This is a genomic window from Rhodococcus opacus B4 (genome assembly GCF_000010805.1).
GTDB lineage: Bacteria > Actinomycetota > Actinomycetes > Mycobacteriales > Mycobacteriaceae > Rhodococcus_F > Rhodococcus_F opacus_C.
This window is the reverse complement of sequence record NC_012522.1, coordinates 452,462-508,815: the sequence shown is the minus strand read 5'-3', so window position 1 is coordinate 508,815 and position 56,354 is coordinate 452,462. Positions and strand designations below refer to the sequence as shown.

Here is a 56,354-nt window from a genome sequence, read left to right as displayed (position 1 = left end):
GCGAGCGGTGCCATGGTCGGGCTGACCCGGATGCACGGGCTCGGGCACCTGGTCCGCGCGGTCATCGAGGGTGCGCTGCTCAACATGCGTCAGATCCTCGAATCCTTCGCCGACCTGGGAATACCGTGCGACCGGATCATCGCGTCCGGCGGCGCGACCCGCGATGCCTTCTGGTTGCAGGCGATGGCCGACGTGTTCGGTACCGAGGTCGTCACCATGACCGGAAGTAGCGAAGGCGGCGCGTACGGTGCGGCGATCGTCTCCGGCGTCGGGGCAGGCACGTGGGAATCCTTCGACGACGCGTACGGACACCTGCAGGTGTCCTCTCGGCATGTGCCCCGGACCGCCGAAGCTGCCCGCTACACCCGCATTTTCGAGGGCTATCGAAACCTGTTCGGGCACTTCACTGACGTGTTCGGCGACATCGACATCGCAAGGAAGACATGAGCACCACGCAGACGAAATTCACCGCGGTCGTGTTCGACCTCGACGGAACCCTGGTCGACAGCAGCGAGGACATCGCCGCCGCGATGAACGAGGCACTCTCCGGCCACGGCGATCGCCGGGTCACGGTGCGCCAAGTCGCCGACGCACTCGGCGGCGGCCCCCGCGCACTCGTCGAACAGTGCCTGCGGGCCGCCGGCCTCCCCGTCACCGCGCCGACGGTCGACGACGTCCTCCGGACATACTCCGAGCGCTACCGCGCGAACCCGGCGCAAAAGACCCGCCTCGTCGACACCGCCGCCGTCGTCCTGGCCGAGCTGGACGCGCGGGGCATCCAGCTCGGAGTGTGCACCAACAAACGGACGCCGATCGCTCACGCCGTCCTCGATGCGCTCGGTCTCGGCGCGATCATCGGGGCGGTCATCGGTTCGGACGCCACCGACGGCCCCAAGCCCGACCCTCGGCACCTCACCGACACCATCGCCGCCCTCGGCGCCTCCGGATCGACCGTGCTCTACGTCGGTGACACCGACATCGACCGCGACACCGCGACGGCCGCAGGCATCCGCTACGCCCACGTGAGCTGGGGACACCCCGATGTCGACGCCGACTTCCGGCTCGACTCGTTCGACGACCTGCTCACCCTCATCTGAACCACTCGAAAGGAACTCTTCACATGTACACGACCGAAACTCCGCAGGACGCAGCGAAATACGCTGTCGGCCGGGCCGCGGTGGAGCGCTACGCGCACGACGGCGCCCAACTCGGGCTCGGGTCCGGAACGACGTCCGCGTGGTTCGTGCGTGCCCTCGGCGAGAAGGTCGCCGAGGGTCTCGACATCGTCGGTGTTCCGACCTCTACCGCAACCCGCGACCTGGCCCTGTCGGTCGGCATCACCCTCATCGATCTCAACGACCTCGACCGCCCGCTCGACGTGACACTGGACGGACCCGACGAGGTAGACCACGACGGTGACATGATCAAGGGCGGCGGCGCCTGCCTGCTGTGGGAACGGATGGTCGCCGAGGCCTCGTTGAAGATGGTGTGCATCGCAGACGACACCAAACTGGTCGAGCGGCTCGGCTCCTTCCCACTCCCGATCGAGGTCATCCCGTTCGGCTGGAAAGCAACTCGGCGGTCGATCTCCGCACTGTTCCGGGACCTCGGCTACACCGATATCGACATCGTCCAGCGGCAGCGGGACGGCCAGCCCGTGGTCACCGACAGCGGCAACTTCATCCTCGACGCCCACATGGTCGCGATCACCGACAAGGCGCTGCTCGATACGAACCTCAACTGGATCGCCGGCGTCGTCGAGAACGGACTGTTCACCGGCATCGCCCACGAGATCCTCATCGCCTCCCCGGACGGGGCGGCGAAACTCATCGAACTGCCGCACCGCAGGGCGGCCAGGATCCCGCAGTGGCGCAAATGAGCGGAGTAGGTACGACTATGGACCTGGACAATGTGCTGGAACAGGCGGCAGTCGCGAAGGGCGAGTTCGCCCGCCAAACCCCGCAGCAGCGGTACGCGCAGCTGACAGGAATCGCGGACCGTCTCGACGCTACCGCCGACGAGCTGGTACCCGTCGCGATGACCGAAACGCACCTCCCCGAACCCCGCCTGCGGGGCGAGCTCCGACGCACCACGATGCAACTGCGGATGTTCGCCGAAGAAGCACGGACAGGCGAGTTCCTCGACGCCCGCATCGACGACCCCGATCCGGACTTCGGTTCGGGGCCCCGACCGAACATCCGCCGGATGAAAATGCCGATCGGGGTCGTCCTCAACTTCGCGGCCAGCAACTTTCCGTTCGCCTTCTCGGTTGCGGGCGGCGACACGGCATCGGCCCTGGCCACCGGGTGCCCGGTGATCGTGAAGGCCCATGAAGGGCATCCGAAACTCAGCGAGCTCACCGGCCGACTCGTCACCTCGGCGCTCGACGATGCCGGAGCCCCGGCCGGAGCCTTCCACCTCATCGAGGGCCGCGACGCCGGCGTCGACGCGCTCCGCGACGATCGCGTCGACGCGGCCACCTTCACCGGATCGGTGCGCGGCGGATTGTTCCTGGCGGGCATCGCGTCCGAACGACCGCGACCCATCCCGTTCTACGGAGAACTGGGAAGCATCAACCCGGTGTTCGTCAGCCAGGCCGCAATCGATGCTCGTGGACAAGCGATCGCCGAGGGTTTCGTCGAGTCCTTCACCCTCGGCAGCGGCCAATTCTGCACCAAGCCGGGCATCGTGTTCCTGCCCGCCGGCCACGGCCTCGAGGACATTCTCACCACCCGGGTCGGTGAGAAGCGAACCGGTGAACTACTCACCGACGCGATCACCTCCGGCTTCGCCGACCGACTACGGGAAATCGGCGATCAGATCGGCGGACGGATGCTCGTCGAACCGACGGCAATCGACGGATGCCATCAGCCCGCACTCCTGTCCATCGACTACCCCACCTTCGTCGAGCACGCGGACAACGTGCTCACCGAGGCCTTCGGCCCGTTCTCGATCATCGTCGAGTACACCGACGTCAAGCAGCTCACCGACGCTGCCACTCGCCTCCACGGCTCGCTGACGATCTCATTGCACGTGCAAGAAGCCGACGCGGACATTCTCGACGACCTCCGCCGCGTGGTCGAGAGACGAACCGGGCGAATCCTCCTCAACGAGTGGCCGACTGGAGTATCGGTCACACCCGCACAGCACCACGGCGGACCCTTCCCGTCGACGACCTCGCCACTGCACACCGCGGTCGGAACCGCAGCGGTCGAGAGATTTCTGCGCCCAGTCTCGTTCCAGAACTACTTCGACTCCTGGCTCCCCGAACCACTGCAGGACTCCAATCCCTGGAACATCCCACAGAAACGCTCGGCGGCCGGACAATCCCAGATTTGGGGGCGGGGCTGAACCGCCGCGAGAACGATGGTGTAGCGCTACAACGGTGTAGCGCTACATCATCGGGCGCACAGGGTATCTCAGTCAGGTAATAGCTACCCGACGGGGACTGTCGGAACTTCGGTGGATCTAGCTCTGGCATGTGAATTTGGTTTTCAGTTGCGGTGATTCGGTCTTCGAATGTGATAGCACACGCATTGAGGGCGGGTTTCCACCTCGTCACCCATCATCCTCTTCCCTTGCCGGTGGGGTCCGAGCACGGGTGGCGAGGTAGAGACATTTGAGTGCGGCCTGGTCGCTGGTTCTGTGGAATCAGGATTGTCAAGTTCGTGCTGGTCGGCCTTGGTTGACAGCGACGATCGGCAACAGGTTGGCGGTCAGTTGGCGTGGTGCCGTCTTCGGCCACGAACGGAATCGGTGAACCCTTCCGGCTGCGCCTGCCCTCTTACGATGGGTTGCCGAAGGCAAGTAAGGACCCATCGCCACGGTCCAGCACTGCGTGGAATGCGACGGTCATTTCCTCTTGAACGAACTTCTGGGCGAGTCGAGGATCGGCCTCATCGACGCCCTGAATCAGGTTCACTCGGTCGGACAAGGGGACGTCGTAGTCGAGGGCAGTGTTATACAGAGCAGTCAGCTCGTTCGCCGTCGGGAGCGTTCCCGGTGTGTCGGGTGTGGCTGGCGCGGTTGACGTTTCCACTCCCACCAAGGGAGCTGATCGCTCAGCGCCGCCCGAACTGCACGCAGCCGTCAGCACTGACGTTGCGACGATGATGCCTCTGACCAGGTTGGAGCTGAACCGAGACGTCATCGACGGATCGTTCGCGGCTCCTCGGCGAGCCGGGCATTGGCTTGGACGCTGTCGAGTGCTTCTCGTGGGCACCGTCCACCCGAAGCCGCCCTCGCGGTCGGCGATGAAGCCGTCCTCCTCAACGCTCATCGAATAGATCAGCATGGCGAATTCGCCGTTGAGCTGGGCATCCGGCTCTCAATTCTTCTGCGATCTGCTCCGCCACAGACTGTGACCGAGCAGAGGACGAAGACGCGTCGTCGCGCGCAGTCCAAGCGATCCTACGGCGATCGTCGACGCCAGGTGCGGACTCACCCCGAGGGGGTTCGGCATATCCAGCGCCCGATCGACGATCATTGACGGCATGGCGAACGCGAGAACCCAACCAGGCGAGACCGTCCGAGAGTCGTACTCGGCCAGATCCCAGGAATACGCGGATCTCTTCGGCTCCATGACTTCGACACACCCGTCCGATCGGGCCCTGGTGCGCAGCTGGGCCGCCGCCTTGACGGGACCCGTGCTCGACGCCGGATGTGGCCCGGGTCAGTGGACCGACTTCCTGGCCGCGTGCGGAGTCGCTGCGAGCGGGATCGATCTGGTGCCTGAGTTCGTGGAACGGGCTCGCGTACGGTATCCACGTCTCTCCTTCGACGTCGGCGACTTCGAGGCAGTGGACGCCGCGGCAGAATCGCTGGGCGGTGTGCTGTCCTGGTACTCGCTCGTCCATCACAGCCCGCAAGACATCCAGATTCCGCTCGCCGAATTCGCGCGCGTGATTCGACCGGGCGGAGGGCTCCTGGTGGGCTTCTTCGAAGGAGCAACCGTGGACACTTTCGACCATGCCGTCACCACGGCCCATCGTTGGCCGGTTGCAGAACTCAGCGAACAGTTGGTCACCGCCGGGTTCGAGGTGACCGAGACGCATACCCGAACGGGGAGCGGTTACCGGCCTCACGGTGCGATCACCGCTCGCCGGCAGATCACCCGGTGACGGCTACAGCCGTGGGTCCACCGGCTCGGACTCGAGCGCCAGAACCGCGAACACCGTTTCGTGCACTCGCCACAGCGGGTCGCCTTCGGTGAGCCGGGTCAGCGCCTCGAGGCCGAGCGCATGTTCGCGCAGGGCCATCGATCGTTTGCGACCGAGGGAGCGGTCGCGGAGGACGTCGAGGTTCTCGGTGTAGTCGGGGCCGTAGATGATGCGCAGATATTCCCGCCCCCGCACCTTGATGCCCGGCTGGATCCGTCGATGTGCCAGTTCTGCGGGTGTGGGGCCGAGTGGCTTGACCACCATGCCCTCACCGCCGGCGTCGGTCAGTTGCGACCACCAGGTGGTCGCCGCGTGCCGGGACTCGTCGGACGTGAGATCGACGAACTGATGCCTGGTCCCGGCGACGAGCGGATCGTCGAGTGTCGCCAGCTTCGCCAGGTGCCAGGAGTGCGGTTCGGTGACGGCGGTCGCGCGGCCTTCACAGGCGAGGATCTGGAACGGCGCGAGCCGCACCCCGTCCAGACCGGTCACCGGCCAGCAGTACCGCGCGTACGCCTCCCTGAAAAGACGAGCGTTGGCCTCGCGGGTTCGGTTGTGAGTCAACAGGTCTGCGACATCCAATCCCCTCGCTGCGGCCCGTTCCAGTGCGGTGATCGCGTCCGGCAGCGCCGCACCCGCCGCGGCGCCGACCGATGCGTACTGGGTGCGGATCAGCTCTCCTGCCTTCGCCGACCACGGCAGCAGTTCGCAATCGAGCGCCAGCCACGACGACCCGAGGTCGTCCATCAGCGGAGTGCACGCGGTGCGGAGCCGGGCCACCAGTTCGCTCATCGTGGCCGGGTCGTCGAAGAACGGTCGGCCGGTGCGGGTGTAGACGATTCCCGAGCTTCCGTCGGTGACGCCGAACCGCTCCGCCGCGGTTGCGGCATCACGGGCCACCACGGCGATGGCCCGGGAACCCATGTGCTTCTCCTCGCACACGACCTCGCCGACCCCAGCCGCCGCGAACTCGGCGAAGGCCTGCACAGGGTGTTCCAGGTATCCGTCGAGGTTCGAGGTGGCCGGTGGGGCCATGGTCGGCGGCAGGTACACCAGCCAGCGTGGGTCGACGGCGAATCGGCTCATGATCTCGAGCGCAGCGGCGGCGTTCTCCTCGCGCACCTTGATGCGTCCCTTGTTGTACCGGACGTCGATGTGCCGTGTTCCGCGCACGTCGTCGATGGACAACAGGGTCGGATCGCGCTGCGTCCGATGGCCCGGCCTGGCCGATGCCGTGTCGAGTGGTCGCGCCGGTTCGAACCACACCTGCTCGGCCGGAACGGACACGATGTCCTTACCGGGGTAGCGCAGGGCGGTCAGCCTGCCACCGAAGACGACACCGGTGTCGAGGCAGATGGTGTTGTTGATCCACTCGGTCTCCGGCACGGGGGTGTGGCCGTACACGACGAACGCCCGTCCACGGTAGTCGTGGGCCCACGGGTAGCGCACCGGCAGTCCGTACTCGTCGGTCTCACCGGTGGTGTCGCCGTAGAGGGCGAACGAGCGCACCCGCGCCGATGCGCGGCCGTGGTAGGCCTCCTTCAGCCCGGCGTGCGCGACCACCAGATTGCCGCCGTCGAGTTCGTAGTGGCTGATCAGGCCGTCGATGAATGCATGCGCGGACTTGCGGAAGTCGTCGGATTCCGCTGCGAGCTGATCCAGCGACGCCTGCAGCCCGTGCGAGGTGGTGACGTTCCGGCCGTGCAGCGCGCGGGAGAGCTTCTGTTCGTGATTGCCCGAGACACACAGGGCAGTCCCGGCCGCAACCATGCCCATCACCAGGCGCAGCACTCCCGGGGTGTCCGGTCCGCGGTCGACCAGGTCGCCGACGAACACCGCGGTCCGCCCCTCGGGGTGGTGGGCGCCTGCGCCGTCGGGCTGGAGTTGCCAGCCGAGTTCGCGCAGCAGCGTTTCCAGTTCGCTTCGGCAGCCGTGGACGTCGCCGATGATGTCGAAAGGTCCGGTCAGATCTCGCTTGTCGGTCCAGGCCTTCTCGATCGACACGGTCGCCGAGTCGATGGCCTCGACTCCGGTGAGCACATGCACTCGCCGGAATCCTTCGCGGCCGAGCTTCGGCAGCGACCGCCGAAGGTCCTTGTGCTGCCGTCGGATCACGTGTGGACCGAAGTCGCGGTCCGGTCGGGTCGCGTTGCGCGCGATCGCGACGTCGTCGGGAACGTCGATCACGATCGCGTCCACCAGAACGTCGTGGGATTTGGCCAGATCGACCAATGCCTTGCGCGCTTCGCGCTGCACATTGGTGGCATCGACGACCGTGAGCAGGCCACGTCGCAGTCGGGTTCCGGCGATGTAGAGCAGCACGTCGAAAGCGTCCGAGGTTGCGGACTGGTCGTTTTCGTCGTCGGCGACCAGTCCCCGGCAGAAGTCGGAGGACAGCACCTGGGTCGGTGCGAAATGCTGTGCGGCGAAGCTGGATTTGCCACTGCCGGACACACCCACGAGAACCACCAGCGACAGTGCCGGCACCGAGATGTCAGTCATGGGCGCCACCCGCCCGCGTGAAGACCGCCATCTGGGTCGGCGGACCGACCTCGGGGTCGTCGTCGCCGACCGGCCGGAAGTCGGCGGTGTATCCGTGGACCTGGCAGACGTTGCCTGCCCACGAACGGAATTCGGCCCGCGACCACTCGAAGCGGTGGTCGCGGTGACGCATGCCCACGAGGTCTGGATACCGCACGTTGTACTCGGAGTTGGGTGTCGTGACGATCACGTGCCCGGGTCGCGCGGTAACGAATATCACCTGTTCGAGAGCGGTGAGTCGCGGCGGGTCGATGTGCTCGATGACCTCCATCAACACGGCCGCGTCGTAGCCGGCGAACCTGCTGTCGGTGTAGGTGAGAGCCGCCTGGAACAGTTGCAGACGCTCACGGCGGCGCTCCGGCATCCGGTCGAGCTGCAGCCGGCGTGCCGCGATCGACAGCGCCCGGGTCGACACGTCCGCGGCGGCGATCTCGGTGAAGCGTGCATCGTCCAGCAGTGCGGAGACGAGTTGACCGGAACCGCATCCGAGGTCGATGACGGTGCGGGCGTCCAGTTCGCCGAGCGCGCCGAGGACCGCCTCGCGCCGAATCACGTTCAGCGGCGGAGCGGCCGCCACCGTGTCGTTGCCAGGCTCCTCGTCGACCGGTGGTTCCAACTGCTCGGCCACGTCGTCGCCGAGTTCGGCGAGCCGCTCGAAGGCCGAACGTGTCAGAGCGGTCTGATGTCGTAGGTATCGGCGTGTGATGAGGGTTCTCTCCGGGTGCTCCGCGAGCCAGGACCCACCGGCCCGGATCAGCTTGTCGACCTCGTCGGAGGCGACCCAATAGTGTTTGGCGTCGTCGAGCACCGGAAGCAGTACATAGAGGTGGTTGAGGGCGTCGGCGAGCCGGATGTCGCCGCGCAGGGTGAGCCGCACATAGCGGGAGTCGCCCCATTCCGGAAACGCATCGTCGAGTCGCACGGGGCGCGCCTCGACAGTCCACCCCATTGGGGTGAAGAGCTGCTCGGCCAGCTCCGGTCCACCGCTACACGGCAGTGCGGGCAGCGAAATCTCCAAAGGGATCGGCGTCGCGGCCAGCTCCGGCTGGAGCGTGCAGCGTCCGGCGCGGGCAGTGCGGAAGACGTCCGCCAAGGCTACCGACAGCAGCGACGACACAGCGTACGGCCGGTCGTTGACGTACTGGCCGAGCGCGTAGTCGGCGGACCTGCCCGACGAACGCGCGAGCCGAGTCGCATCGACATCGAGCAACAGCGCCACCGTGCAACGATTCTCGTTCGCCTCGGGATAGAACACGCGTGCGACACCGCAGGATTGGGTGAACTCCTGAACCCGATCGGGGTGCTTGTGCAGCAGGTACCCGAGATCGGTTGCCGGGCGCGCCGTCGTCGAAATCGTCAGGATCACCAGGCACAGTCTGCCGTAGGCGGGGCCTGCGCCGCACTCGGATTTTCGGCCGGGTCGGTGAAGGTCATCTGTCACATGCTGTCGAAGATGCGCTGTTCCGGAACGCCGACGTTCTGCGCCGAGGTGACGGCGTCGAGGAGGTCGTCGGTGAGTTGCTCGAAGGTTGCGGTCCGGACCCGTTCCGGGGGGCGGTCACTCGAGTGGGTGGTGAGGAAGCAGTGCAGCATCGCGCACGTGTCGCGCACGTGTTCGAGCGCCCGGCGTTGGTCGTCGTTCATTGCAGGTCCGATTGGCGGCCGACGCTCGGCGTCGGTGCGTCGTGCGGTTCCCTGGGCGGGCAGGCGTGGTCGACCGCCCGCAGCAGGTCGTGGGTGAGTCGTCGGTAGGTGGAGAGCCATCGGTGGTCGACGGGTTCGTCGCGCAGATATGCAGTCAGGGTGGCGGTGTTCTCGCCGGTATCCAACCACCGGCGTAGGTCGGTGGTGCGATCCTGGACGTGCTGCAACAAAGTGTGTGGCGAAACGGGCATCGAGTCTCCTCTGGTGCGGAATTCCCTTCGGCGATAATGAATTTGACGTGGCGCTGAGCTTCCCGAGCCATTGTGGCCTATACCCGTGTCCGATGCTGGCGTTTCCCCACCGGGCCCGCGTCGGAAAACTTGCTCGACTCCGGTTCCGTCGCGGTGGTGCCGGGCGGACAATCGATGGGTACGACGTCAAGCCCATGACCGAGAAGGAGTGGAGCCGTGAACCGGACCGACCTCCCACAGACACTGCGGAGATCATCGAAGGAGGTGCAGGCCGCTTTCGCCACGGCACACGAGACAGCCGTTCGGCGGTACGGCGAGGGCGAGGAAGCTCAACGAGCGGCATACGGGGAGCTCAAACAATCGTACGAACTCGTCACGGACCACTGGGTGCCCAAGCAGGACTGATGCCGCGGCCGTGAGTACTTGTCAACCGCCCGACGTTGATAAGTACTCACGGGTCGGGGCGTCAGACGACGGCTGACCAGATCTCGTCGACGGACTTATCGGACGCCTCGGTGCGGAGAGCCTGCGCGACGAGCAGGCGTCCGGTGTTTTCCAGGTGTCTTCGCATCGCCGCCTCGGCCTTGTCGGGATTACCGGCGATGATCGCGTCGATGACGGGTGTGTGCTCGTCGTCGATGTCGGTGAGGGTTCGGGTCTTGTCGGCGGTGTTCGCTCCGAGTAGCCGAGTGGTCTCGCGCAGCGTCTTGACGATCGCGCGGGCCCGGCTGTTGTCGGCGGCGTCGAGGATCAAATCGTGCAGCCCGAGGTCGTGGTGGGCGAACTGGTGTTCGTTGCCGACCGCGGCTGCGTCCCGCATCAGGCGTTGCTGTTGCAGTAGTGCGTCCGGCAATGCGGGGTCGTCCGCGGTGGCGGCCCTGCGAACGGCGGGAAGTTCCAGCGCAAGCCGGACGGCGAAGATCTCGGCGATCTCCCTGGGCTCGGGGAGCAGGATGCGGAAGCCCTGCCGAGCCTCGAACTTGATGAGTCCCACTTCCTCGAGCCGGAGCAGCGCGTCCCGCACGGGGGTGCGGGAGATGCCCAGGCCCTCGGCGAGTTGGTAGACCGAGTACTTCACACCCGGCTTCATGCGGCCGTCGTCGATGGCGGCTCGCACGGCCGCGATCGCCTGCTCCATTCGCCGTCCCGGGAACGGGGCGAGAGGTTCGAGTTCGAGCGCTTCGTCTGCCACTCGATCACTGTAACAACCAGGGGCTGGTCGTAGCATGCTAGGAACATGTAGCATGCTACGAATGATCTCCGCTGAATCATTGGCCGCTGAGCTGCGCCGTTCGGGAGTGGGCGATGTTCTCTCCGACGGCACCACCCGCGCCGCCTATTCGTCCGACGCGTCCCTGTACCGGGTGCGGCCGTTGGTCGTGGCACGCCCGCGTCGTGCCGAGGAGGTCGCGGCCGCGCTCGCGGTGTGCCGCCGGGAGGGGGTGCCGCTGACCAGTCGCGGCGGCGGCACGTCCGTCGCGGGCAATGCCGTCGGAACGGGACTGATCCTGGACTTCAGTCGGCACATGAACCGGGTGCTCTCGATCGACCCGGACGCGCAGACCGCCACCGTCGAACCGGGCACGATCCAGACGGTGCTGCAGCAAGCCGTGGCACCGCACGGCCTGCGCTTCGGGCCCGATCCGTCGACGTTCACCCGCTGCACCATCGGCGGCATGATCGGCAACAATGCCTGCGGGTCCCGCACCCTCGGCTACGGCCGCACGTCGGACAACGTCACGGGCCTGCACGTGCTCACCGGAACCGGCGAATCGCTGCAATTGGGTTCGGCCGGCGAGGTGACGGCATCTCCGGCGCTGAGGGCATTGCAGCAGGTCACCCGCGGTGGTCTGGCGACCATCCGCACCGAGCTCGGCCAGTTCGGCCGTCAGGTGTCCGGTTACGCGCTCGAGCACCTCCTTCCGGAAAACAGGTTCGACGTCACCCGCATGCTCGTCGGCACCGAGGGCACCCTGGCCGTCGCCACCCAGGCCACCGTGCGGTTGGTCACCGAACCCGCGCACCGGGTGCTCGTCGTGCTCGGCTACCCGAACATCGCGGCGGCCGGCGACGCGACCACGTTGGTGCTGAAATTCGATCCGACGGCCTGCGAGGGCATCGATTCCCGAATCGTCGACGTGGTGCGGGAGCGCCGCGGCCCGGATGCGGTGCCGCCGCTGCCCGCGGGCGCGGCCTGGTTGTTCGTCGAGGTCGTCGGCGACGACCTCGACGACACGATCGCCGCGGCCCGGCAGGTCGGACGCGACTGCGGCGCCGTGGACAGTCTCGTGGTCACCGAAGCGGGTCGCGCCGCGCAGTTGTGGCGGATCCGGGCCGATGGCGCCGGCCTCGCCGGGCGCAGCCCCGCCGGACTGCCGGCACACGCCGGGTGGGAGGACGCGGCGGTGCCACCGGCGATGCTGGGAAACTACCTCCGCGACTTCGACGCGCTGATGGACGAGTACGGCGTCACCGGCCTGCCGTACGGGCATTTCGGTGACGGATGCCTGCACGTGCGCATCGACTGGCCGCTGGACAGGCCCGGCGGCAGCGGCATCTTCCGCGAGTTCTTGGTGGCGGCAAGCAGGTTGGTCGCCGGGTACGGCGGATCGCTGTCGGGGGAGCACGGCGACGGGCGCGCCCGCAGCGAACTCCTCCCACTCATGTACTCGCCGGAGGCCATGAAACTCTTCGCTGCCGTCAAGCACGTCTTCGACCCGGACAACGTCCTCAACCCCGGTGTCGTGGTCGATCCACGCCCGGTCGACGCGGACCTGCGGATACCCGCCGCCCCGCTCCTGCGCCGCAACCTGGCCCTGGCCTACCACCACGACGACGGTGACTTCACTCAGGCGGTGCACCGTTGCACCGGCGTCGGCAAGTGCCGGGCCGACAACACCGCCACCGGGGGCGTGATGTGCCCGTCGTATCAGGCGACCCGGGAGGAGAAGGACTCCACCCGCGGCCGGGCCAGGGTGCTGCAGGAGATGATCAACGGCACCGCCGTCGAGGGTGGGTGGCGCTCTCCGGAGGTCCACGACGCCCTCGACCTCTGCCTGTCCTGCAAGGGGTGCTCCTCGGACTGCCCGACCGGCGTCGACATGGCCGCGTTCAAATCCGAGGTGCTGCACCAGAGCTACAAGGGCCGCCTCCGCCCGGCCTCGCACTACTCGTTGGGCTGGCTCCCGCGGTGGGCGAAGATCGCCGGGCACGCGCCGGGTGTCGTCAATGCGGCGATGCGGATTCCCGGCATCGGTCCGCTCGCGTTGTCCGCGGCGGGTGTCGACCGGCGTCGCAGCATTCCGCCGTTCGCGAAGCAGACGTTCCGGTCCTGGTTTCAGGCCACCGAGCACGACCGTGCCACCACCGGCGATCCGGTGTTGCTGTTCGTGGACTCGTTCACCAATTACTTCACTCCCGAGGTCGGGCACGCGACCGTGCGGGTGCTCGAGGCAGCCGGGTACCGCCCGCAACTGACCGATAGGCAGCAGTGCTGCGGACTCACCTGGATCTCCACCGGGCAACTCACCGCGGCGAAGAAGATCCTCGGGCGCACCGTCGACGCGCTGTCCGAATCCGCTGCCGCCGGGATGCCGATCGTCGGGATGGAGCCCTCGTGCACCGGGGTGCTGCGGTCCGACGCAGCGGAACTGCTCGGCCGGGCGGCCGCCGAACCCGTCGCCGACGCCACCCGCACCCTCGCGGAACTGCTCACCGACCGCGGGTGGGAACCGCCGTCCCTCGACGGCACGTCCGTTGTCGCACAACCCCACTGCCACCACCATTCGGTGATGGGATGGAGCCCGGACGCGCAGTTGCTGGAGAAGGCCGGTGCCCAGGTGCAGCGGCTGGGTGGATGCTGCGGCCTCGCCGGCAACTTCGGCGTGGAGAAGGGCCACTACGAGGTGTCGGTAGCCGTCGCGGAACAGCAATTGCTGCCCGCGGTGGCGGCGGCGGATGCAGACACGACGATCCTCGCCGACGGATACTCCTGCCGCACGCAACTGTCGGACCTGACCGACCGCCGAGGCGACCACCTCGCGCAGCTTCTCGCCGCGCGGCTGGACGCGGACCGTACACGACGGGACTGAACCGGGGCGCGGGCACGAAGAGGGGCGGCGGCAGGAGGCGGTGTGTCTCGCATGCCGCCGCCCAGGGTGCTAGTTCGTGATCGGTGCGGAACAGCCACATCTGGAAGGCGAAGACGGTGTCGGGAACACCGTGCTTCCCCAGCTTTGCGATGCACTGTGGCGCATCGGCGGGCGCGCAGCGGCTCGAGCTGCACGTCGGTCGCACTCTGGGGCGCTTCATTTTCGAGCATCACGGTGCGCGGCAGGCCTCCGCCGCTGAGGGGGCCTGGCTACTTCCTCGAGGCGGCCTCACCGCGTCTCGGCCGTGTTCACCACGGCGCGCACGATCTCGGTGACGGCCCGCACGGTGGGCCGGGTCTCCGAGCGCGCGAGGCGGAGGAGCACGATCCGCCTGCCGATCTCCTGCTCGAGGTCGACCCGGACGATGGGTACCGAGCTGTTGAGCCTGATCATCATGTCCGTGACCGGAGCCGCGCCCAACCCCTTCGCGGCCAGCGCCAGGGAGACGGCGGTGTCGACGATCTCGTGCCGTGCGATCGGCTCGAAACCCTCCTGTCGGCAGGCGATTCGGATGGCGCGACCGAACTGTGTCTCCGCGGGCGGCAGGATCCAGTTCCACTCCGCGGCCTCGCACAGATCGATGGTGCACTCGGTGCGAATGCCGTATGACCCGGGCGAGACGGCGAGTCCGAATCGCTCGCTGCGGAGGGTGATCATCTCGATATCCGGAGTGCGGGGCATCGGCGAATTGGGATAGTCCAGCCCGAAGGCGACGTCGACCTGTCCGCGCTGGACGGCGGTGGCGGCCTCGTCGACGTCGAGTTCGCGGCTGCTGAGGGCGAGGTGCGGGTACTCGCGTTGCGCGGCGGCCACCACCGGCGGTAGCAACGCAGCGGCGGTACTGCCGAAGGTGCCGAGCAGCAGGGGTGCGGCCACGTCGTCGTGGACCGCGCGGAGCGCGTCGAGGGCGGTCTGTTCTGCGCTCAGGATCTTCACGGCGTGTTCGGCCAGGACGACGCCGGAATCGGTGAGTACGACGTTGCGACCCACCTTGGTGACGAGTTGCGAGCCGACGGCCTTCTCCAACGCTGCGATCTGCTGCGATACGGCGCCGGCGGTGTAGCCGAGTTCTTCGGCGACCGCGACCATCGTTCCTCGCCGCGCCAGTTCCCGGAGCGTGACGAGGTGACCCAAACTCATATTCATATAGAGATCCTAAACGGTTGCGGACAGTTTTCTTCGCTGGTGCTATTCAATCCGACAGGCCACGATGAACGGGCGGGAACGAAACGTCGAACGGACGCACCCGTCGAAACCCTCCGGAACACTACGACTTTCGCTCGCAACCGATCCCATCGACCCTGGAGCTGCACGCATGCCGATCACCCAGCAGTGGGAACTGCGCGCCGAGTTCGCTCGCCGACTCTCGCATCTGTACGGGAAGGAAGTTCCCGCCTACACCGCGTTGCTCGAGGTGTCGCGGGCCGTCAACGACACCGTGCTGTCGAATCTCGGTGCGGGCGCACAACGGCTGGGTTCGACCGCCCGGATCACCGCCGAACGTCACGGAGCCATCCGAGTGGGCACCCCCCAGGAGATGGCCCAGGTCGCCCGCGTGTTCGCGGCCATGGGCATGTACCCGGTCGGGTTCTACGACCTGCGCGAGGCCGCTGCCAGTTCGGTTCCGGTCGTCTCGACCGCCTTCCGGCCGACGGACCCGGACGAACTGGCCCGCAACCCCTTCCGGGTGTTCACCTCCATGCTGGTGCCCTCGGATCGCCGCTTCTTCAGCGCCGAGCTGCAGCAACGCCTCGAAAGCTTCCTCGCCCAGCGCAGGCTGTTCACCGCCGAACTGCTGGTCCTCGCCGACCGGGCCACCGAGTACCGGGGGCTCAATTCCGGTGACGCCGAGATGTTCCTGACGTTGGCCACTGCGGCATTCAAACTGTCCACCGAGGCTGTCGACCGCGCCTGGTACCGCGAACTCGAGCAGGTGTCCTCGGTGGCCGCCGATATCGGTGGAGTCACCAGCACACACATCAACCACCTCACCCCGCGCGTACTCGACATCGACGACCTCTACGCCCGCATGGAGCGTCGCCGGATCGACATGATCGACACGATCCAGGGTCCGCCGCGATGGGCCGGTCCGGATCTGTTGCTGCGGCAGACCTCGTTCCGGGCTCTCGCCGAACCACGGGTGTTCCGCGAGGCCGACGGCAGTGTCGAAAAGGGTTCACTGCGAGTGCGTTTCGGTGAGGTCGAGGCCCGCGGCATCGCCGCCACCGTCCGCGGCCGCGAGGTCTACGACCGCTTGACCGGCGAGATCGAGCAGGCCGTCAGGGAGGCGGCAGCGACCGCGCCGGTGTCGGCCGAGGTACGCAACGAGATCGCTGCGGCGCTGTGGAACCAACAGGTGCCCGCCACCGAACAGGGGCTCGCCCTGCACGATCTCGCCTACTTCACCTATCGGGTCGACACCGACAAGCAACGCAACGGCACGGTGCCCGGACGATCACTCCAGGATCTGATCGATCAGGGCTGGGTCCGCCCGGAGCCGATCGTCTACGAGGACTTCCTGCCGAAATCCGCGGCCGGGATCTTCCAGTCCAACCTGACCTCGGACGGCCACAAGGACACCACCCAGTCGATGACCGACATCGACGCCGCCTGGATGGAAGGAGTTCTCGGCCGCACACTGCACGACCCGTACGCGCTCTACGACGGGATCCGCCGCGTATCCCTCGATCACGTTGCCAGCCAATTGGGAATCCGCGGACCCATCGACGTACCTGCACCCATCGCTACCCGAGGAGTCAAGTAAATGAGCACCGCCGTCGCCGACACCATCGCCCTGCCCACCACCGACGAATTGCGTACTCTCGCACGCACCAGCCTGCAGCGATGTGGGGTCGACCCGGCCGTCCTCGACACCACCGGAGCGACGAACACCGTCACCGCCCGCACCCCGGTCACCGGCGAGGCCCTGTTCGACTACCCCGCCGCCGGAGCCGCCGACGTCGAAGCCGCGATCGACGCCGCGCACGACGCGTTCCTGCGGTGGCGCACCGTTCCCGGCCCGGTCCGCGGATTCCTGATCAAATGCCTCGGCGAACTGCTCACCGAACACAAGGACGACGTCGCCAACCTGATCAGCATCGAGGTCGGCAAGATCCGCTCGGAGGCCCTCGGCGAGGTTCAGGAAATGATCGACATCTGCGACTTCGCGGTCGGTCTGTCCCGGCAGCTGGACGGGCGCACCATGCCCTCGGAGCGTCCCGGCCACCGCCTGATGGAGACCTGGCACCCGCTCGGCGTCGTCGGTGTCGTCTCCGCATTCAACTTCCCGGCCGCGGTGTGGTCCTGGAACCTGGCCCTGGCCATCGTCTGCGGGGATGCGGTGATCTGGAAGCCGGCGCAGCTGACCACCCTCACCGCCGCCGCCTGCTCGGCACTGTTCGACCGTGCCGCAAGAGAATCGGGTGCCCCGGCCAACCTGAACGTCCTCGTCTCCGCGTCCGCCGCGGACACCCAGGCCCTGATCGACAGCCCGAAGGTGCCGTTGATCTCCGCCACCGGGTCCGAGCGGATGGGGGAGCAGATCGCACCGCGCGTCGCCGCCCGCTTCGGCCGTGCCATCCTCGAGCTCGGCGGCAACAACGCTGCGATCGTCACCCCGTCCGCGGACCTCGACCTCGCTACCCGCGGCATCGTCTTCGCCGCCGCCGGCACCGCCGGTCAGCGCTGCACCTCGATGCGCCGCATCATCGTGCACCGGGACATCGCCGACGAACTCGTCGGCCGCATCTGCGAGGTGTACCGACGCCTGCCGATCGGTGACCCGTTCGCCGACGGCACCCTCGTGGGCCCGCTGATCGACGGCAAGTCCCACGCCAACATGACCGAAGCCCTCGACAAGGCCGTCGCGCAAGGCGGGCAGATCCTCGCCGGCGGCGCCCGCCGGCCGAGCAGCGACAACTCGTACTACGTCGAACCGGCGATCGTGCGGATGCCCGCCCAGTCCGACATCGTCCGGGACGAAACCTTCGCCCCGATCCTCTACGTGCTGACCTACGACACGTTCGAGGAGGCGATCGCCCTGCACAACGACGTCCCGCAGGGCCTGTCGTCGTCGATCTTCACCACCGACCAGCGTGAGGCCGAGCGGTTCATCGCCGCTGACGGCTCGGACTGCGGCATCGTCAACGTCAACATCGGCACCTCCGGCGCCGAGATCGGCGGCGCATTCGGCGGCGAGAAGACCACCGGCGGCGGCCGCGAATCCGGCTCCGACGCCTGGCGCGCCTACATGCGCCGGGCCACCAACACCATCAACTACTCGCGCGAGCTGCCCCTGGCTCAGGGCGTCAACTTCGGCTGACACCCCCATCGAATCGCACGAGGAGCAACGACGATGTTCGAACTGATCGACGAATGGGGCCCGGAGAAGGTCGTGTGCGTCTCCGACTCCCGCACCGGCATGCGCGGCGTTCTCGTCATCGACAACACCGCCCGCGGAATGGGCAAGGGCGGCACCCGCATGTCCACCACCGTCAGCGTCGGCGAGGTCGCCCGGCTGGCCCGCAACATGACCTGGAAATGGGCCGGGGTCGACCTCTTCTACGGCGGCGCCAAGGCCGGGATCTGGGCCGACCCGACCGCCTCTTCCAAGGAAGCGGTGCTGCGTGCGTTCGTCCGGGCACTGCGCAACGAGGTCCCCGAGGAGTACGTCTTCGGGCTCGACGTCGGACTGACCGAGAAGGACGCCGCGATCATGCTCGACGAGGTCGGTGGGCGCGGCGGCGCCGTGGGCACCCCACACGCGCTCGGCGGCCTCCCATACGACCAGCTCGGGGTCACCGGCCACGGAGTCGCCGAATCCGCAGACGCCGCCGCGCAAACCCTCGGCCTGTCCACCGGGTCGCTCAGCGTATCGATCCAAGGCTTCGGAGCGGTCGGAGCGGCGAGCGCGAAACGTCTCGCCGAACTGGGCGCCACCGCCGTCGCCGTCTCCACATCGCGGGGTGGCATTCACAATCCGGACGGACTCGATGTCGCCGAGCTACTCACGCTCCGTGAGCAGTTCGGGGATGCCCTGGTCGACCACTACTCCGACGCCAAGCCACTCGCCGCCGGGGAAGAACTCTCGGTGACCGCGGACATCCTGATCCCCGCCGCGTTGCAGGATGTCATCGACACCGATCTCGCCCGGACCCTGCCCGCCAGGATCGTCGTCGAAGGCGCGAACCTGCCGAGCACCCCCGAAGCGCAGGCGGTGCTGTTCGACCGCGGCGTGACCGTGGTTCCGGACTTCATCGCCAACGCCGGTGGTGTGGTCGCCGCAGCCGTGGCGATGGATGCCCGCTTCTCCGGAATCCGTCCCGAACCGGCAGCTGTGTTCGACAACATTTCGAACACGCTGCGCGCCAGCACCATCGACACCCTCGAAGCGTCGAAGGCGCAAGGCCGGACCACCCACGAGGTGGCCCGCACTACCGCCCAGGAGCGCGTGCGCGAAGCCATGGTCTTGCGCGGACGCGCTCCCCGGAACGCCGCGTTCTGACCGGTCCGGGCACAACTTCACTACTCTCGAAGGAAAGAAGAGGGCGACATGAGCAAGGAACTTCCCGGGCAAGCGTCCGTCGTCGTGATCGGCGGCGGCGTCATCGGCGCCAGTATCGCGTTCCACCTCGCCGAATCCGGGGTCTCCGATGTCGTCCTGCTGGAAAAGGACGAGTTGGCCTGCGGTTCGACGTGCAAGGCCGCCGGCGGTGTTCGCGCCTCCTTCAGCAACGAGGCCAACATCGCGATCGGTCTGCGCGGCCTCGAGGTGTATTCGCGGTTCGCGCAGGAGTACCACCAAGAGATCGACTTCAGTCGCGACGGCTACCTCTATCTCCTCTCGGACCAGGAGAACGTCGACATCTTCACCGAAAGCGTTGCACTGCAGAACCGGCACGGCGTTCCGAGCCGCATGATTACCCCCGAGGAAGCGCAGAAGATCTCACCGCTCATCAATACCGACGGACTCCTCGCCGCCTCCTGGTCACCGCAAGACGGCAAGGCCACCCCGGAATCGGTGGTGATGGGGTACGCCGCGGCCGCCCGCCGCCACGGTGCCCGCATCGTCCGGCACTGCGCGGTCACCGACATCGAGAGCACGGGCGGCACCATTGCCGCCGTCGTCACCGAACGCGGACGTATCGCGACGGGCACCGTGGTCTGCGCCGCCGGAGCGTGGTCGGCGGAGATCGGCGCCATGGTCGGGGTGAACATCCCGGTCGTTCCCGTCCGCCGGCAGATCGCGTTCACCGAGCCGCTCTCCGAGCTACCCGAATCCTCACCGTCGCTGACCATCGACTTCCCGTCGAACTTCTACTTCCACCCGGAAGGCAAAGGCCTGCTCCTGGGCTGGTCCGACCCGAATGAGCCCGCGGGATTCAATCTCGAGTTCGAACTCGAGGACTGGCTGATGGGACTCGGCGCGATCGCCGAGACCCGGGTGCCGGCTGTTCTGGACTACGGCATCAGTACCGGGTGGGCCGGACTCTACGAGGTCACCCCCGACCGCAATCAGATCATCGACCGTTCCACCGAGGTCGACGGCCTGCTCATCGCGACCGGCTACTCCGGCCACGGCTTCCTGATGGGACCGGCGACCGGCGAGATCGTGCGCGATCTCTACCACGGCAGGGAGCCCGGCTACGACATCAGCTCGTTCGCCCTGGGCCGCTTTGCTCAGAGCAGTATCGGCGCGGGCGAGACGAACATCGTCTGACCGGATCCACCACCGGGACACGTGGTCGTACCCCTCGAGGAAGACTGGACCCGACCTGCCCGAGCACCCACCGACACCTGGAGCAATCGTGCCCACCCCCGATCCCGGACCGCCGGCCGAACCATCACCCGCCCGGGAATTCGCGGGCATCGAAGTGTTCGATGCCAGCGAGCACAACCTCGCCCATGTCGACGTGTTCATTCCCCGGGACTGCATCGTCGCCTTCACCGGTGTGTCGGGATCGGGCAAGTCGTCGTTGGCCTTCGGCACCATCTACGCCGAAGCGCAACGACGCTTCCTCGAGTCCGTCACCCCGTACGCACGGCGCCTGATGGATCAGGTCGGAGCGCCCCGGGTGGGGGACATCACCGGACTTCCACCGGCGGTCGCGTTGCAGCAGGCCCGCGGCCACACCTCCGCCAGATCGTCGGTCGGCACACTGACCCACATCTCCAACGTGCTGCGAATGCTGTTCTCCCGGGCCGGCACCTACCCGCCGGACGCCGCCGAACTCGACTCGAACGCCTTCTCTCCCAACACACCGGAAGGAGGATGCCCGACCTGCCACGGCCTCGGCCGCACCCACGACGTCGACGTCGACGCCCTGGTCCCGGACCCGAGCCGCAGTATCCGCGACGGTGCCGTCGCCGCGTGGCCCGGTGCCTGGCTGGGAAAGAACTACCGCGACATCCTCGACACCCTCGGGATCGATGTGGACCGCCCCTGGTCGGAACTCCCTGCACACCAACGTGAGTGGATCCTCACCACCGACGAGCAGCCCACGGTCACGGTGTCACCGATCCGCGACCCGGGCAAGATGGTGCGCGACTACCAGGGAACGTTCTCGAGCGCCCGCACCTACGTCCTGCACACCTTCGCGACGACGAAGAGCGCAACCCAGAGGGCGAAGGTCTCGAGGTATCTGCTCTCCCGCCCCTGCAGCGCCTGCGACGGCAAGCGGCTGCGACCGGAGGCGCTGGCCGTGCGGTTCGCCGGCCTCGACATCGCCGACGCGACCGCACTGCCGATGTCCGAGCTGGCCACGGCCCTCGACGCCGCCGTCGGATCCCGTGACGCCGCCGCAGACGACGCCACCGATCGAGCATCGGAGGCGTTGGTGGACAACCTACTCGGACGACTCCGGGGGTTGTCCGAGCTCGGGCTGGGATACCTGAGCCTCGGCCGATCGACCACCACCCTGTCCCCGGGAGAGCTCCAGCGCCTGCGCTTGGCCACCCAGCTGCAGTCGGGCCTGTTCGGCGTGCTGTACGTCCTCGACGAACCGTCCGCGGGCCTGCACCCCGCCGACACCGAGGCGCTGGTCGCCGCTGTGCGGCGGCTTCGCGCGGCAGGCAACTCCGTCTTCGTCATCGAACACAACCTCGACATCGTCCGGGCGGCGGACTGGATCGTCGACGTCGGTCCCGATGCGGGGGAGCACGGTGGGAGGGTGCTCTACAGCGGCACGGTGGACGGTCTCGCGGAGACTCCCGAATCCGTCACCCGCCGATACCTTTTCGAACCACGGGAGCATCGCCCGGAGCCTGCACAGCCGAGCAGGTGGATCGAACTCTCCGGCATCACGATGCACAATCTGCGGGATCTGACCGTGCGGATCCCGCTCGGTGTGCTCACCGCGGTCACCGGGGTGTCCGGATCGGGCAAATCCACGCTCGTCAGCCGTGTGCTCACCGATGTCGTCGCCCAGCACCTCGGCGTCGACGACGAGCCCGGCCCCGACACAGTGGGAGACGACGCCGACTCCACGGCCGTCCTCGCCGACGGCCGCGACACCACCGCGTCGACGGTGGTGTCGTCGCACGGGCTCGGTCACATCGACCGGCTGGTGCGGGTGGACCAGACTCCGATCGGGCGGACTCCACGCTCGAATCTTGCAACCTACACCGGACTCTTCGACGTGATCCGGAAACTCTTCGCTGCCCACCCGACCGCCCGCGAACGCGGGTACAGCCCCGGCCGATTCTCGTTCAACGTCACCGGTGGCCGATGCGACGAGTGCGAGGGCGCCGGTGCGATCACCATCGGCATGCTGTTTCTCCCCGAGGCCTCCGCACCGTGCCCGGTCTGCGCCGGCGCACGCTACAACACCGAGACTCTCGAGATCCTCGTCGACGGCCGGTCGATCGCCGACGTTCTCGCGATGACCGCCGACGAGGCCGGGGACTTCCTGAACCACGTCCCGGCCGCGAAGAAGAGCCTCGACATGCTGGTAGAGGTAGGTCTCGGATATCTGCGGCTCGGCCAATCCGCCACCACGCTGTCGGGTGGGGAAGCGCAACGCGTCAAGCTGGCCAGCGAATTGCAGCGCATCCGATCCGGGCACACGCTCTACGTGCTCGACGAACCCACCACCGGATTACACCCCGCCGACGTGGACCGACTCATGGTGGTGCTGCGCCGTCTCGTCGCGGCGAAGAATACCGTCGTCCTGGTCGAACACGACATGTCGGTGATCGCCGCGGCGGACTGGATGATCGATCTCGGGCCCGGCGGCGGAGACAACGGCGGCCGCGTCATCGCCTCGGGTCAGCCGGTGACCGTCGCCGCGACGGCCGATTCCGCCACCGCCGCACACCTCGGCCGGCATCTCGCCCCGGCCAACGGGTAGGCGCGGAGAGGGATTTGGCGGGCCGCATCCGATCGCGCTCGTTAGCGCCGTCCCCCCGTCGAACCGCCCTGTCGTGATCGTTTGCCGAAATGGTGTCCGAGCCGGTGCAATCTCGCCGCGAGATAACGCTACCGTGTGGTTCAGGTCACAAGTTGGCATCGTGATGTTAGTGGCGAATCGCGTCGTGTGCGGCGCCACCAGGGTAAATGCACTTAGAGCTGGACATGCGTCTAGATGACAGGTGCGGCTCGGTCCGCTACAACTGATCGTGCATCGACAGTGACGTGACTCACATTTTGCGTCCGGACGGGATCGTCGGCACACCGGCGGCAGATGCACGAGAACGAAGGAGTTACGCGGAATGATCGAGGACAGCACCGAACCATCCCTCACTCCAGTACCCAGCCCGACGCGCCTGATCCCGAGGAGGCGCCCCGATGGCCGAGAACTGCTCGGCACGGCCAAGGGCATTCTGATTGCAGGCCGCGGCTGCACCGACGCCCAGGCATTCGACGAACTTCTCGACGTCGCGCGCCGCCATCACCTGACCGTCCTCGGCGCTGCCCGGAGCCTGGTCGAGCTGGCGGCCGGTCCCTCACCCCGGCCGCGTCGGGCCGACACCGCCCGATTCGACGAGTGGGAGCAGTTGGTCGCCCAACTCCCTCCCCGCCGGCACGCTCAGGCAAGTTGACGCAACAGGGCGCCGTCGGCGGCATCCAGGCCGATCCCGACGACATCGCCGGAACGGAACCGGTCGGGCTACGCGAAACCGCGTCGTCGCTCACCGCAGACGCGATCGTGTGGCCGGACCCGAGCCCGCTGGATTCCTGGTGGAAGCGCGTGGTCATCGACCATGCGACCGCACTCGCCGAGGGTGAACCCTCCGCACGGCCCGAGTAGGCGTCCGGGTTTCGCCGATCTCCGTCGGTCATTGTCTCGCCCGCGTAGGGGGAGGAGTGTGGGAGATGGGGATTGGCCGTCGGCGCCACGCGGCGCCGCCCGAGGAGAAGGATGCCCATCGTGTATGCACGCTCTTCCACCTTTGATGCGCACCCGTCGTTCATCGACGAGGGGATCAAGCATGTCCGCGACACCGTGATGCCCGCGCTCGCCGACATAGCAGGATCCGCCGGTATGTCCCTGCTGGTCGATCGCGGCTCCGGCCGGTGCATCGCCACCAGCTCCTGGACGGACGACGAGGCGCTCCGCGCGAGCGAAGCACCGGTTCGGCAGCTGCGTGACCGCATGGCCGAGGTCTTCCACGCCACCGCCACCGTCGCACGGTGGGACATCGCGGCTCTGCACCGTGACCACCGGTCACATCACGGTGCCTGGGTGCGGGTCGCGTGGCTCGATGTCGAGCCGGGTCACCTGGACCGTGTGATCGACGTGTACAAGATGTCCTCGCTGCCCGCCATGCACGAGCTCGCAGGATTCTGCAGCGCGAGTCTGCTCGTCGACCCGGCCGCCGGTCGTGTGGTGTCGTCGATGACCTTCGACAGCGCCCCGGCGGAGGCCGGTGCCCGTGACGCGGTCGAGAGCATCGGCACGTCGGAAATCCGTGAGTCCGGCGCCCGGCTCCTCGAGGTCGGGGAGTTCGAATTGGCGATCGCACATCTGCACGTACCCGAGATGGCGTGATGTGAAGGCGCAGCCCGAAGGCGTCACTGATTCCCTTTATCCGTCGGGGTGCTGCCAGTTCGGAGCTTCGTGGTATCAAGCACCCTGCGCTCGTCCGCTCGGGCATGCAACGCACGATCGATTTCTACTCGGGCGTCCTGGGTCAAGCCCCTGATCAGGACCATCGAGCGGCCCGGGGATCTGGGCGGCCGGCTGCCGGTCGCCGCTCATGCCGGCGCTGGTTGCTGTGTTTGCGCACCGATTGGTCAGACGCGCACGCAAATTGTGTGTGCGTCCGACTAAAACCTGTGAGGATGCATAAGCATATGCAGCCTGCGGGATCACTTCGCTGTCGCTGTGTGGTCGTCAGAAGACGAACTGCTGGCCGCCGTCGATGTCGTACGTCGCGCCGGTGAGGGCCGTGTTGCACATGATGTGAACGGCGAGTGCTGCGACGTCGGCAGCGCCGACGACCCGGCCGATCGGTAGCTTCGTCCGCAACTCGTTCCGCCGTTCGTCGAGCCGATCGCCGAGCAACGATGCGGATAGCGGGGTATCGACGAAGCCTGCGGCGATGAGGTTGACGCGAACCGGTGCGAGTTCGAGAGCGAGGGCGGCCGTGAACGGGGGTAGTGCGGCCGTGGCGGCGGAGGCGATTCCCAGACCGTGACCGATGCGTCTGCCGCCGGTGCCGCCCATGAACAGCAGCGTGCCCCCGGGCCGCGTCTTGTTCGCTGCACTGCGCGCGACCTCGAGCCCCAGCACCATGTGGTCGCTGAGTTCTCGGCGCACCTGATCCGCGTCCATCTCGAGCAGGGGAGCGTAACGCGGGCCGCCCGCCGTCACCAGCACATGGTCGATCGGCGTCGGCAAGCCCTCGAAGAACGTCCGCAACGCGGCCGGGTCGTTGGCGTCGAACGCCGCGGTGTGCCGCGCGCCTACATCGGCCGCTGCGCTCTCCAGCTTGTCGGGGTTGCGCCCGGTGAGGATTACTTCGGCACCCTCCGTCCGGGCGCGCCGCGCTGTTTCGAGCCCGATGCCTGCGCTGCCGCCGATGAGGACGACGGTCTGTCCGGCCAGTTCCGGTTCGCGCTGGATGGAGACTGGTGTGGTTCCTCTGGTCACGATCTCTCCGATCGGTAGCGTCGGCCGCCGATCACCGGGATTCGTGCGCGTGTAGCACTCACGCCGACCGACGATGTCGACGTGGTCGGGGAGAACACGTCGCAGTCACGGTCGAATCTGTGTCGCGAGGTGAGGGTGGTGGCGTCCCTGCAAACTGTCCATTCGCTGCGACGGACGACGGTGGTGCCCGGAAGGCTGCCCCCGGAGTCCTTCCCACTCGGGAAACGTGACCGGCCTGCGACTCGTGAGGTGACCGGTGTTGCTGGTGAGATCGATCAGGCATCGGGCAGCGCCCTGTACGGAGAGGTGGTGTCGGCGCGCCACGTCGAGTAGTTCGTCGAAGGCCTGGGCATCGCTGTACCCGCGTCTGGTGATCAGGACCGCCTTCGCGGTGGTCACGAGTTCACGGTCCGACGGCCCTCGTCGCCGGTCGAGGAAGCTCCGGGTGGACCGCACGGGGTTCGAGATCTCTGAATTCAACATCTGGCATCACCTCGATATGACATTCCCCGGGCCGCGGATTCGTAAACGGATGGATGACGAGTGCCACCGAGGTAAGTGGTGGCGGATTTGCCGTAGCGCGCCATCCGGAAACGCCGGCCGATCCCGTCAGGCCGATGCTGCTACGGGACCGGGAAGGTGCCGAGCCCCGGGTTGACCAGGATCTTGTAACCGTCGACAGGGGGTGTTCGCCGACGTCGGCGACCGCGGCGACCGTCCCGCTGCCGGTGACGACCGCCGCGGGGGCGTATCGGCACCTATCCTCCGGTGCCGTGGGCTGACTGTGGTCGGGCTTTACGAATCCGAGCGCGGTCCTGCCGGCGACGCCGGTGGTCAGGTTCCACCAGTTCACCGACACGGCGACGCAGTAGCTCGAGTTCGTCGCTGAACGCTCCGCCGCGAAGGTCACCACGCCGGATGCACCCGTCGTTGCCGACGGAGTCACAGTCGACAGCGGCGGCGGGTACTCACAGGCCAACGTGGTCAACAACAGGCATCCTGCGAAGAACCGGACCGGGACCTGGAACGCTGTGGTCGTCCCTCCCGGGTCGGGCGGCAGGTTCGCTGTCGCGGTGGCGGACGAGCAGAGCGGGATCGCGATGGCCGCCACGGATGCCGCCGCCCAGGCCACGATCGAATGACGAATTGTTGCACGACGCATGGCATTAGCCTCTCGCGTTGAATGTCTCCCGATCCGGTGCAGGGCCACGCTACTCGCCTGTTGGCAGTGCGGACCAGGCAATCGCGAGCGGGACTGACGCCCGGTACTGCTATGCGGCGCCCGGCAATCGCTTGCATGGACCACTCTCAAGCTGTCGCGGGACGACGTTTCCGGGGAGGTCGCCAGATGGGTTTTGCCGACGCCACTGCCGCAGGAACCGACTGGTCTGCCTCCGGCGGACCGCAGTGCAGGCCTCGGTGACAATCGATATGCGACGGTGTACTATAACGACAATCGTTTTCAATAGGAGGTGTCTTGAAAGTTCGTGCATCGCTCAAGTCTTTGAAGAATCAACCCGGCTCTCAGGTCGTACGCCGACGCGGACGGGTGTACGTGATCAATAAGCAGAACCCGCGCTTCAAAGCTCGCCAGGGCTGACACGACGGCCCCGCAGCCCGATCGGCGTCGCGGCGAGCCTTCGCCCTCGAAAAGTACGGAATAGCAGGCACACTCCTCGCCTGGCCGTGGTCGCCGCCCCTGATTTCTACTCTTGGAAAGGATTTCGTCATGGCAGTACCGAAACGCCGTATGTCCCGCGCCAACACTCGCTCCCGACGCGCCCAGTGGAAAGCGCCCGTCCCGGCCCTTGTCACGGTGACCGTTGGCGGCATCACCCACCGAGTTCCGCGGCGACTGGTGAAGGCGGTGCAGTCGGGTCTGATCGACTCTCGCGACCTCTGAACGAGAACAAGGACCCGGCCTCGCTGCGGTGAGCCCTCCGGAATGACACTGCGCGCTATCGTCGTCGGGCTCACGCTTGGGCGGAATGTTCCAGGTGCGATCGAAGGACGGAGGCCCCGTCAACTCGTCTCGAGGAGACGTCGTCGACGGGGCCATCCACCACGTCCGGTGTTCTACCCCTCTTCTCGAACACCGCATGTCACCGCAGTCTCTCCCAAGACCGCGGCACAGTGAACGTACTTGTTGTCCGGGCGCGGCGCACCAAATCAATTCTTTGCGAATATAACTCGGCTTTCGCGCTCCCGAAGCTCAGCGGTCCAGACGTGCCAGTCGTTCACCCGGCGTCGTTGCTCCCCAGACTCCGTGCTGTTGGCCGGTGTCGAGGGCATACGCGAGGCATTCCTCCACCACCGCGCAGCCGCGGCAGAACTCCTTGGCGAGATCTTCCCGCTCGAAGCGCGCGTTCCTGCGTTCGGCGTCGGCCGGGAAGAAGATCTCCACGTCTTCTTCATGGCACCGCGCAGACAATCGCCACTGCCACAGCTCTGTGTCGTGACGCTGCAACGTCGTCACCGGTGTCGACATCGTTCGACTACCCCCTTCGGTCTCGGATCGTCTCGTAGTACAGCCGATCGGCTGACGCCGGAGAAGAATTCGAATCGCGAAGATGCGAAGATCCGATCGGCGTGACTCGAATCCTGTTGTTTCGGGACTGCCCGTGCCATCGGCAACGCAATCGTCGGCCTGCGCTCGGTCCCCGATTCGGTCATCGAATCCGCACGCGGGACCGGGATCTCCCGTCGACGCATTCTGTTCTCGGTGCCGCTGCCCATGGCCTGGCCGCTCACCGGCATACGGCGCCCGACGTGCCTGGCCGCGGCGGGCGCGAACGTCACCGACCTCACAGCTCGCCGGGATCCGCGTCCTCACGGCAGGCGCAACTCAACGGGGACGCGACTTCTTGCTCGAATCGTTGCCGCCCGCCAACTTCAACGGCATTTACGCCTCCGCGGCATCGGCACTGACCGCCGAGCTGGTTGAAGAGCGAGTCGCTCGTGGAGTGTCAGGGTGCCCACACAACACACCTAGGGTGTGTTTTCGCGCACGGCGTTCCAAGGGACTGTAGTGGCACCGGCTTGTCCGGCGCCCCTGTACAGAGGACCGAGCGTCCCGCCGTGAGCCCAGCGGCGCAAACACCCTGATTGGTGATTTGATGGAACACGCCGCACGAGCGACCTACCGTGAGCATCGATCGGATCCGTTTCCGCTGTCTGCGGCACAACACGGGCTGTGGTTCGCACAGCAACTCGCCCCGGACGTGCCGATCTGCATCGCGCAGTACGTCGACATTCGTGGGCCGCTGGACGTCGAATTGTTCCGGGAGGTCGCGCTCGTGGCCGGCCACGAATACGAGTCGGTGTTCCTGCGGCTGATCGACGTCGACGGGGAACCACACCAGGTGATCGATCCGCCCGCCGACGCGGCCATGGGCGTCGTCGACTTTCGCGGCGCATCCGACCCGATGGCGGCAGCAGAGACGTGGATGCACGACAACTACACGGCGCGAGTAGATTTCGAACACGACCACCTGTGCGAGTCGTCCCTGCTGTGCGTCGGTGACGAGCGGCACCTGTGGTACAGCCGGATCCACCACGTCGCCCTCGACGGATACGCGGCGATGACACTGGTCAACCGCGTCGCCGCCCTGTACACCGCCGCGGTCGAAGACCGTGCTCTCGAACCGAACCGTGCCGCGGACCTGCACACCCTGCACCGACTCGAAGAGGACTACCGGGCATCCCACCGGTTCACGTCCGACCGCGACTACTGGGCCGAACGACTCCACAGGCGCACGAACGGGGCCTCCCTGACCGATGTGGAGGCGCCCCCCGCCGCCCACAGCCTCACCGTGCGCGCGGCGTTGTCTCCCGATACCGTCGCTCGGCTCGAGGACACCGGCGGCCGGCCGGGCGCGACGGCGGCCGCCGCTCTGATCGCCGCCTTCGCCTGCCATCTCTCACGGCGGACGGGACAGGAAGAAGTCCTCGTGGACATTCCCCTATCTGCCCGCACCACCGCAGTACTGCGACGGTCCAGCGGCATGCTCGCCAACGTCGCCCCCCTGCTGGTGCAGGTCCGATCGGGCGACACGGTCGGCGACCTCGTGGCCCGGGTGCAGCACGAACTGATGGGAGCGATGCGGCACCAGCGCGGCAATGTGGAGGACATCCTGCGTGACCTGGGTGTGTCCGCCGAATCCCGCAGGATCTCGGGACCGATGGTCAACGTGATGCTGTTCGATCAGGACCTCACGTTCGGGTCGCTGACCGGAGACTTCCGGATCCTCACCACCGGCCCCGTCCCGGACCTGTCCGTCAACGTGTACCGCAGCGGCACCCCGGCATCGACGATCGTCGAGTTCGAGGCCAACCCGTACCGCTACCGCGAGGACGAACTGCGGTCGCATCACGCCGCAGTCGTCGGGTTGATCGACGACGTGCTCGCCGCAGACCCCGACACTCCACTCGCCGCGATCGGTGTGGCGGATGTGGGTCGGTTGACGCCGGTGGTGGGTGGGTTGTCGGTGTCGGAGGTGTCGTTGCCGGAGTTGTTGGCGGCGGCGGTGGCGGTGGATCCGGATGCGGTGGCGGTGGTGTGTGAGGGTCGGGGGTTGTCGTATCGGGAGTTGGATGAGGCGTCGAATCGGTTGGCGCGGGTGTTGCTCGGGTCGGGGGTGGGTTGTGAGTCGGTGGTGGCTGTGGCGGTGGGGCGGTCGGTGGAGTCGGTATTGTCGGTGTGGGCGGTGGCGAAGACGGGGGCGGCGTTCGTGCCGGTGGATCCGGGGTATCCGGTGGGTCGGATCGAGCACATGGTGGCTGATTCGGGTGTGGTTGTGGGGGTGACGTTGTCGGGTTCGGTGGCGGTGTTGCCGGGTGGGGTGCGGTGGGTGGTGCTCGATGATGTCGAGACTGTGGAGTGGTTGTCGTCGGTGTCGGCGGGGCCGGTGACGGATGGGGATCGGGGTGCGCCGGTGCGGGTGGGTCAGGCGGCGTATGTGATTTATACGTCGGGGTCGACGGGTCTGCCGAAGGGGGTGGTGGTGTCTCATCGGGGGTTGGCGAATGTGGTGGCGTCGCAGCGTGCGGGGTTCGGGGGTGGTGTGGGTGCGCGGGTGTTGCAGTGTGCGTCGCCGAGTTTCGATGCGTCGGTGTTCGAGTTGGTGTGGGCGGTGGGGTTGGGTGGCCGGTTGGTGGTGGTTCCGCCGACGGTGTATGGCGGGGAGGAGTTGGCGCGGATCCTGGTTTCTGAGGGTGTGACTCATGCGGTGTTGACGCCGACGGCGTTGTCGTCGTTGGATCCGTCGGGGTTGGAGGCGTTGGGGGCCTTGGTTGTTGCGGGTGAGGTGTGTCCGCCGGAGTTGGTTGCGCGGTGGGCGCCGGGTCGGAGCATGTTCAATGCGTATGGGCCGACGGAGTCGACGATCATGTCGAATGCCAGTGATGGGTTGGTGGTGGGGGAGTCGGTGACGATTGGTGGTCCGGTTCGCGGGTTCGGCGAGTTGGTGTTGGATGCGCGGTTGCGGCCGGTGCCGGTGGGGGCGGTGGGGGAGTTGTATTTGTCGGGTCCGGGGTTGGCGCGGGGGTATCGGAATCGGGTCGGGTTGACGTCGGCGCGGTTTGTTGCGGATCCGTTCGGTGTGCCGGGGCAGCGGATGTATCGGACGGGGGATGTGGTGCGGTGGCGGGAGGGTGCGGGTGGTGGGTTGGTGCTCGAGTATGTGGGGCGTGCGGATTTTCAGGTCAAGATCCGTGGTTTCCGCGTCGAACTCGGCGAAATCGAATCAGCCCTCCTCGGATACCCCGGCATCGACCACGCAGTCGTCCACACCAGCGGCGACCGGTTGGCCGGATACGTCGTTCCCGTCGCGGGCTCGGACCTCGACACGTCCGCGGTTCTGGCACACGCCCGCACGCGCCTCGCCCCGCACATGGTGCCCGCGACCGTGACGGTGCTCGACGCCGTGCCGGTGACTGCGAACGGGAAACTCGACCGCGCGGCCCTGCCGGAACCGGACTTCACCGCGGGGCGCGCGGAGTACCGGGCGCCGCGCAACGCGACCGAGGAGATGGTGGCCGCCGCGTTCGCCGGAGGGCTCGGACTGGATCGGGTCGGACTCGACGACAACTACTTCGCCCTCGGTGGCACGTCACTCACCGCGACGAGCGTGATCGCCCGTATCGCCGAGGACGCCGCGCGGGCCGTGCCGGTGCAGTGGATCTTCACCCATCCGACACCGGAAGCCCTGGCACACATGATCGCGACGGCGCCAGAAGATGCCAGGGCGGGGGACACCGCGGACCGGTCACTGGACGTGCTGCTGCCGCTGCGCACCACCGGAACGGGCAGCCCGGTGTTCTGCATCCATCCCGCGATCGGGTTGGCCTGGTGCTTCACCGGACTGGTGCAGTATCTCGGCGACCGTCCGGTCTACGGGCTGCAGTCCCCGGCGCTGACCGACCCGGACCTGCGGATCGACTCCCTGCAGGAACTCGCGGGCCGGTATGTCGACCGGATCCGTTCGGTGCAGCCCCACGGCCCGTACCACCTGGTGGGCTATTCGGTCGGCGGTCAGATCGCCCATGAGATGGCGGTGCAGCTCACGGGCGCCGGCGACGAGGTGGCCACCCTCACGATGCTCGACACCCATCTGGCGGGAGGTCTCGATCGCACAGCCGAGAAGCCCACCATGGCAGCACTTCTCGCGGAGTTCGGCGCGGTCGTCCCGCGTGACGGCGACGATGCGACGACCACCGAGCGTGCCGTGGAGGTGCTGCGCCGCACCGGCGGGCCGTTCGCGGCCGTGACCGCGGACGACCTCGACGCTGTGCACCGGGTGTTCACGCAGACGGTCGACCTCGCGCTCGCACACCGACCGTCGACACCGAGCGGCGTCGATCTGCTGTACTTCGGAGCGGCAGATTCCGTCGACGCTCCCACCGGTGTCTCCGCGTGGCGGCAGCACATCACCGGCGAGATCCTCGTGCACCACGTTCCCGCTGCACACCAGCAGATGACGAGTCCGGAAGCCCTTGCCGGCATCGGCCCCGTCCTCGCACACCACGTCCTGCTCGCCGACAAGCCGATGCGCGTCGTGTCGTCGTAGCCGGGCGCCGCTACAGCTACGAGGAAACTGCGGAACCTGCGCGACGGGCGGGCGTGCGGTCATCGGCGAACATGGCCTCGATCCTCGACTTGATCTCCGCGGTGCTCATGGAGCCGCCGTGGCGGGGCGTCCGCGACACGGTGGGAGTTGCCGGGGTGATCGAGACTGTCGCCATGCGTCCTGCTTTCGTCGGTTGCCGATATGTGTGCCTCGCGGTCACGGCTGTGATCTGGTTCACATCGTGGCCGACTATGTTGTACACCACATACCCCGTCGCGTGCCACTCGGCCCGGGGCCGTGCAATCGGGCTGTTGCGGCCGTGCCGTCCGACGCATGGACGGCAAGTCCGGCCCCGGTACAGTCGCCCGAATGGATGAGGAGACGGCCCCGAACCGTCGACAGCTCCGGTTGGTGCAATCCCCGATGCGTCCAGCGGGCGAAGAGGACGAAGAACTCCTCGCCCGGTCGGTGATCGATGCGCTCGTCGGCGGCCTGTCCTGGGAGCAGATCGGCACGCGGCTCGGCGTGACCCCTCCGACCGCGCACGGCGGTCCGGCCACCGACCGGGACTGGCAGGATGCGATCGTCGATCATGACAATGCGCGGCAGCTATCGGACAGCGTCTGGCGTCCTTTCTCCGGAGACCGCGCCGTGTCCGTTCACGGAATTCCGCGGCACCGTGAAGGTGGCGGCGACGCACAGAACTGCGATCGCGAAGCAGACGATCGTGTACCAGATGTTTCCGATGGGATCGCCGTTGCTCGTGACACCGTCGACGGCAGCGAAGTAGTCTGGTAACGCGGTCAGCCACAGCATGCCCATCACGCCGAGGTACACCACGCTGTAGGCACGGACGAAGTCGTTCGAGTAGGACGGAACGTCCGACGTCCCCCCGCGCAGCCGCGACCACTGCCGCACCAGGACCGGGATCGCGACGAGCGCGACGACGGCCAGTTCCGCCGCGTAGAAGACTCCCCGGACCGTGGTGCTCTCCATCCCGAGGACCGTGGCGGGGAGGGGGAGGATGAACGTGCCTGCCGACGCCAGGAGGCCGATTACGATTGTCCGCCAGGCCAGTTCGAGCCCGGTGAACTTCCGGCCCCGGTCGGCGTGGCGGCCCACAAAGAATTGGACGCACATCGCCAGCGACATCGGCCACAGTGCCGCGAACACCACGACGCTCGGTAGCGGGACCGCATCGAACATGGGCTGGTTGACGGGGTTGGTGGTCGACCATTCCCACCACCTCAGCTGCGGCCCGAGTTGGTCGAAGATCTCGTAGAACGCGTGGTGCACGAAGCCCACGCAGACCGCGCCGACGAGCACGCCGTACTTTCGGAATACGCCGAGCATCCGGACGAGTTCGAAGGCCAGCGTGGCCATCAGTGGGTAGATCGCGATGATGTACAGGGGCAGCCGGCCCCACAGAAAGTCGACTGTGAACACGTTGTGCGCGAACATGGTGTCCACGTGTTCCTCGATCCCGAACGCCGCCGGAAAGTACAGCGGCGGTTCGATGACGAACAGATACGCGGTGGCGCCGAACCAGAGCGCCAGGGTGGTCGGATCGCCGTTGCGGCGCCAGCGCAGGACCGCGAACACGAGGGCGAGCACCGACCCGAGCACGATCGTGAGCTCCAGAACCGGAAGGGTCCAGTTTTCCAGGGCAAGCGGACTGCGAACCTCGACGAGTCCACCGGCCTCGGCGCACGAGAAGCCGAGCGCCGTCGACAGCTGATCGAAGGTGGGTGAGCAGAGATCGGCCATCAGTTGACCACCGCCGGGGCGGGCTCGGTCCGTTGCTCACTCGACTCGGCGGTGTACCAGCGGGTGCAGTCGAAGCCTGCGTCGTATCGCGTGAACCACTCGTCGGCGAGCGCGGGCAGCTTCTCGTGCGTCGGGTTGTGCTTCGGCATCTGACTACGGACGACGCCGGCGAGGGCGGTGAGTTGTTCGCCGCGGGGGAGGTGGTCGAACGCGCGGGGCATGATCCCTTTGCTCAGGTATGGCGCGAATGCGGTGAGCAGCTTCTGCTTGGTGCGGTGCGTCGCGAACATCGACATCGCATCGACCTTCCGCTCCCTGAGTGGGACGTGCTGGTTGAACCCGGCGCACGCGATCCGGACCACCTTCATCACGTGCGTGAAGATCGACGGCGCCATCCTCATCCGGTACAGCTCCTCTCCGACAAGGGAATCGAAGATCACCAGCGCTGAACTTCGATGTTCGACCTCCTCGACGAAGTGCCAGATGAACAGGGATGCAACCCGGTCGTCGCCCGGCCGGAAGAGGGTCGCGTCGTTGTCGAGCATCAGCTTGAACACCGGCGTGAACGTCGCCTCCAGGTCGGCGGTGTAGGCGAGTCGGTAGTTCAGACTTGTCGCCTCCGTGAGGAGGTCGTACTCGCCGATCACCGCGTCGAGGGTATTCTGAAGTCCCGGATAACGCCTGATCAGGGCCTTGACGTGCTGGCGGTGCGCGGTCGAGTGGTGGCCCTCCTGACGCATGAACGCCACGGCCTCCTCCGCGACCTCGGGATCGGTCATCAGTGGTTTGGCCTGCATGATCGCCTTGACGATCATCTTCTCGAAACCGATGGCCAGGAACGAGATCGCGTTGGACATGCTCGACCAGGCGGGGTTGTCGGGGTTCCAGAGGAACGGGACGTCCTGCTCGTCGAACGCGAAATCCATCTTTCTGGGATGCAGGTCGGACATGCGCGCTTCCTTGTCTCGTGTGGCATGAGTGGGCCGAGTCAATGGGCAGGTGGAGACCCAAGGTTTCAACAACATACACAAGAGGCCACGTTTGTATGATTACTTTCGATGGATTCGGGGAGGACGACCGTGGCCCGGAAGCGGGACGCGGTAGCGGTAACCTCTGAGTCCGGGTCGGGCAGTGCGCCGCCCTCCCGTGCAGTACGTTCGGGCCGACGACGCATTGCGAGAGGCAGGCAACGGGAAATGGCAGGCAGGCGTGGGTGGGGTGGCAGCCCACCCGGAACTGACGAGGAAGCGTCCCGGCGAATCGTCATCGCCGCCGTCGACCTCATCAGCCGGAAAGGCACGGCGATCAGCATCGCCGACGTTGCGGAATCCCTCGGCGTCATTCGTCAGACGGTGTACCGGTACTTTCCCAGCACCGACTCTCTCTTACGAGCCGCAGCCATCGCCGCCGTCGACGGATTTCTCGACCGGCTGACACAGCACGTCGCCGGCATCGAGGATCCCGCAGAGGCTGTGGTCGAGGCCGTGATCTACACGCTCAACGAAGCGCCCCGCGTTCCGCAGCTCGGCATCATGCTGTCCGGCTCCCATTCACATACCGAGGGCATCACGTCCGAGGAAGCCCTCGCCTTCGGAATGACGATGATCAGGCGCTTCGACGTCGACTGGGAGCGGCACGGCTACGGGGAGCACACCTTGCGCGAGCTCGTCGAGTATCAGCTGCGGACGATGCAGTCATTCTTCATCTCGCCGGGAAACCCCCCGCGCGGCCAGGACGAACTGCGTGCGTATCTGCGCCGATGGGTGGGATCCGCGGTCGCCGTCACGGGGAGTCCGGCGTCCGCTGGGTGACGCTCGCTGCGTCGTCCCGGGCGAGTGTGCAGGCGAGCGACAATCGGGTCCGCGTTCCTGGTTCGACGAGGCGCAGACCCGAATAGACTTGCCGAGGTGACCCGCAAGGATCGTGATCGGCTTTCCGCCGACGATGCGCATATCCTGGGGCTCGAATCGGCGGTGATATCCGGCCACACGCTGAAGCTGGTGGTTCTCGCGCCGGCACCCGGCCCGCTCGACATCGAGGCCCTGCGAACCGCGGTGGCGGAGCGCCTTTCGAGCCAGCCCCGCGCGACGGAGCGAATCGACACCTCGGGTGCACAGCCGCGCTGGACCGCGGCGACCGCCTTCGACATCTGCGACCACGTCCGGCGCCGGGAAGAAGCCGGCTGCACGTCGCGGGCCGATCTGTGGCGAGCCGTCAGCACGCTGATGTCCGAGCATCTCGACCACGAGCGTCCACTGTGGACGTTCGACCTGATCGGCCCACTCGGCGACGGACGCGAGGCGATCGCGGTCCGCATCCATCACGCGATGGCCGACGGAATCGGCGCGGTGCGGTTCCTGGACGACGTGCTCTGGGATCGGCACGCCGACCCGGCACCGCGCGAGTCGCGTCCCGGTGTTCGCGCCGAATCGACAAAGCATTCGAGGATCGACGAGGTGCTGCGGATGCCGGCGGCCATGCGTCGTGAGCTCGGACACCGCGGCTCACGCTCGCCCTTCGACCGTCCGATCAGTGCCGCCCGCGAGCTCGCGTTCACCGTCGCCCCGCTCTCGGAACTGAAGGCAATAGGCGCCTCGCGCCCCACCCGCGCAACCGTCAACGACGTACTGCTGGGGATCGTCGCCGGTGGCCTGCGCAGCTGGCTCTCGACCGGCGACGCCGCGCTGCCGCGTCTTCGCGCTCAGGTTCCGGTCAGCCTTCACCACCGGAATGAGGAAGCGAGAGTCGGAAATCGCGATTCCTTCCTGAACATCGATCTGCCGCTCGCCGAGGCCGATCCGCTCATCCGACTCGACCGGATCAGCGCCGAGACCAGCAAGCGCAAGCACCTCGACGACGCAGACGAGCTCTTCGATCTCTTCCACGCCCTCGGACGCGTGAAGGGCGTCGGGGCGGCTGCACAACGGCTCGCCGGGAGCGCGCGCGAGTTCAGCCTTGCGATCTCGAACGTCCCCGGCCCGCCCCTGCCGGTGAGCGTGTCCGGACGTCGGGTGGAGCGGCTTTTCTCCTCCTCGGAGCCTGCCGTTCACCACGCGCTGCGGATCTCGGCGATTTCGTGCGCCGGGATCGTCGGTATCGGGCTCTGCACCGACCCCGAGGCACTGCCTGATGTTGCCCGGCTGGCGATGGCGATGGAAGATTCGTACACCGAATTGCGGGACGCCACATCGACGCCTTGAAGGGAGCCGGGATGGGTACACGGACACCATGGCATCCAGTTCCGCATCACCCCGGTGTCCTCCCGTCCGCGCCCCTGTGTGCCAGGCGATGCGGAGCAGGATCCGATTCGGCGTATGCGAAATATCCGCAATCCATCGACGCCGTCGCCGCCGAGTACCGGCTCACCGGCACCCGCGGCGCGGACTTCTGGGGCAACTCGGTGACCAGCACGGCCGACACGGTCACCTTCCTCGAAGCGAAGACCACCGACCCGAGCAGCCCCATTCTCGGATGGATGGCCACCGCCGCCCCCGTCGCCGTCGACGGCACCCGCCAGAACGGGGGCACCGGCGCACTGCCCTCCGTCACCGGAACCAAATGGGGATGGTCCGACGACGGCTCCAGCGTCGTTGCCTCCGCATCTTTCGGACCCGATTTTTCGGTCGCCGCCAACACCTACGGCACCGCCGAACAACACACCAGCGACGTCCTCGGCGCGTTCGGCCTCGAACCTACCCCGCCCGCCTGATTGGCGCCCCCGTCCTGACTACCGCGACGACGCAGCTCACCCGGCAGATTCGCCGCGCGTCGGCGGAACACCGGTCGTGGTTTCCGCGTCCGTGGGAGTCGGGGCCGCCGGAGGCGGGGTCGGAGCATCACCCAGCGACGCTCCGTTGGTGGGGGCCGTCGTCGAGTGCGTGTCGGTATGGCGGTGGGTTGCCTTCTTCGCCAGTTCACCGACCTTGTGCTGCACCTGTGGCGCCTTGTCCTTCACGGTGTCCGTCGCCTCGCTCACCTTCTCCTGCACGGTGGGGTTGTGCCATAGTTCGAGGGACTGATGCCTCATCTTCTCGTAGGTCTGCCTGCCGGATCGGGTGCCAAGGACGAAGCCCACGGCGGCGCCCGCTGCGAAGGTCAACACTTTCTGCATGACATCTCCTGACGGTTGTGTGGCACGCGGACACGCTGCATCAACCACTTGCCGGCAGTGATTGACGGCGCGCCGCCTCAGTGATTGCGGAGCTCGTCGATGAGTTCTTTCTTGTTCAGTTTCGAGTAACCCTTCAATCCCAGTTCTTTGGCTCGCTTCTCGAGCTCGTCGACCGTCCAGTCGTCGTAGGACTGCGACTTTCCGCCCGACTTTCCGACATTCTTGCGGCCACGCGCGGCGGCCGCGTTGGAGATGCGCGCCGCCTTCTCCTTGGAATCGCCCATTTCGCGTAGTTCCTCGTACATCTCCTGGTCTTTGAGTTGGGGCTGTGAATCCTTGGTTGCCATCGGGCGTTCCTCCCATCGATCGACCGGTGCTGCGGTGTCCGGCCGCGGCCTCGGCGAGCAAGTGCCTTCACCCACGGCGAAGCGGTTCGTTCCCTCCGCCTACCCGACGGCCGGCCGAATCAAACGAGGGCGCCGAGTGGCGGGGTGGTCGTCATGGTTTGGCGATCTGCCGTTCGGGTCTCACGACGACCTCACTTCGAACTGGGACACGCCTTCGGCAGCGATTCCGGCCAGCGCCATCCATCCGAACTCTGGTGGTTTCCTCGCGACGGACGGATCGCCGGATCGGTGGACGGTCAACCGCTGCAAGTACGACGCCCGAAGCGAGCGACCGAATCCGACGCCGGGATTGGGTACCCCGAGGATGACGGACGCCTTCGGTGAATCGCCGCCTGCCTGAACAAGAACCACCCAACGGGTCGTATCTGCGGCGAATACGACGGCGAAATCGGAATCGCGCTCGATGAGCCGGACCGGACCGAATCGTCCTCCGGCCGTGCTGCGGTGCATCGAGGGGACTGCTTCGCTCGCAAGCGTCACCGCTGGGGGGTCGTAGGTCTTCGTCGATTCTGTCGCGAACCGGCAACAACGTGTTACCCGGTTCGTCCTCCGGTGTGTTCGACGATATTCGGATGCTCATGAACCCTCCAGACCGCGCCCTGAGACCCGAGCGTCCACGGCTCGGGAGAAAATGTGTGGCGAAACGCGCATGTTCCTAGTTACCTTTTGGGAATGCCACCCCGCTACCACGTCACCTCGGTGTTGAACCGCGCATCCATTTTCCGATACGGGTTGGACTTCAGTCGGATGGGTGCTGCTCGCGGGATCGCAGGGAGCAGTGGCCCCGAGCAGAAGGGCTGCTTCCTCGCTGCCGACGAGTGGGAACGCGATTGGTTCGTGAGGATGAACAATACGGGCGGAGCGGTGGACGTATGGGAGGTCCACGGCATCAACGATGACGATCTCATCGAGTCACCCGAGGGCCACTACTTCTTCCCTGGCGTAATCGCAGCGGCCAAATTGCGGTTGGTGCAACGCGATCTACCGCCGTCCCGGAATTACTGATCGCGGCTTGGGGAATCGGTTGGATAAGGGCCGCCGGTTCGACGCCTTCGCCAAGGAGGCATTCCTCGTCCGAGCCGATTGCTGGTCGCGCCGATTTCGTAACCGTCTGGTTGCGCCTCGACGGCAGCGGCCACCCCGCGGCAGGCGCGGCCCTACACCCGCTGTCAGCCGCACAGCCACATCCTGGTTATCACGGGCAGCGGTGTGGCGACGGCCCCGCTGCTTACCGGATTGCCAGGTGACGACTCGCCCCCCGCCGGTGACACGCAATGTCGCCCATTTCGGGCCACCGTCCGCCGGCTCTTATGGGTTAACCGTCGCATATTCTGCTGAGCGAATCAGGGTGATCGCGGGGGCATGAACCGGACCGTCGCGGGTACTCCGTGTGAACGCTGCGCGCGCAGCATGCGATGGCGGCGCGCCAGCCAGGTCTTCCGGCCTGAATTCCCCCTTGTTCAGGTCGGAGGGCCGCCTCGAAAAATCCTGAGCACCAGTAATGTTCAGACTGTTGTCCGGTAATGGGGGTGCGGCCACTCAGATGGTAGGTGACCTCCAGTTACCGAATTGATGTCGGGAAGATGCCGATCCGGCTGCTTGTGTTGCGTGTTCGTGGGAGTTTGGGACCATGCGTCCCTCCGACCGCATTCCGGCTTCAGTGTTCGACGACGTGCGCGAATACGCACGGACGCCGGCCGTCGCTTGGCTCCGACGAGCGGCTGTCGCGCTGCTCGCCCTGATCGTTGCGTTCGGCGCGGTCGGTCTCCTCGGTGTCCGGAGCGGCACCGCCTACGCTGAGGGAGGCGGATATGCGCTGACTCTCACGTACCCGAGGGTGGCGCGCGCGGGACTGGACGTGCCGTGGGACCTGACGGTCCGGAAACCGGGCGGCTTCTCGGAGCCGGTGGTGATCGTCGTCGATTCCGACTACTTCGACATGTTCGAGACCCAGGGCTGGACACCGGAGCCGTCCGCAGAGACCAGCGATGCCTTGCGTACCTACATGACCGTCGATCCACCGCCCGGGGACACCCTCACCCTGGGTTTCGACGCCTACATTCAGCCGTCGAGTCAGCTCGGCCATTCGGGATCGGTGTCGGTGTCCGAGAAGGGAGTCGATGTGGCCACCCTGGAGTTCACCACCTGGCTGGTGCCCTGATGGAGATCGTGGTCCGGGCGGCGGTCCTGTTCCTGTTCCTGTGGGTGATCACTCGCGTCGTCGGACGGTCGACCGTCGGTGAACTGAGTACGTTTCAACTGGTTCTGTATGTCGTCATGGGTGACCTCGTGCAGCAGGGTGTGACTCAGCAGGACTACTCGGTCACCTCCGCGGTCCTCGCGGTCGGAGTTTTCGCCCTGCTCACCCTGGCACTCGCCTGGGCCAATGCCCGGTTTCCGCGCGTGCGCGGAGTGACGCACGGTGTGCCGGTCATCATCGTGCGTGACGGCATCCCCGACCTGGACCGTCTCCGCACCGAACGAATGTCGCTCGACGACTTGATGGCCGACGCACGGCAGAAGGGTATCCGTCGATTCGACGAGATCGAGCTTGCTGTGCTCGAAACCAACGGTCGCGTGTCGTTCTTCACCCGCACCGGCCACACGGACGCTGGGGCGCCGGAACAGCCGGGCATCGCGTGAGATGACGCGGGCAGTGCTCGCTCGGTTCGGTGCAGCCCACGCCGATGATGACGGAACTTGTGTCTGGGGTCAGAGGACCGAGTAACCGGCGGGCAGGGGAGAGCGGCCGGTCAACGCCAGCAGCGCTGCGGGTGCTGTTCCCTGCACTGCGGCCAAGCCACCGATGACGGCGAACGTCTCGGCTACTGCCTCGCGGGGGACATCGGCGTCGACGCCGAGGGCGGCTGCCAAGTCGCAAGTGTGTACGGTCAGCTCGAGGGTTCGGGTCGGGAGGTAGCCCTGCAAGGTCATCGTCCCGAAGGGTGTGCGCACCAGGGCAGTGGACGGACTGGCCCGGACCCGCTCGGGCACCCGGGCAACCAGTGCGCTCAGGGCACCCATCGGGTCCTCGCCGAGCGCGGCGCCGGCTTCGCGTCCCCGCTGCGCCACCGCTGCGGTGTCGGACAGGGCGTCGGCGATGGCCAGGTAGTACGCGACGGCGTCGGTCAGCTCTACAGCGCCGGGGTCCTCGCCGGCGGCGTCGAGGTATGTCTCGACCGTCGACAGCGACCGGCTGGTGTGCCCGACCAGGTCGCGCACGGACCACTCACCGAGGCCGGGTGCGTCATAGTGGCCTGTCGCGGCGGCACTCACTTCGAGGAACCGTCTGGCGGCGCTGTCGAAGGCGCGAGCAACTGGACCGTCCATCGGCTCAGTATCGCAGCCGCCCGTGTTCAGCTCCCGCGCTACGCGCCATCCCAGTCATCGATCGAGGATCCCTTGTGGAACCTGTGCATCCCGTCGGCGACTGTCGGGATGTCGCGCTGATTGTTCGGTGAACGCGATTACGCTCGGGTACTTCACGTCGTGGGCCCGGAGAGGCGGCAGATGGCCAATCAAACAAGGTGGTCGTGGCCGGCGGTGGGGGTCGCGCTGATCGCAGTTGCCGCGGTTACGTGGCTGGCGGCCGTCGTCATCGCTGACGTTCGGCGCGCGCCTGATGCGGAATGCCTCGCGGTCGACTCCACCGTGACGGATCTGATCGCAAGTAGGCCGGTTGCCGACCCGATCGAGCCGGTTGACGCGGTCGCCGTCCGCGATCCCTGGACCCGGAGTAGTGGATCCGTGCCATTCGACAACTATTACGCGATCGCCATGGAGTTCAGAAGCAGCGACGGCTCGATCTCCCACGGAGTGTGGGGACTCGGCACTGATGCGGCTCCGGCGGAGGGCCGAGCGCTGACCGCGCACGCAGACAATGCTCTCGGGGCACCGTTCGTCAGTGTGGATCAACTGGCGCGGCAGAGCACCCTCTGGCCGGACACGGCGATGTTCTTTCCGGAGGACGCCAACGCGGTTCGAGAAGCCCGTCGATGTCTGACATTTCAATGATGACGATGCCCCGCCGCGGCAGGTTTCGGTGCGTCGGTGGTGCGATCCATGATCGTCGGTCCTCGTTCACTGTGAGCGGATGACGGCAGCGGTGGTGTGCCGCAGGGCCTGTATGACTTCGCGCGCGGCTCGCTCGCCGGATTCGATGGCCCCTTCGATGTAGCCGGCGTGCTCGCTCGCGGTCTCGGTGCCGGCCCAGTGGATGTCGCCGATCGGATCGGACGGAAACGGAAACGCCCCTTCCGGGTTGCCTGCGGTCGGTAGTGCCGAATATCCCCCGATCGCGTGTTCGTCGAGATGCCAGGACTTCTCGTGCCAGCTCGCCGGGCGGAGGATCTCCGGTGATCCGATGGCGGCGGCGACGGGCCCCAGGATCGCCCGCCGACGGCCGGCTTCGTCGAGTCCGTCGAGTTCGCGCGCTTCTCGCCCGCCGACCAGCACACACAGATGCCCGGGCCCGCCGGGCGGGGAGGTGTCGAAGACCGCGAAACCGGGGTGGTCGAGGAACATGAATTCGGCATCCGTCGTGGAGCGCCAGAACGGCTGCCGATAGACCGCGACCGCCTTGTACACCGAACCCATGTAGGTGTTCTGCTCGAGACGGTGCCGACCGGCCGGATGTGGGGGATCGAAGGCGATCGCGGCCGCCGCCGGGGGTGGCACCGACACGATCGCCTTGGACGCCCGGACGAGAGCCGTTGGGGAGCGAAGGACGACACCGTGGCCGTCTCGGCTGATGGAGGTGACTCGACTGCCGGTCAGCACCCGCGGTCCGAGTTCGGCGGCAATCCTGTCGGTCAGCGTTCCCGCCCCCTCGACGATCAGACTCTCCTGAGCGCCGCCGTTCGTCGACAACATCGTGGACAGCCCGCCCTGGTAGCCGATCATCTTGGCGAATGCGTCCATCGAGAAGCGCTCGAGATCTGCCGTGGTCGAGACCTCGACGAGTACCTCCAGCAGGCGGCGAGCTCCGGCTGACGGCAGGCTGTTCAGCCATTCCTGCACCGTCGTCGAGTTCCATCGCTTCGGCGCTCCTCGCTTCGCCCGGATCTGCCAGACCACCAGAGCGGCACTGGCCAGCAGCGTCGACGGACTCACGGCCGAGAGAGTGCGACCGTGGCGGACGACGGTCGGTCGCTTCGGGGTGTGCATGGGAAACACGGTGGTCCCGAGCTCAGCGGCCAGGGCAGAGAATCGATGGTGTCCGTGACCGATCCACTGCCCACCCAGATCGAACCGCGAGCCCAGGGCGGAGGTGTCGGCCATCATCCGGCCACCCGTGCGGTCCGCGGATTCGAGCACCAGCACGTCGAGTCCCTGACGCTGCAGCGCTCTCGCCGCGATCAGCCCCGACATGCCGGCGCCGACCACCGCGACGGTGGTCTTGCGAGAGGGTGCCTGCTCGTCGTTCGAGCTTCCGGTGGGGTGTTGCGTCATTGATCTCACTCCGATGGTTGATCGACGGTGAACGAGGCGACTGCCCGCGTCAGCTATAAGTCGGACATCCGTACGAGTAACCGTAGAAGGGGATCCCTCCGAACGCAATAGGGTTTGCGCGACGGTCGGCTCGGACACCGGCGTTCGAGACTCGGCGTCAGGCCGTCTCCGCCTTCGGCGCTTTCGTGCGCGTGACCGGCTGCGGGTCGGCGTAGAGCACCAGCATGTTGAGGGCGTGATCGAGATCGCGTCGAGCGCGGTCCGGATCGGGTTTGGCGATGTACTGCAGGATCAGCCCGTCGACCTGGGCCAGCGCGATCCGGCCGAGGCTGTCGAAGCCGACCGCGCAGCGCTCGCCCGCCGCCTGCGCGGCCTGCTCGCAAAAGTCCGTCACCAGCGCGCTGTAGCGCTCGTACTGCAACTGCGCGAGGTCGCCGTCGGAATCGCTGCGCAGCGAATAGGTCATCAACTCGTACTGCATGATCTGCAGTCCGACCCGGCTCGTGACCAGTTTCTTCCAGAAGTTGCCCACGCCGTGTCGCAGCGCGTGTTCGACGCCCTTGTCGGCCTCGAGTTCGGCGCGCAGCGTCTCGGCGATCTCGTTGATGACCGTCGCGATGACGGCTCGCAGGAGTCGCTCCTTGCTGGGGAAAACGTAGTGCAGCGTGCCCAGCGGAATGCCGGCTCGCCCGGCGACGGCGCGAAGGGTGGTACCCGGCACCCCCGTCTCACTGAACTCCCTGATCGCCGCCGCGACGATCTGCTCCTCGCGCTCGGATGCCTTGACGTAGGCCACCGCTCTTCCTCCTCCGATGGTCCCTGTGGATTCGACCTCACTCTTGCATACCCGGATCCTGTGATCTACCTTACGGTCGGACAACCGACCGACTTTGATGGAGGAACCGAGATGATGGATTGCGATGTGGTCGTGATCGGCGCCGGGCTCGCCGGGCTCACGGCAGCCAGGGCGCTGACCGCGGCGGGTCGCCGCGTGCGGGTGCTGGAGGCCCGCGACCGGGTGGCCGGGCGCAACCTCGGCGGACGCCTTGCCAACGGTGTTGCGGTGGAGATGGGTGGGCAGTGGATCGGCCGAACGCAGACCGAGGTGCTGGCGTTGGCCGGCGAGCTCGGTCTCGAGACCTTCCCGACCTATGACGAGGGTGCCGCGGTGACCCTCTACAAGGGAAAAGTCACTCGATACTCCGACGAGACGTTCGGCCTGTCGGAGGAGGCCGCTGTCGAAGTCGGCCGACTCCAGCACGAACTCGAGGAACTGGCCGAAACCGTGTCGTTGTCGGCGCCGTGGACATCGCCCGATGCCATCGAGCTGGACCGCAAGACTCTCGACGAATGGCTGCGTGCCAACACCGACGATCCCGAGGTGCGGGCATTCTGGGACGCGGTCGTGCCCGCACTGTTCTCCGCCGCACCGGCCGAGATGTCGCTGCTGCACTTCCTCTTCTACATCAAGTCCGGAGGCATGATCGATGCCCTCGTCGCCACCACCGGCGGTGCCCAAGAGTTACGCGTCGTCGGAGGCACGCACCAGATTTCGGAACGACTCGCCGCCGAACTCGGCGACGTCGTCCGGCTGAACAGCCCGGTGCACACGATCACCCACGACGACAGCGAGGTCCGAGTCGATTTCGACGGCGGAACCGTCACCGCTGCACACGCCATCGTGGCGATCCCCCCGACCTTGGCCGGTCGCCTCCGCTACCGGCCCGCGCTTCCGGGTTCCCGCGACGGCCTCACCCAGCAGATCCCGATGGGATCGGTGATCAAGATTCAGATCGCTTACCCGAGGCCGTTCTGGCGAGAATCGGGATTCAACGGATTCGCGTTCAATCTGGACGACGAACTGAGCGTCACCCTGGACAACTCGCCCACCGACGGCTCGTGTGGTGTCCTCGTCGGCTTCTTCGAAGGCCCCCACGCCCGTAGCGCGGCACGCCGGACCCCGGCCGAGCGCCGAGCCGCTGTCGTGGCGACGCTGGTCAAACTCTTCGGGCCCGACGCCGGCGAACCGATCGACTACCTCGAACAGGACTGGATGGCCGAGGAGTACACCCGTGGTTGCTACGGCGGCCGACTCGGGGCCGGCGTGTGGACGCAGTACGGTGCCGCACTCGCCGAACCGATCGGACGACTGCATTGGGCCGGCGCGGAAACCTCCGACATCTGGAACGGCTACATGGACGGAGCCGTCCGGTCCGGCCGCCGAGCCGCTGCCGAGGTTCTCGCACAACTGAACTCGTAGCGGAACCACACACGCTGCGGGCGCGCAGCGTCGGACTTCAGATCCTGGGAGCGCGTGGAGCGTCGGGGTTCTTGCGATGGTTGGCATTGAAGCGCGCCTTCTTCTGACGATTCCCGCAGGTGTTCATGTCGCACCATTTGCGAGTGCGACTTTGGCTGGTGTCGAAGAAGGCGGCTCGGCACGTGGGCGAAGCGCACAGGGCGAATTTTCCGTCGCGTTCGCCTGCGATGATGCTGATGGCGTCGGCTGCGATTACGCCCAGGGCGTCTTCCACACAGGAAGGCGAGCTGAGTCGCCATCGCCGATTGCCCTCCGGCGTCAGGATGGCGGCGGCCCGACCCCGAATGCTGCAGTCATTGATGACTCGGACGGCAGACGCAGGGAGATCGTCTTGGCTCGCGACCGCTGTCGAGGCCGCATGAATTGATTCCCTCAGTTCCCGCGCGAGTTCGAGTTGGGTGGTGGTGCAGAAGTCCACAACGAGTCCGTTCGCTGCCAGCCAGTCGACGAGTCGGTGCGGCGTGGGAATGCGCTCCACAGCGTTGCCATGACGCTCCGACAGGGTTCCGGTGAAGCTGGTCGCGAGCACGTTACCGAGGCGAAAGTCGGGGAAACCGGCGCGCATGGAACCACCTTAGCTGGTTGCACGCCGGCGTGACGGCATGTTAGAACCGTCTTAGCCGGTTCCAATCGAGTCGTAGCCGGTGCCACGACGACCGGGAGGTCTCATGCCCCGTCCAGCCAGCGACGTGCAAGCATTTGAAGCCCACGCAACTGACGCCGAACTCGATGATCTGCGCGCGCGGTTAGCCGCGGTGCGGCTACCGGAAACCGAAACGGTGTTTCGCGACGCGCCCGACCCTCGACGATGGGAACAGGGCGTTCCGCTTGCCGACCTCGTCGAAGTCGTGAACTACTGGCGCACCGGATACAACTGGCGGTCGTTCGAAGCGCGCCTCGACCGGATCGGCCAGTTCCGCACGACAATTGATGGACTGGGCATTCACTTCCTGCACCGTCGATCCGCGCGCGCCGATGCCACTCCGCTGATCGTGACGCACGGCTGGCCGGGCAGCATCGCTGAGTTCGTCGATGTAGTAGACGAGCTGGCGGATCCGACAGATGCAGACGCGCCGGCGTTCCACGTCGTGGTCCCGTCATTGCCGGGCTTCGGTTACAGCGACAAGCCGGCCACCACCGGGTGGGGAATCGAAAAGATCGCGACCGCATGGGTCGAACTGATGGGAAGGCTCGGCTACAGCAGGTTCGCAGCGCACGGCGGCGACTGGGGAGGTGTGATCACCACGGTCCTCGGCGGCAGGTTCCCGGCGCACGTTCTCGGTATCCACACGACGACCGCGCAGGCGCCGCCCGGGTTGACAACTGACGGGCTGACGGCGGCCGAGCGCAAATGGACCGAGGATACCCGCGATTTCTGGCGCCACCACGCGGCGTACGCGAAGCAGCAGGCGACCCGGCCGCAGACCATCGGCTACTCGCTCGTCGACTCACCAGTCGGGCTTCTCGCCTGGATCCTCGACAAGTTCGCCGAATGGACAGATACCGAAGACAGCCCGTTCGAGACAATTTCCAGAGACAGAATTCTCGACGACGTCACCCTCTACTGGCTGACGCGAACCGGCGCGTCGTCAGCCCGCATCTACTACGAAAGCCACAACTCGCTCGACCCCGAACTTCGGGTCGACGTCCCGTCGGCAATCAGTGTGTATCCCCGCGACATCGAGAAGTGTCCGCGCGTCTGGGCGCAGGAGCGATACCGACAGATCGTCCGATGGAGGTCACCCGAAACCGGGGGACATTTCCCGTCGCTCGAGGTTCCCGAGTATTTCGTCAGGGATCTGCAAGAGGGACTCGCGGCAGTGCTCGCCGCTGATCGGTAAGCGCGGCCGAGTGCTGAGACTCGGGCTGATGAACGATCGAAAGCCGAGTCCGTACTCGTCACTCTCACCACGACGCATGGACGGCACGCATACCGACATTTTTCCCTTCAACAGCAGCGGGGGAGCGGGCGGCGGGAGTACGGGCTGAGGTCCGGTATCGCTATTGTTCGGTGGCGTTGCGGGCGAACGGTTCTCGGTCAGCAGGGCATAACCGGTCGCGGTCGCCGACCGGGGTCAGGCGGAGCGGCGTGTCAGAACGAGGGGATCACCGTCGGTGATCGCGATCGTGTGTTCGCTGTGAGCGGTCCGCGAGCCGTCGGCCGATCGGATGGTCCACCCGTCGGGGTCGTAGACGATTTTGTCGGTGCCACGGGCGAACCAGGGCTCTAGTGCGAGGGTCAGGCCCGGTCGCAGCACCAGGCCCCGTCCGGCTCGCCCCTGGTTGGAGACGTGCGGGTCCTCGTGCATGGTTCGACCGAGACCGTGCCCGCCGAATTCGGTATTGACGGGGAAACCGTAGTCGGTGGCGACCGCGCCGATCGCGGCGGAGATGTCGCCGAGGCGCCGGCCCGGGCGTGCGGCATCGATACCGGCGTCGAGCGCGCGTTCGGTGGCCTCGATCAACCGCTGGTCGCCGGCGTGGGGTGTGCCGACGATCAGGCTGCGCGCCGAGTCGGCCACCCACCCGTCGATCGATACCGCGATGTCCATGCTCAGCAGGTCCCCGTCGCGCAGGGTGTAGTCGTGTGGGAGGCCGTGAAGCACAGCATCGTTGACGGACAGGCAGATGACGTTGTGGAACGGACCGCGGCCGAACGACGGCGCGTAGTCCCAATAGCAGGACACCGCCCCGCGGTCCTTGATCAGGTGTCGGGCGCGGTGTTCGAGGTCGAGCAGATTCACTCCTACTGCAGCACGCGATTGCAGGTCGTCGAGTAGTTCCGCGATGAACGCGCCGGTGGTGCGCATTGCCTCGATCTCCCGTGGCGTCTTCAGTTCCAACACTCGTTCATCCTCCACATATTCGCCGACGACCGGTATAGAAATACCAGAGTAGTGGAAAGCTCGGTATTTTCATACCGAGCTTGGAGTATCCTGACGGGATGGTGCGATCCCCTCTGACCCCGCAGCAGCGCGCTGCCGGCAAGCGTCTCGGCGCCTACCTCCGGCAAGCACGCGGCGACCGCAAGCCCGCCGAAGTGGCGCATGCCGCGTCGATCTCACCCGAGACCCTGCGCAAGATCGAGACGGGACGCCTGGCAACCCCGGCCTTCACGACAGTCGCTGCACTCGCGGCTGTGCTGGCGGTCCCGCTGGAGGACCTCGCCCAGATCTGCCTTCCCGAACTGAACCTCCAGCAGACCGGGTAGTAGGCCGAGACGCCGCAGTTCGCCGGTGGTCGCAGTCGTCATGGTTGTCCCGCGCGTGCCGACCCTGCGGCAGCCGTCACCGCGCCGGCGACGAGGGTGAGCGCGGCGAGGGCACCGAATCCGACGGTGAGTGTCGCGACCGCGGCTATGCCTCCGACGAGTAGAGGTCCGCCCGCGTCACCGAGTTCGCGTCCGAGTTCGGCGGCGCCCATGGTCTGTCCCATCCGCTCGTCGGGCGTCGAGCCGGCCAGCGACGCGAAGGCCAGCGGGGTGATCAGCCCCGTGCCGGTGCCGATCGCCAGTGCGGCGAGCAGGACACCGAGCAGACCGGGCAGCATCGCGCATCCGAGTCCGGTGGCGGTGATCAGCAGGCCCAGCGCGGTTCCCGGGCCGGCCGAGATGCGGCCTGCGTCCAGTGCACGCCCGGCTCGAGGCTGCACGAGGGCGGCGCAGGCGGCGAGGACGGACACCGCGGCGCCGGTCGCCACCGAGCCGAGCCCCGCGGCGGCACCCGCCACGGGCAGAAATCCCACTCCCACCGACAGTGCCGAGGTTGCGAACGCGAGTGCGAGGGTTGGCCGGAGAAACGTCCGATCCGACAGTCGGCGCGCCAGGTCCAGAACCGTCTGCCGGTTGCGCGGGAGGGGCGGCAGGGCGGGCACCACGCGCGCCGCCCATGCCGCGACGGTGACGGCGAGGGCGGTCATCACCGCGAACAGCAATGTGAGGTCGCCGAGCCACACCAGCGCGCCTCCGAGCAGCGGACCGATCGTGTAGCCGAGGCCCTTGTAGAAGCCGTATGTTCCGAACGCGCTGCCGTGTGCGGCTTTCGGGGTCATCCGTGCGACCAGCGCACTCGCTGCGGGGGAGAAGGCAGACGCCGCGACGCCCTGCCCGAGCCGCGCCAACCACAGCCAGCTCGAGTCGCCGACCACGACGAAGAAGACGGAGGCTGCTGCGAATCCGATCAGCCCACCGAGAAGGACCGGTCGGGCACCGATACGGTCGGCGAGTGTCCCGAACACTGGTTTGAGTAACACCTCGGCGCCGTCGTACAGCGCCAGCAGCAGACCGAGATACAGGAGGGAACCGGCCGGATCCTCGAGGTCGAAGGCGAGGTTCGCCGCGACGGCGTGTGCCCCGAAGGCGGTGGTGAAACCGGCCGCATACAGCGGCCGCATCCGCCGGTGCGCGGCTGCTGCTCTTCCTGACCGGCCTTCCGTCATGACCGTTCATTATCGGCGGCGGGCTCCGAGCGGTGCAACGGGGCGATGGTGCAATCGTCGGTGCACTCTTCGCGTGTTCACCCCGAAACGACGCGATTGTGTCGGCGTTGATGCCTTCACCACCGGTTACGGGCGATTGAGCCCAGGCGGTCCCGGGTAGTCGGCTGAGTAGGCCGCACGGTCAAATCCATCCGTGGGAGTCGACGATGATGACCAGACTGCAAGTCGCGATCGCGGTGATCGTGGGATATTGGCTTGGCCGAACCCACCACACGAAGCCGGGCATGATGCTTGCCGCAGCGGGTGCCGGGCGCCTCGCCGGGAGCCCACAGGAGATGGTCGACCACGCTGCGAAGCTGCTGCAAGCGTCGCCCGAGTTCGCGGCCCTCGACGAATCGGTGCGCGGTCAACTTCTCGATGCGGTGAGGGTGGCGGCCGTGACCGCCGGTACCGCCCGCGCCGACGTCGACACCGACATCGACCGTCTGCTCCCGAGTGGCAGTGACGACGCCCTCCGGACCGCCGAAGACCTGGCCGAGGACACCGCGGCCCTGGTCGACGATATCCCCGCCGCGGCCCCGGTCGAAGATGTCCCCGACGACATCGACGCGGATATCGATATCGACACCGACAACGACGCACAGGCAGACGACGCTCCCACCGCGGATGACGGCAACGCCGCCGCGCCTGCGCCGTCCACCGCCGAGGTCAGAACCTGGGCCCGGGAACATGGCTTTCCCGTCTCCGACCGCGGACGACTGCGCGCCGAAGTCTGGGAGGCTTTTGCCGCGGCCCACCCCGAGCGCTGAGGGTCGACTCTCGGCGACGCTCTGGAATCTCGACTCGGTTATCAGGTTTAGGCGAGGTTTAGGCGAAACCCCCGCTGCCAGAAGGTTCCGCGCGATCGTCATTCGACATCTGGATCAGCGACTTGCCTTCGTTCACACAAACGGCGTCGCGTAGCCGTCGAATTGTGCTGCAGAGCAAGGCTGTACTGACCTCTGACGGGAATCCGTGGGCGTTGCGCAGTCTTGTGGTGGAGCCAGGCGCAGCCCCCGCCAACGATGAGAATCAGCTGGCAGGGGCGCTACACGGATCGCCTGCACGTCATGACGAGCGGCGTAGCAGTCATTTTCGTGACACAGGGTGTCGAAGTCCACGGAGTGTGACCTATGCCATTGCGTAATTTTCCGATCACCTGAATTACCGACCGGTAAGTGCGATTTCGAGACGGGGGCGGCGAAACGCTCGGGGCGAGACGCGCACACAGATGTGACATGAAACACATGGAAATGTGCGGAGATGTTCGGCGCTCGGTTGTGAGTTGTGGTTCTGAGCATGCCTGAAGGCTGATGGGGGTATGGGTGTAGGTATATCGGCCGTTGTGCCGCTGGCGAACTCGGGCGAATGTATGGGGTGCACCGTCATCGACGTGGCAGTCAAGAACCCCTGCACGTGAAGGAAAGAGTTGTCATGGCACGGATCAGCAAGAAATCGGGGGCCGATCTACTGGATGCGTTACGTGTCAGTGTCATTGGCACCGTCGTGTGCGCAGGGCTGGTCATGGGCGTGATCGTCGTGACGATGTGGAACTTCCCGGTACCGGGCGTGTAGTCGGGCGGCGACTCCAGTACTTCGCGACTACCGGCGGTCCGGGAGTGCAACGCCGGGCGGCCGTGTGGCGATATAGCTGACGGGGATTGGTTGTGCCCGTGGGTGCGGGTGGCGGTGACAGACGCGCGGCACCATGCGACGGGCGTCGTCCGGTGTGGAAGGAAATGGAATGTTCGGGACGGGTTTGGGTGCGATGGTGGGCCTGCTGGTGGTTGCGCTGCTGGTGGTCCCCGTGTCGTTCGGTGTGGCGGCGCGCGCGGACGCGAAGGCCCGCCGGCTTTCGGAGTCACCCGCGTCCGATGCGAATGAGGGGCTATCTGTCGCGGTCGCGGAAATGACCGGGCGGTGCGATCAGTGGCGTCAACTCGCGACTCAGGCGTGGCTGATCTGCGGCGGCGCCTCGCTGGTCGCGGTGGTGGTCGTGGGTGTGCTGATCTGCGTGGGGTGATGACGGCGGGCGCTGGTCCGTCTGCGGATGTGGTGTTTTGCGGGGCAAGCCGAAGCGGCCCGGTCGGAGTGGATTTCCGCTCTGACCGGGCCTCGCCGTGACGTCTATTGGGGACACCGCCTCGGACCCCTCCGCGCTGCTGCGAGGGGTGTCGGCGCACCGCACTGCGCTGTACCAATATCCTTCGGCTGGTATGGATTTGGCTGAAGAAGGGTGCGCCCGCGCCGGTGCACTGGGTGTGTACCGTCGCGAGGAAATGGTAGATCCACCGGTGGGTCGCATCGCGAAGGTGTGATCTATGCCACACGTGTATTTCCGTGTCGTGGACGTTCGTCGACTGAGGGAGGGGGAACGCCGGCCTTGCACATACAACCATTTGGTTGTATGTTTTGGGTGTGTCAGAGACAGACGAGGACCGGGCCGATGCCCTGTTTCATGCGCTTTCCGACCGGACGCGGCGCGACATCATGCGTCGCGTGCTGGCCGGGGAACATTCCGTCTCGGCACTGGCAGCGAAGTACGACATGAGTTTCGCCGCCGTCCAGAAACACGTCGCCGTCCTCCACAAGGCCGGCCTGCTCGTCAAGCGACGCAGCGGCCGTGAACAACTCGCCACGGGCGACGTGGAAGCAGTGCGAGCGGTGTCGTCCATGCTCGCCGAGTTGGAGCAGGTCTGGCGTGGACGCATCTCTCGTATCGACGAACTGATCGCAACGGAACCGCTACGGAAGGAATGAACGATGCCTGTCACGAACGTCAGCCAAGACACCGATGCATTGACTCTGACCATCACTGCCGAGTTCGCCGCACCCCGGGCGCGGATCTGGCAGATCTATGCCGATCCCCGCCAGCTCGAGAAGGTGTGGGGCCCGCCGACGTACCCGGCGACCGTCGTCGACCACGAGTTCGCCGCGGGCGGTCGCGTCACTTACTTCATGACCGGCCCCGAAGGCGAGAAGTATGCGGGCTACTGGAACATCATCTCCGTCGACGAGCCGACCGGGTTCACCTTCACCGACGGATTCGCCGATGCGGACTTCACTCCGATCGAATCGATGCCGGTGTCCACCAACGAGTTCTCCTTCGCGGAGAAGGACGGCAGTACCGTCGCCACCTACGTCAGCACCTACGCGACAGCCGAAGGTCTCCAGAAGGTGCTCGACATGGGCGTGGTCGAGGGTTCCTCGCAGGCGATCGGCCAGATCGACGACCTTATCAAGGGCTGAGTCTGCGGGTTGACCGAACTGCCGATCTCGCCGCCTCGCCGTCCATGTGCGAGGCGGCGAGCGGGCGGGGACGCACATCTCCGGACGGTGCCGGCTCCAATCCACAGCGCGAAGCGGTCACCCAGTGATGAGATCGACATGGGACAGCACCGACAGGAGGGCGTCCGATGGCCGAGATCCGTGTCAGCGCGAGCGAGGTGCGTCTCGCTCTGTCCAGGTTCGAGAGGTTCGCCGGACTGCACGGGAACGTCGCGGTGCCCATGCCGCTGATTCGGGGCGCCGAGGTGATCGCCGACCCGTTCGCGAACATCCGGGGTGTGCGGGCACCGGGTCTGGGAATTCCGCGGCGTCTGTGCATCGGGACCTGGCGGGGCAGGGGAGTGCGCTCCTTCGTCGCAGCGCGGGCGGGTGTCCCGGCGATCCGCGTGCGCACGCTCGGCCGGGGTGCGGGAGCGGAGTTCGACGAACTGATTGTGACCGTGTCCGATCCCGGTCACGTCGTGGCGCAGATCCGTGACGTGCTCGATCCCGGGCGAGTGCGAGCAGTCGAACGCGAGGTGAGGTTCCGGTCCGGCGACGGCACCCTACTGGCCGGCACCGCGACGGTTCCGGCGGGTGCCGAGGGTGGTCCGGCGGCGGTGATCCTCACCGGGTCCGGCCGGCTCGACCGCGACGGCGACCACGCGAAGCTCCCGATCGGCGTGAGCCGTGCCCTCGCGGACGCGTTGGCCCGGGCCGGTGTCGCGTCGCTGCGATACGACAAGCGCGGAGTCGCACGCTCGGGCGGCGATTACCTGTCGACGGGTCTGTCGGACAACATCGCCGACGCCGCTGCCGCCGTCGACTGGTTGCGCACGACAGGAGGATTCGGACGAAGTTCGATCGCGGTCATCGGGCACAGCGAGGGTGCCTGCCTGGCAGTGGCGCTGGGAGCGGATCGCGGGGTCGACCCGGCGGCAGTGGTGCTCCTCGCGTGTCCGGCGGTGACGGGGCGGCAGGTTCTGCAATGGCAGTCCGGCGAGGCCGTCGACGGTCTGCCCTCTGCGGTACGGGTAGTCCTGCGGGCGCTGCGAATCGACGTGAAGGAAAGGCAGCGCGTCGCGCTCGAGAAGCTGTCCCGGACCACCACTGATGCAGCGCGGATGGGTGGTCGCCGGGTGAATGCGCGCTGGTTCCGGGAGTTCCTCGACTTCGACCCGAAACCGCTGTTGCGGGAGAACCTCGCGCCGGTCCTCGTGATCACCGGGGCAAAGGATGTCCAGGTGGATCCGGAGGATCTCGCGGTGATTGCGGAACTGGTGCCCGGCGGGGCCGACACCGTCCAGGTTCCGGACCTGACGCACCTGATCCGACGTGATGCGGATCCGCCGTCGTTGCGCGCCTATCGCCGACTCGTGCGCGACGCCGTGGATCCGGAGGTGCTGTCGCTGGTGGCCGACTGGACGGCCGGCCACCTGCGCCGTGTCTGACACAGCGGACAGGGGTCCGCCGCGTCTTATCGGGCCGACATGTTGTCGATGATTTGTGCGACGTGCTGAGCGCTCATCGGGCTCGCGTCGAGCGTGTCCGCGCCGGGACTCAGTCCCGCGATCATGATTGCCATGGTCCGGCGCCACCCGGTGTCGGTGACGCCGCGGGTTGTCGCGACGACGCCGCGCACGGACCAGA

The 56,354-nt window shown here is 66.7% G+C and carries 55 protein-coding genes and 3 pseudogenes (2 of these 58 running past the window's edge); 34 read left to right on the top strand and 24 right to left on the bottom strand.

Features of this window, described 5'->3' with window-relative positions:
- The 4 genes in view from xylB to ROP_RS02330 are tightly spaced (at most 23 nt apart) and all read left to right on the top strand, a layout consistent with a single transcriptional unit that may run on beyond the window.
- A protein-coding gene (xylB, locus tag ROP_RS02345) for a xylulokinase (protein WP_012687753.1) crosses the window boundary here: on the top strand, positions 1–447 show its end. Its footprint begins 1,086 nt before the window's first position; only the last 447 of its 1,533 coding nucleotides appear in the window; its start codon lies off the left edge, out of view; the stop codon is at positions 445–447.
- Positions 444–1,097: an HAD family hydrolase gene (locus ROP_RS02340; protein WP_012687752.1), complete on the top strand. Its 654-nt coding sequence runs from the start codon at positions 444–446 to the stop codon at positions 1,095–1,097. Before xylB ends, ROP_RS02340 begins: the two co-directional genes overlap by 4 nt.
- A gap of 23 nt (positions 1,098–1,120) precedes the next feature.
- Entirely contained in the window at positions 1,121–1,879 is a 759-nt protein-coding gene (gene rpiA / locus ROP_RS02335) for a ribose-5-phosphate isomerase RpiA (RefSeq protein WP_012687751.1), read from the top strand.
- 17 nt (positions 1,880–1,896) lie between these two features.
- Positions 1,897–3,351: an aldehyde dehydrogenase (NADP(+)) gene (locus ROP_RS02330; protein WP_012687750.1), complete on the top strand. Its 1,455-nt coding sequence runs from the start codon at positions 1,897–1,899 to the stop codon at positions 3,349–3,351.
- A 139-nt stretch (positions 3,352–3,490) separates the two neighbouring features.
- On the opposite strand, the pseudogene ROP_RS45045 reads toward ROP_RS02330, so the two are convergent.
- Positions 3,491–3,648 (bottom strand): annotated as a pseudogene (locus ROP_RS45045) (IS256 family transposase); the annotation flags it as partial.
- Positions 3,649–3,784: 136 nt separating this feature from the next.
- On the bottom strand, positions 3,785–4,294 hold the full coding sequence (locus tag ROP_RS43805; protein ID WP_012687749.1) for a hypothetical protein: 510 nt from the start codon (positions 4,292–4,294) through the stop codon (positions 3,785–3,787).
- 199 nt (positions 4,295–4,493) lie between these two features.
- Between ROP_RS43805 and ROP_RS02320 the strand changes: the two genes are divergently transcribed.
- On the top strand, positions 4,494–5,120 hold the full coding sequence (locus ROP_RS02320; RefSeq protein WP_012687747.1) for a class I SAM-dependent methyltransferase: 627 nt from the start codon (positions 4,494–4,496) through the stop codon (positions 5,118–5,120).
- A 3-nt stretch (positions 5,121–5,123) separates the two neighbouring features.
- Here ROP_RS02320 and ROP_RS02315 read toward each other — a convergent pair whose 3' ends face one another.
- The 4 genes from ROP_RS02315 to ROP_RS02300 all read right to left on the bottom strand — a co-directional run bounded on the left by ROP_RS02315 (position 5,124) and on the right by ROP_RS02300 (position 9,595).
- The gene (locus tag ROP_RS02315; protein WP_012687746.1) at positions 5,124–7,661 is read right to left on the bottom strand and encodes a polynucleotide kinase-phosphatase; all 2,538 of its coding nucleotides are present in this window, start codon (positions 7,659–7,661) and stop codon (positions 5,124–5,126) included.
- Complete coding sequence (locus ROP_RS02310; protein ID WP_043826191.1) at positions 7,654–9,066, bottom strand: 3' terminal RNA ribose 2'-O-methyltransferase Hen1; 1,413 nt, start codon at positions 9,064–9,066, stop codon at positions 7,654–7,656. The genes ROP_RS02315 and ROP_RS02310 overlap by 8 nt, the downstream gene beginning before the upstream one ends.
- Before the next feature lie 71 nt (positions 9,067–9,137).
- Complete coding sequence (locus tag ROP_RS02305) at positions 9,138–9,344, bottom strand: hypothetical protein (RefSeq protein ID WP_012687744.1); 207 nt, start codon at positions 9,342–9,344, stop codon at positions 9,138–9,140.
- The gene (locus tag ROP_RS02300; RefSeq protein ID WP_012687743.1) at positions 9,341–9,595 is read right to left on the bottom strand and encodes a hypothetical protein; all 255 of its coding nucleotides are present in this window, start codon (positions 9,593–9,595) and stop codon (positions 9,341–9,343) included. Before ROP_RS02300 ends, ROP_RS02305 begins: the two co-directional genes overlap by 4 nt.
- A 216-nt stretch (positions 9,596–9,811) precedes the next feature.
- Between ROP_RS02300 and ROP_RS02295 the strand changes: the two genes are divergently transcribed.
- Positions 9,812–10,000 carry a ChaB family protein gene (locus tag ROP_RS02295; RefSeq protein ID WP_012687742.1) on the top strand — a complete coding sequence of 63 codons (189 nt, stop codon included), beginning with the start codon at positions 9,812–9,814 and terminating at the stop codon, positions 9,998–10,000.
- Positions 10,001–10,061: 61 nt separating this feature from the next.
- On the opposite strand, the gene ROP_RS02290 is transcribed toward ROP_RS02295, so the two are convergent.
- Positions 10,062–10,787 carry a GntR family transcriptional regulator gene (locus tag ROP_RS02290; protein ID WP_012687741.1) on the bottom strand — a complete coding sequence of 242 codons (726 nt, stop codon included), beginning with the start codon at positions 10,785–10,787 and terminating at the stop codon, positions 10,062–10,064.
- 52 nt (positions 10,788–10,839) lie between these two features.
- Here ROP_RS02290 and ROP_RS02285 point away from each other — a divergent pair, with 52 nt between their 5' ends.
- Positions 10,840–13,686, top strand: a complete 2,847-nt coding sequence (locus ROP_RS02285; protein ID WP_080512430.1) for an FAD-binding and (Fe-S)-binding domain-containing protein — start codon at positions 10,840–10,842, stop codon at positions 13,684–13,686.
- Between the two features lie 288 nt (positions 13,687–13,974).
- Here ROP_RS02285 and ROP_RS02280 read toward each other — a convergent pair whose 3' ends face one another.
- Positions 13,975–14,892, bottom strand: a complete 918-nt coding sequence (locus ROP_RS02280) for a LysR family transcriptional regulator (protein ID WP_012687739.1) — start codon at positions 14,890–14,892, stop codon at positions 13,975–13,977.
- A gap of 169 nt (positions 14,893–15,061) precedes the next feature.
- On the opposite strand from ROP_RS02280, the gene ROP_RS02275 reads away from it, so the two are divergent.
- The 8 genes from ROP_RS02275 (at position 15,062) to ROP_RS02240 (ending at position 24,734) form a co-directional block, all read left to right on the top strand.
- Positions 15,062–16,510 (top strand): 2-oxoadipate dioxygenase/decarboxylase, encoded by a 1,449-nt coding sequence (locus tag ROP_RS02275; protein WP_012687738.1) that lies wholly within the window; start codon positions 15,062–15,064, stop codon positions 16,508–16,510.
- Positions 16,511–18,067, top strand: coding sequence for an L-piperidine-6-carboxylate dehydrogenase (locus ROP_RS02270; RefSeq protein WP_012687737.1), 1,557 nt, complete (start codon positions 16,511–16,513; stop codon positions 18,065–18,067). It begins immediately after the preceding gene.
- A gap of 33 nt (positions 18,068–18,100) precedes the next feature.
- Positions 18,101–19,249, top strand: a complete 1,149-nt coding sequence (locus tag ROP_RS02265; RefSeq protein WP_012687736.1) for a Glu/Leu/Phe/Val family dehydrogenase — start codon at positions 18,101–18,103, stop codon at positions 19,247–19,249.
- A gap of 48 nt (positions 19,250–19,297) precedes the next feature.
- A complete protein-coding gene (locus ROP_RS02260; protein WP_012687735.1) occupies positions 19,298–20,464 on the top strand; it encodes an NAD(P)/FAD-dependent oxidoreductase in 1,167 nt (388 codons plus the stop codon).
- A gap of 88 nt (positions 20,465–20,552) precedes the next feature.
- The gene (uvrA, locus tag ROP_RS02255) at positions 20,553–23,093 is read left to right on the top strand and encodes an excinuclease ABC subunit UvrA (protein ID WP_012687734.1); all 2,541 of its coding nucleotides are present in this window, start codon (positions 20,553–20,555) and stop codon (positions 23,091–23,093) included.
- Between the two features lie 361 nt (positions 23,094–23,454).
- Positions 23,455–23,784, top strand: coding sequence for an ANTAR domain-containing protein (locus ROP_RS02250; protein ID WP_012687733.1), 330 nt, complete (start codon positions 23,455–23,457; stop codon positions 23,782–23,784).
- Positions 23,781–23,993, top strand: a complete 213-nt coding sequence (locus tag ROP_RS02245) for a hypothetical protein (protein ID WP_012687732.1) — start codon at positions 23,781–23,783, stop codon at positions 23,991–23,993. The genes ROP_RS02250 and ROP_RS02245 overlap by 4 nt, the downstream gene beginning before the upstream one ends.
- A gap of 111 nt (positions 23,994–24,104) precedes the next feature.
- Positions 24,105–24,734 (top strand): hypothetical protein, encoded by a 630-nt coding sequence (locus tag ROP_RS02240; protein WP_043824092.1) that lies wholly within the window; start codon positions 24,105–24,107, stop codon positions 24,732–24,734.
- A 345-nt stretch (positions 24,735–25,079) separates the two neighbouring features.
- Here ROP_RS02240 and ROP_RS02235 read toward each other — a convergent pair whose 3' ends face one another.
- The gene (locus ROP_RS02235; RefSeq protein ID WP_012687730.1) at positions 25,080–25,838 is read right to left on the bottom strand and encodes an SDR family oxidoreductase; all 759 of its coding nucleotides are present in this window, start codon (positions 25,836–25,838) and stop codon (positions 25,080–25,082) included.
- 105 nt (positions 25,839–25,943) lie between these two features.
- Positions 25,944–26,321, bottom strand: a complete 378-nt coding sequence (locus ROP_RS02230) for an ANTAR domain-containing protein (RefSeq protein WP_012687729.1) — start codon at positions 26,319–26,321, stop codon at positions 25,944–25,946.
- Positions 26,322–27,315: 994 nt separating this feature from the next.
- Here ROP_RS02230 and ykgO point away from each other — a divergent pair.
- Complete coding sequence (gene ykgO, locus ROP_RS40935) at positions 27,316–27,438, top strand: type B 50S ribosomal protein L36 (RefSeq protein WP_012687727.1); 123 nt, start codon at positions 27,316–27,318, stop codon at positions 27,436–27,438.
- A gap of 129 nt (positions 27,439–27,567) precedes the next feature.
- Entirely contained in the window at positions 27,568–27,741 is a 174-nt protein-coding gene (rpmF, locus tag ROP_RS02225) for a 50S ribosomal protein L32 (RefSeq protein ID WP_012687726.1), read from the top strand.
- 309 nt (positions 27,742–28,050) lie between these two features.
- On the opposite strand, the gene ROP_RS02220 is transcribed toward rpmF, so the two are convergent.
- Complete coding sequence (locus ROP_RS02220; protein ID WP_043824089.1) at positions 28,051–28,326, bottom strand: WhiB family transcriptional regulator; 276 nt, start codon at positions 28,324–28,326, stop codon at positions 28,051–28,053.
- A gap of 135 nt (positions 28,327–28,461) precedes the next feature.
- Here ROP_RS02220 and ROP_RS43950 point away from each other — a divergent pair.
- Both ROP_RS43950 and ROP_RS02215 read left to right on the top strand, forming a co-directional pair.
- A pseudogene (locus ROP_RS43950) lies at positions 28,462–28,608 on the top strand (ABC transporter permease); the annotation flags it as partial.
- A gap of 346 nt (positions 28,609–28,954) precedes the next feature.
- Positions 28,955–32,905 (top strand): non-ribosomal peptide synthetase, encoded by a 3,951-nt coding sequence (locus tag ROP_RS02215; protein ID WP_012687723.1) that lies wholly within the window; start codon positions 28,955–28,957, stop codon positions 32,903–32,905.
- A 16-nt stretch (positions 32,906–32,921) separates the two neighbouring features.
- Here the strand turns inward: ROP_RS02215 and ROP_RS43465 are convergent, their stop codons facing one another.
- The 3 genes from ROP_RS43465 to ROP_RS02205 form a co-directional block, all read right to left on the bottom strand.
- Positions 32,922–33,080, bottom strand: a complete 159-nt coding sequence (locus ROP_RS43465; protein ID WP_167315950.1) for a hypothetical protein — start codon at positions 33,078–33,080, stop codon at positions 32,922–32,924.
- Between the two features lie 434 nt (positions 33,081–33,514).
- A complete protein-coding gene (locus ROP_RS02210; protein ID WP_012687722.1) occupies positions 33,515–34,672 on the bottom strand; it encodes a hypothetical protein in 1,158 nt (385 codons plus the stop codon).
- Positions 34,672–35,622, bottom strand: a complete 951-nt coding sequence (locus tag ROP_RS02205) for a metal-dependent hydrolase (RefSeq protein ID WP_012687721.1) — start codon at positions 35,620–35,622, stop codon at positions 34,672–34,674. Before ROP_RS02205 ends, ROP_RS02210 begins: the two co-directional genes overlap by 1 nt.
- Before the next feature lie 246 nt (positions 35,623–35,868).
- Between ROP_RS02205 and ROP_RS02200 the strand changes: the two genes are divergently transcribed.
- From ROP_RS02200 to ROP_RS02190, 3 genes and pseudogenes are all read left to right on the top strand, one after another.
- Positions 35,869–36,483 (top strand): TetR/AcrR family transcriptional regulator, encoded by a 615-nt coding sequence (locus ROP_RS02200; protein WP_012687720.1) that lies wholly within the window; start codon positions 35,869–35,871, stop codon positions 36,481–36,483.
- 96 nt (positions 36,484–36,579) lie between these two features.
- Entirely contained in the window at positions 36,580–37,872 is a 1,293-nt protein-coding gene (locus ROP_RS02195) for a wax ester/triacylglycerol synthase domain-containing protein (RefSeq protein WP_012687719.1), read from the top strand.
- 107 nt (positions 37,873–37,979) lie between these two features.
- Positions 37,980–38,381, top strand: a pseudogene (locus tag ROP_RS02190) (hypothetical protein); the annotation flags it as partial.
- Positions 38,382–38,417: 36 nt separating this feature from the next.
- On the opposite strand, the gene ROP_RS02185 reads toward ROP_RS02190, so the two are convergent.
- The 3 genes from ROP_RS02185 to ROP_RS42465 form a co-directional block, all read right to left on the bottom strand.
- Entirely contained in the window at positions 38,418–38,783 is a 366-nt protein-coding gene (locus tag ROP_RS02185; protein ID WP_012687717.1) for a YtxH domain-containing protein, read from the bottom strand.
- Between the two features lie 77 nt (positions 38,784–38,860).
- Positions 38,861–39,130, bottom strand: a complete 270-nt coding sequence (locus ROP_RS02180; protein ID WP_012687716.1) for a DUF7218 family protein — start codon at positions 39,128–39,130, stop codon at positions 38,861–38,863.
- A gap of 180 nt (positions 39,131–39,310) precedes the next feature.
- Positions 39,311–39,640, bottom strand: a complete 330-nt coding sequence (locus ROP_RS42465) for a hypothetical protein (RefSeq protein ID WP_012687715.1) — start codon at positions 39,638–39,640, stop codon at positions 39,311–39,313.
- A 1,180-nt stretch (positions 39,641–40,820) separates the two neighbouring features.
- Between ROP_RS42465 and ROP_RS02165 the strand changes: the two genes are divergently transcribed.
- Together ROP_RS02165 and ROP_RS02160 are read left to right on the top strand one after the other, a co-directional pair.
- On the top strand, positions 40,821–41,351 hold the full coding sequence (locus tag ROP_RS02165; protein ID WP_012687713.1) for a hypothetical protein: 531 nt from the start codon (positions 40,821–40,823) through the stop codon (positions 41,349–41,351).
- Positions 41,351–41,833, top strand: coding sequence for a DUF421 domain-containing protein (locus ROP_RS02160; protein ID WP_012687712.1), 483 nt, complete (start codon positions 41,351–41,353; stop codon positions 41,831–41,833). The genes ROP_RS02165 and ROP_RS02160 overlap by 1 nt, the downstream gene beginning before the upstream one ends.
- A gap of 69 nt (positions 41,834–41,902) precedes the next feature.
- Here the strand turns inward: ROP_RS02160 and ROP_RS02155 are convergent, their stop codons facing one another.
- Entirely contained in the window at positions 41,903–42,520 is a 618-nt protein-coding gene (locus ROP_RS02155; RefSeq protein ID WP_012687711.1) for a maleylpyruvate isomerase N-terminal domain-containing protein, read from the bottom strand.
- 180 nt (positions 42,521–42,700) lie between these two features.
- Between ROP_RS02155 and ROP_RS02150 the strand changes: the two genes are divergently transcribed.
- On the top strand, positions 42,701–43,204 hold the full coding sequence (locus ROP_RS02150; protein WP_012687710.1) for a hypothetical protein: 504 nt from the start codon (positions 42,701–42,703) through the stop codon (positions 43,202–43,204).
- Between the two features lie 66 nt (positions 43,205–43,270).
- Here the strand turns inward: ROP_RS02150 and ROP_RS02145 are convergent, their stop codons facing one another.
- Positions 43,271–44,641 (bottom strand): flavin monoamine oxidase family protein, encoded by a 1,371-nt coding sequence (locus tag ROP_RS02145; protein ID WP_012687709.1) that lies wholly within the window; start codon positions 44,639–44,641, stop codon positions 43,271–43,273.
- Between the two features lie 157 nt (positions 44,642–44,798).
- On the bottom strand, positions 44,799–45,437 hold the full coding sequence (locus tag ROP_RS02140) for a TetR/AcrR family transcriptional regulator (RefSeq protein WP_012687708.1): 639 nt from the start codon (positions 45,435–45,437) through the stop codon (positions 44,799–44,801).
- A 111-nt stretch (positions 45,438–45,548) separates the two neighbouring features.
- Between ROP_RS02140 and ROP_RS02135 the strand changes: the two genes are divergently transcribed.
- A complete protein-coding gene (locus ROP_RS02135) occupies positions 45,549–46,901 on the top strand; it encodes a flavin monoamine oxidase family protein (RefSeq protein WP_012687707.1) in 1,353 nt (450 codons plus the stop codon).
- A 37-nt stretch (positions 46,902–46,938) separates the two neighbouring features.
- Here ROP_RS02135 and ROP_RS02130 read toward each other — a convergent pair whose 3' ends face one another.
- Positions 46,939–47,526, bottom strand: a complete 588-nt coding sequence (locus ROP_RS02130; RefSeq protein ID WP_012687706.1) for a CGNR zinc finger domain-containing protein — start codon at positions 47,524–47,526, stop codon at positions 46,939–46,941.
- 103 nt (positions 47,527–47,629) lie between these two features.
- On the opposite strand from ROP_RS02130, the gene ROP_RS02125 reads away from it, so the two are divergent.
- Positions 47,630–48,802, top strand: coding sequence for an epoxide hydrolase family protein (locus ROP_RS02125; protein ID WP_012687705.1), 1,173 nt, complete (start codon positions 47,630–47,632; stop codon positions 48,800–48,802).
- Between the two features lie 234 nt (positions 48,803–49,036).
- Here the strand turns inward: ROP_RS02125 and map are convergent, their stop codons facing one another.
- On the bottom strand, positions 49,037–49,807 hold the full coding sequence (gene map / locus ROP_RS02120; protein ID WP_043824077.1) for a type I methionyl aminopeptidase: 771 nt from the start codon (positions 49,805–49,807) through the stop codon (positions 49,037–49,039).
- Between the two features lie 98 nt (positions 49,808–49,905).
- Between map and ROP_RS02115 the strand changes: the two genes are divergently transcribed.
- Positions 49,906–50,172 (top strand): helix-turn-helix domain-containing protein, encoded by a 267-nt coding sequence (locus ROP_RS02115; protein WP_012687703.1) that lies wholly within the window; start codon positions 49,906–49,908, stop codon positions 50,170–50,172.
- A 38-nt stretch (positions 50,173–50,210) separates the two neighbouring features.
- Here the strand turns inward: ROP_RS02115 and ROP_RS02110 are convergent, their stop codons facing one another.
- Positions 50,211–51,398: an MFS transporter gene (locus tag ROP_RS02110; RefSeq protein ID WP_012687702.1), complete on the bottom strand. Its 1,188-nt coding sequence runs from the start codon at positions 51,396–51,398 to the stop codon at positions 50,211–50,213.
- 209 nt (positions 51,399–51,607) lie between these two features.
- Between ROP_RS02110 and ROP_RS40330 the strand changes: the two genes are divergently transcribed.
- From ROP_RS40330 to ROP_RS02080, 6 genes are all read left to right on the top strand, one after another.
- Positions 51,608–52,207, top strand: a complete 600-nt coding sequence (locus ROP_RS40330; RefSeq protein ID WP_148222431.1) for an Lsr2 family DNA-binding protein — start codon at positions 51,608–51,610, stop codon at positions 52,205–52,207.
- Between the two features lie 664 nt (positions 52,208–52,871).
- A complete protein-coding gene (locus tag ROP_RS43460) occupies positions 52,872–53,012 on the top strand; it encodes a hypothetical protein (RefSeq protein ID WP_043824072.1) in 141 nt (46 codons plus the stop codon).
- A 169-nt stretch (positions 53,013–53,181) separates the two neighbouring features.
- Complete coding sequence (locus ROP_RS02095) at positions 53,182–53,460, top strand: hypothetical protein (RefSeq protein WP_043824070.1); 279 nt, start codon at positions 53,182–53,184, stop codon at positions 53,458–53,460.
- Between the two features lie 395 nt (positions 53,461–53,855).
- Entirely contained in the window at positions 53,856–54,197 is a 342-nt protein-coding gene (locus tag ROP_RS02090; RefSeq protein WP_012687698.1) for an ArsR/SmtB family transcription factor, read from the top strand.
- A gap of 3 nt (positions 54,198–54,200) precedes the next feature.
- A complete protein-coding gene (locus ROP_RS02085) occupies positions 54,201–54,686 on the top strand; it encodes an SRPBCC family protein (RefSeq protein WP_012687697.1) in 486 nt (161 codons plus the stop codon).
- A 167-nt stretch (positions 54,687–54,853) separates the two neighbouring features.
- Complete coding sequence (locus ROP_RS02080; protein WP_012687696.1) at positions 54,854–56,155, top strand: alpha/beta hydrolase family protein; 1,302 nt, start codon at positions 54,854–54,856, stop codon at positions 56,153–56,155.
- 26 nt (positions 56,156–56,181) lie between these two features.
- On the opposite strand, the gene ROP_RS02075 is transcribed toward ROP_RS02080, so the two are convergent.
- A protein-coding gene (locus ROP_RS02075) for a TetR/AcrR family transcriptional regulator (protein WP_012687695.1) crosses the window boundary here: on the bottom strand, positions 56,182–56,354 show its 3' portion. 472 nt of this gene lie beyond the right edge of the window; the window shows 173 of its 645 coding nt (coding positions 473–645); its start codon lies beyond the right edge, outside the window; it ends in the stop codon at positions 56,182–56,184.

What these genes read in the sequence shown, in the direction of transcription:
- ROP_RS43805 (WP_012687749.1), bottom strand. Translation starts at nt 4,294, where the DNA reads ATGCTGATCTATTCGATGAGCGTTGAGGAGGACGGCTTCATCGCCGAC.
- ROP_RS02300 (WP_012687743.1), bottom strand. Translation starts at nt 9,595, where the DNA reads ATGCCCGTTTCGCCACACACTTTGTTGCAGCACGTCCAGGATCGCACC.
- ROP_RS02145 (WP_012687709.1), bottom strand. Translation starts at nt 44,641, where the DNA reads ATGACGCAACACCCCACCGGAAGCTCGAACGACGAGCAGGCACCCTCT.
- rpiA (WP_012687751.1), top strand. Translation starts at nt 1,121, where the DNA reads ATGTACACGACCGAAACTCCGCAGGACGCAGCGAAATACGCTGTCGGC.
- ROP_RS02215 (WP_012687723.1), top strand. Translation starts at nt 28,955, where the DNA reads ATGGAACACGCCGCACGAGCGACCTACCGTGAGCATCGATCGGATCCG.
- ROP_RS02160 (WP_012687712.1), top strand. Translation starts at nt 41,351, where the DNA reads ATGGAGATCGTGGTCCGGGCGGCGGTCCTGTTCCTGTTCCTGTGGGTG.
- ROP_RS02110 (WP_012687702.1), bottom strand. Translation starts at nt 51,398, where the DNA reads ATGACGGAAGGCCGGTCAGGAAGAGCAGCAGCCGCGCACCGGCGGATG.
- ROP_RS02240 (WP_043824092.1), top strand. Translation starts at nt 24,105, where the DNA reads ATGCCCATCGTGTATGCACGCTCTTCCACCTTTGATGCGCACCCGTCG.
- ROP_RS02165 (WP_012687713.1), top strand. Translation starts at nt 40,821, where the DNA reads ATGCGTCCCTCCGACCGCATTCCGGCTTCAGTGTTCGACGACGTGCGC.
- ROP_RS02125 (WP_012687705.1), top strand. Translation starts at nt 47,630, where the DNA reads ATGCCCCGTCCAGCCAGCGACGTGCAAGCATTTGAAGCCCACGCAACT.
- ROP_RS02150 (WP_012687710.1), top strand. Translation starts at nt 42,701, where the DNA reads ATGGCCAATCAAACAAGGTGGTCGTGGCCGGCGGTGGGGGTCGCGCTG.
- ROP_RS02200 (WP_012687720.1), top strand. Translation starts at nt 35,869, where the DNA reads ATGGCAGGCAGGCGTGGGTGGGGTGGCAGCCCACCCGGAACTGACGAG.
- ROP_RS02285 (WP_080512430.1), top strand. Translation starts at nt 10,840, where the DNA reads ATGCTACGAATGATCTCCGCTGAATCATTGGCCGCTGAGCTGCGCCGT.
- ROP_RS43460 (WP_043824072.1), top strand. Translation starts at nt 52,872, where the DNA reads ATGGCACGGATCAGCAAGAAATCGGGGGCCGATCTACTGGATGCGTTA.
- ROP_RS02260 (WP_012687735.1), top strand. Translation starts at nt 19,298, where the DNA reads ATGAGCAAGGAACTTCCCGGGCAAGCGTCCGTCGTCGTGATCGGCGGC.
- ROP_RS02115 (WP_012687703.1), top strand. Translation starts at nt 49,906, where the DNA reads ATGGTGCGATCCCCTCTGACCCCGCAGCAGCGCGCTGCCGGCAAGCGT.
- ROP_RS02280 (WP_012687739.1), bottom strand. Translation starts at nt 14,892, where the DNA reads ATGAATATGAGTTTGGGTCACCTCGTCACGCTCCGGGAACTGGCGCGG.
- ROP_RS02315 (WP_012687746.1), bottom strand. Translation starts at nt 7,661, where the DNA reads ATGACTGACATCTCGGTGCCGGCACTGTCGCTGGTGGTTCTCGTGGGT.
- ROP_RS02205 (WP_012687721.1), bottom strand. Translation starts at nt 35,622, where the DNA reads ATGTCCGACCTGCATCCCAGAAAGATGGATTTCGCGTTCGACGAGCAG.
- ROP_RS02305 (WP_012687744.1), bottom strand. Translation starts at nt 9,344, where the DNA reads ATGAACGACGACCAACGCCGGGCGCTCGAACACGTGCGCGACACGTGC.
- ROP_RS02250 (WP_012687733.1), top strand. Translation starts at nt 23,455, where the DNA reads ATGATCGAGGACAGCACCGAACCATCCCTCACTCCAGTACCCAGCCCG.
- ROP_RS02180 (WP_012687716.1), bottom strand. Translation starts at nt 39,130, where the DNA reads ATGGCAACCAAGGATTCACAGCCCCAACTCAAAGACCAGGAGATGTAC.
- ROP_RS43465 (WP_167315950.1), bottom strand. Translation starts at nt 33,080, where the DNA reads ATGGCGACAGTCTCGATCACCCCGGCAACTCCCACCGTGTCGCGGACG.
- ROP_RS02330 (WP_012687750.1), top strand. Translation starts at nt 1,897, where the DNA reads ATGGACCTGGACAATGTGCTGGAACAGGCGGCAGTCGCGAAGGGCGAG.
- ROP_RS02275 (WP_012687738.1), top strand. Translation starts at nt 15,062, where the DNA reads ATGCCGATCACCCAGCAGTGGGAACTGCGCGCCGAGTTCGCTCGCCGA.
- ROP_RS02230 (WP_012687729.1), bottom strand. Translation starts at nt 26,321, where the DNA reads ATGTTGAATTCAGAGATCTCGAACCCCGTGCGGTCCACCCGGAGCTTC.
- ROP_RS02340 (WP_012687752.1), top strand. Translation starts at nt 444, where the DNA reads ATGAGCACCACGCAGACGAAATTCACCGCGGTCGTGTTCGACCTCGAC.
- ROP_RS02095 (WP_043824070.1), top strand. Translation starts at nt 53,182, where the DNA reads ATGTTCGGGACGGGTTTGGGTGCGATGGTGGGCCTGCTGGTGGTTGCG.
- ROP_RS02080 (WP_012687696.1), top strand. Translation starts at nt 54,854, where the DNA reads ATGGCCGAGATCCGTGTCAGCGCGAGCGAGGTGCGTCTCGCTCTGTCC.
- ROP_RS02155 (WP_012687711.1), bottom strand. Translation starts at nt 42,520, where the DNA reads ATGGACGGTCCAGTTGCTCGCGCCTTCGACAGCGCCGCCAGACGGTTC.
- ROP_RS40330 (WP_148222431.1), top strand. Translation starts at nt 51,608, where the DNA reads ATGACCAGACTGCAAGTCGCGATCGCGGTGATCGTGGGATATTGGCTT.
- ROP_RS02185 (WP_012687717.1), bottom strand. Translation starts at nt 38,783, where the DNA reads ATGCAGAAAGTGTTGACCTTCGCAGCGGGCGCCGCCGTGGGCTTCGTC.
- ROP_RS02270 (WP_012687737.1), top strand. Translation starts at nt 16,511, where the DNA reads ATGAGCACCGCCGTCGCCGACACCATCGCCCTGCCCACCACCGACGAA.
- ROP_RS02130 (WP_012687706.1), bottom strand. Translation starts at nt 47,526, where the DNA reads ATGCGCGCCGGTTTCCCCGACTTTCGCCTCGGTAACGTGCTCGCGACC.
- ROP_RS02220 (WP_043824089.1), bottom strand. Translation starts at nt 28,326, where the DNA reads ATGTCGACACCGGTGACGACGTTGCAGCGTCACGACACAGAGCTGTGG.
- ROP_RS02085 (WP_012687697.1), top strand. Translation starts at nt 54,201, where the DNA reads ATGCCTGTCACGAACGTCAGCCAAGACACCGATGCATTGACTCTGACC.
- ROP_RS02135 (WP_012687707.1), top strand. Translation starts at nt 45,549, where the DNA reads ATGATGGATTGCGATGTGGTCGTGATCGGCGCCGGGCTCGCCGGGCTC.
- ROP_RS42465 (WP_012687715.1), bottom strand. Translation starts at nt 39,640, where the DNA reads ATGCACCGCAGCACGGCCGGAGGACGATTCGGTCCGGTCCGGCTCATC.
- ROP_RS02265 (WP_012687736.1), top strand. Translation starts at nt 18,101, where the DNA reads ATGTTCGAACTGATCGACGAATGGGGCCCGGAGAAGGTCGTGTGCGTC.
- ROP_RS02320 (WP_012687747.1), top strand. Translation starts at nt 4,494, where the DNA reads ATGGCGAACGCGAGAACCCAACCAGGCGAGACCGTCCGAGAGTCGTAC.
- rpmF (WP_012687726.1), top strand. Translation starts at nt 27,568, where the DNA reads ATGGCAGTACCGAAACGCCGTATGTCCCGCGCCAACACTCGCTCCCGA.
- ROP_RS02210 (WP_012687722.1), bottom strand. Translation starts at nt 34,672, where the DNA reads ATGGCCGATCTCTGCTCACCCACCTTCGATCAGCTGTCGACGGCGCTC.